Source organism: Glutamicibacter sp. NPDC127525 (assembly GCF_042672105.1).
Taxonomy (GTDB): Bacteria; Actinomycetota; Actinomycetes; order Actinomycetales; family Micrococcaceae; genus Glutamicibacter.
In genome coordinates this window covers 1-56,372 of record NZ_JBHXVN010000008.1, presented here as the reverse complement: position 1 = coordinate 56,372, position 56,372 = coordinate 1, and the positions used below count along the sequence as shown (strand labels likewise).

Below are 56,372 nucleotides of genomic sequence, written 5' to 3'. Positions count from 1 at the left end.
GCCGATGGTGATCGTCTTCCTACCAGTACTGGACCTTGTACTCTCGGTCTTCCGCCGGCTGGCCAACAAACGCTCACCCTTTTCCCCGGATGCCAAGCACATCCACCACCGGATGCTGGCCCAAGGCCACTCGGTGCGCCAATCGGTAGTTCTGCTCTACCTGTGGGCCGCCGTGATTGCAGTCTCAGTGGTTTCCATCGCCTTCATCCCGGTCATTCTGGTGGTCCCGATGGCCTTGCTGTTGTTCCTAGTGGCAGCGGTTGCAACGTGGCGTCCCCTGGTGATCAAGCGGGTCGAGGCCTTACGCAAGCGCATGGGCAAAGCCTAGCCCGATCAAATAGCAGGGTAACGCACAAGCAATCTGTTTCTATCTCGTGTAGAATTCAATCTGGATCTTCTTTCATCTTCTCTTTAGGGAATAGGTGGAAGTTTCAAGTTTCATCAGCATCGATGGGTGCACGATGGTTCCTCGGTGTTGACGAAGAAAGGTTGCGGACGTGAATTCTGGTTCTGCCCGCGTCAGTGCTTCGTCAGCCCCGAAATCCATCTGGTTGCCGATTCTTGGCTTGTCACTGGTGTATTCGCTGATCGCTACCGCCATATTTTTCCTGATTTCATGGTTGGTTGCCGATCTTCGCTACGCGCTTTCTGGCGCGCTGGCTGCCGGGATTGTGATTGGCTTTTTCGCGATTGGCATTCTCATTGCCGAAGCTGCAGGGCGAATTCGCCACTCGTGGGCCATGCCCGCGTTCTTGGGTGTCTTTGTCATCAAGGTTTTTGGCATCGCCTTCGTGTTGTTGAACCTGGGGTTGCCCGATTGGGTTAATCGCCAGGGATTCGTTCTTGCAGCAGCTATCTCCCTTGTTGCCTGGCAGGTTGGCGAGGTGCGTGCTTTCATGAAGGCGCGCCTGGCTATCTACAACGAGGAATAGAGTATTCCGCGCGACTTTGTGTCGGTGGGGTGCTGTGAGTTTGATAAGCTTACTTCGGGTCATTTTTGGCCGTCCGCTCAACTGCGGGCGGAATACGCAATATGCATCCGCGGGGTAACCCGCAGATGGACCTTCATCAGGGTTGATGCTTCTGGCATGGGCCATGATGGGATCCCCGTTTGATCTTTTCTTCACACGGTGAGAGGCAGTTACCGCCAGTCACCGCCTTTTGCCCGTGACCGTTACTGCAGAGAGGACAGCGCGTTGTTCGCGTTTGCGCTCCCAATGGCCTCAGAAGAAGGCGGCTTCGTACCGCCATCCGTTTCCGATACCCACCTCCCGGATCTTTTCCCGTGGATGGCTGAGTATGGCACGGGTTTCGGCAAGCAGATGCTCATGATCGTTTTGTCGATCGTGCTTATCTCTTGGTTCTTCACCGTGGCCATCAAGAACCCGAAGCTGGTTCCAGGCAAGATGCAGTACATCGCTGAGTCCGGTTACGCGTTTGTACGTAACGGAATTGGCCGCGACATCATCGGCGAGAAGAACTTCCGTCCTTGGATTCCTCTGCTGTTCGCGACCTTCTTCTTCGTACTGCTGAACAACCTCTTCGGCGCGATTCCGTTCCTGCAGCTTCCATCGTTCTCACACGCTGGTTCTGCATACGCGATGGCTATCATCATCTACGGCACCTGGATTGCTGTAGGCCTGAAGAACCACGGTATCCGCTACTTCAAGTTGGCCGTCGTCCCGTCCGGTGTTCCGGGCTGGATCATGCCACTGATGATTCCGTTGGAAATCATTTCTAACTTCATCGTTCGCCCGCTGACGCACTCGCTGCGTTTGATGGCAACGATGCTGGCCGGTCACATGATCGTGATGCTGGCAGCTGCCGGCGCTCGTCACCTGATCGTTGTCCAGGACTCCCTGGCCATGAACGGCCTTGGCATCCTGGTCATCGTTGGCTCGGTCGCCATGTACTTCCTGGAACTGCTGATCATGGTCCTGCAGGCGTTTGTTTTCGCCCTGCTGACCGCGATCTACCTCCAGGGTGCAATCGAAGCCGACGCCCACTAGGCCAACACTTCTTTTCTTCCAACCCATAAAGATCTTCCTTGAGTCGCTCAAGGAATACCTCACAACCTACCGGCAAAAGCTCGGTATCTTGAAAGGAACATAATCACATGTTGCACGGCTCCCTGAATATGATCGGCTACGGCCTGGCTGCTATCGGTTCGGCTATCGGCGTTGGCTTGATCTTCGCTGCCTACATCAACGGTGTTGCACGTCAGCCTGAGGCTCAGCGCATCCTGCAGCCAATCGCCATGCTTGGCTTCGCACTTGCTGAAGCACTGGCCATCCTGGGCCTGGTCTTCGCTTTCGTCATCGGCGCCTAGTCTTTTCGCAACTGTAGTGGCCTCGCCACTATCGCGAGGCGTACACACAAGCGGAAACTAGTAGATAAGGAATAGTGAGAATGAACAGCACTGATTTCATCCTCGCTGCGAGCGAATCGGTCAACCCGCTGTTGCCGAACCCGTGGGAAATTCTCGTCACGGGTGTTGGTTTCGCGGTCCTTCTGTTCATCGTCATCAAGGTAATTGCTCCAAAGTTCGAGCAGTCCTATGAAGATCGCGTCACCGCGATCGAAGGTGGCCTTGAGAAGGCTGAAGCAGCGCAGAAGGAAGCAGAGGAGACCTTGGCACAGTACAAGGCCCAGCTTCTGGAAGCACGCACCGAAGCAAACCGCATCCGTGAGGAAGCTCGTAGCGAAGGTGCTCAGATCCTTGCGGATCTGAAGACCAAGGCAACCGATGAGGCAGCTCGTATCACCGAGCAGTCGCACCGCCAGATCGAAGCTGAGCGCGTATCCGCTCTGGCTTCGCTCCGCACCGACGTGGGCGCATTGGCTACCGAGCTTGCAAGCAAGGTTGTTGACGAAGCTCTGCAGGACGATGCCCGTGCCCAGCGCGTGGTTGACAAGTTCCTGACCGATTTGGAAGCTCAGCAGAACGCAGGTGCATCGAACTAATGGCAAGTGTATCGAGCGAGTCACTGGCAAAGGCTTTGGCGTTCCTGGAACCCAAGCTGGCACTGGCATCTATTGAGCTGCCTAAGGAACTGTTCGCGGTCCTGGAAGTACTGGATGCAAATGCCGGTCTCCGCCGCGCAATGACTGACCCAGCCCGTGGAAATGCCGACAAGGCAGGCCTTTTGGCTCAGCTGCTGCACGGAAAGGTCTCGGCTGACGCCGAGGACGTCGTCGCACAGCTGGCTTCTACCCGCTGGAGCTCGGAACGCGACATTAGCGATGCGCTCGAATCGCTGGCTGTCACTGCGGTCACCGCAGTGGCAGAGCAGCAGGACGGCGCTTCGGGGCTGAACAAGCTGGAGCAGGATCTGTTCTCCTTCATCGAGGTAGTGCGTGGCAATCACGAACTGCAGCGTGCGTTGGATGATGCACAGGCCCCAGTCGAGGCTAAGCGCACTCTCGCGCTGAAGCTCGTGCCTAACGCGTCGCAGACCTCGCAGGTTTTGATCTCCCAGGCAGTTTCGAACCCCCGCGGTTTGAAGCCAGCAGCCTTGGTTGGACGTTTCGTAGAGCTCGTGGCCAAGCGCCAGCAGCGCTGGATTGCCTCGGTAACCAGCTCTGTAGAACTTTCCGAAGCCCAGCTTTCGCGCCTGGAGACCAGCCTGAACAAGCTATACGGTCGTCAGCTCAAGCTCAACGCCACTACCGACCCATCGCTGGTCGGTGGACTGGTAGTCAAGGTTGGCGACGAAGTTGTCGACGCTTCCGTGGCATCACGCGTGGCCGAGTTGCGCCGCGCCTTGGCCAGCTAGGACTCATTGGGCTAGGGAGTGATCCTTCGCCTGGTGTTCCTGGCTGCCAGGACCACAACAGACTTCATTCACATTCGATTCGGTCCAATGGACCGGATCACAATTTAGGAGAGCAGGGACTGCAGATGGCCGATTTGACCATCAATGCCAACGACGTCCGCGATGCCCTAAACGAGTTCGCATCTTCCTACGAACCGGGTAAGGCAGAGCGCACCGAGGTGGGACGCGTCGTCGCCGCGAGCGACGGCATCGCCAGAGTGGAAGGCCTTCCTTCCGTCATGGCCAACGAGTTGCTGAAGTTCGAAGATGGCACCCTGGGCCTGGCCCAGAACCTCGATACCCGCGAAATCGGTGTCGTTGTGCTTGGTGACTTCACCGGCATCGAAGCTGGCCAGAAGGTAGAGCGCACCGGCGAGATCCTTTCGGTTCCAGTCGGCGACGGCTACCTGGGCCGCGTGGTCGACCCGTTGGGCGAGCCACTGGACAACCTGGGGCCAATCGCTGCCGAGGGCCGTCGCGCCCTGGAGCTGCAGGCACCAGGCGTGACCCAGCGCAAGAGCGTGCACGAGCCAATGCAGACCGGTCTGAAGGCTATCGACGCCATGATCCCGATCGGCCGTGGCCAGCGTCAGCTGATCATTGGCGACCGCCAGACCGGCAAGACCGCTATCGCGGTTGACACCATCCTGAACCAGCGTGCTAACTGGGAATCCGGCGATCAGACCAAGCAGGTCCGCTGCGTCTACGTGGCAATTGGCCAGAAGGCATCGACCATCGCTGCCGTTCGCCAAACCCTCGAAGAGCAGGGCGCACTGGAGTACACCACCATCGTGGCGTCTCCGGCATCCGACCCGGCCGGCTTCAAGTACTTGGCTCCATACGCAGGCTCGGCCATCGGCCAGCACTGGATGTACGGCGGCAAGCACGTTCTGATCGTCTTCGATGATCTGTCGAAGCAGGCTGAAGCCTACCGTGCCGTGTCCCTGCTGCTGCGCCGTCCGCCAGGACGCGAAGCCTACCCAGGCGACGTCTTCTACCTGCACTCCCGCCTGCTTGAGCGTTGCGCCAAGCTGTCGGACGAGCTGGGTGCAGGTTCGATGACTGGCTTGCCAATCATCGAAACCAAGGCCAACGACGTGGGCGCGTTCATCCCGACCAACGTCATCTCGATCACCGACGGCCAGATCTTCTTGCAGTCGGATCTCTTCAACGCCAACCAGCGTCCAGCTGTCGACGTGGGTATTTCGGTATCCCGCGTTGGCGGTTCGGCACAGGTCAAGGCCATGAAGAAGGTCTCCGGTACCTTGAAGCTGGAATTGGCCCAGTACCGCGACATGCAGGCATTCGCAATGTTCGCCTCGGACCTGGATGCTGCTTCCAAGCAGCAGCTGACCCGTGGTGCGCGCCTGATGGAACTGCTCAAGCAGGGCCAGTACACCCCGTACCCGGTTGAGGACCAGGTCGTTTCGATCTGGGCCGGCACCAACGGCTACCTGGACGATGTCCCGGTTGAGGATGTACGCCGCTTCGAGGGCGAGTTCATCGACTACCTGCGCCACCGCACCGATGTACTGACCGTGATTGGCCAGACCGGCAAGCTGGAGAACGAGACTCTGGAAGCCATGAAGACCGCTGTTGCGGACTTCAAGGCCGGCTTCTTCGGCGAAGGCGACGACAAGCTTGTCGCCGCCGGGCACGAAGAGCACGACGCTCTCGATTCCGAGTCCGTTGACCAGGAAAAGATCGTCAAGCAGAAGCGCTGACAATTTCCTTGCCAAGGGGGAGCGGCGCCGGTAACGGCGCCGCCCTCCCGAGGTAGGGGATAAGGAAAGGACACACATGGGAGCCCAGATTCGGGTCTACCGCCAGAAGATCGGATCGACCAAGTCGATGCGCAAGATCTTCAAGGCGATGGAACTGATCGCTGCATCCCGCATTGGTAAGGCACGTACGCGTGTCTCGGCCTCGCTGCCGTATGCCAATGCGATTACCCGTGCAGTAACCGCCGTCGCGTCCCAGGCCGATGTCGAGCATCCACTGACCACCGAGCCGGCGCAGGTACGCCGCGCCGCGGTCTTGGTGATGACTTCGGACCGAGGACTTGCCGGGTCCTACTCCGCCAGCGTTCTGAAGCAGGCAGAGCACCTCGTGGAACTCCTGCGTGAAGAAGGCAAGGAAGTCAAGACCTACTTGGTCGGCCGCAAGGCCCAGGCTTACTTTGATTTCCGTTCACGCGAGTACGCACGAGTGTGGACCGGGGAAACTGATTCCCCGCGTTTCGAAACCGCACGCGAGCTGCGCGATGTCCTCCTGGAGGACTTCGACACCGATTTCGAGCAGGGTGGCGTGGACGAGATCCACGTCGTCTACACCCAGTTCAAGTCGATGGTCACGCAGGAACCGACGGTCATCCGTCTGTTGCCGTTGGAGGTTGTCGAGGATGAATCCGAGACTCCAACCGACGAGCTGTTGCCACTGTACGAGTTTGAGCCATCGCCGGAAGAAGTGCTTGACGCACTGCTTCCGCGCTACATCGATTCTCGACTGTTCAACTGCCAGTTGCAGTCCGCTGCTTCCGAGCTCGCTGCCCGCCAGCGCGCCATGAAGGCCGCAGGCGACAACGCTGGTGAACTGATCAAGAAGTACACCCGATTGCTCAACAATGCCCGTCAGGCTGAAATCACCCAGGAGCTTTCGGAAATTATCGCCGGCGCCGACGCGCTGAACAGCTAATTACCGATACTCCGACCAGACAAGAAGTGAGAAAGATGACTGCCCAACTCAACGAGCAGGTTACCGCAGGGGCCATCGGTCGCATCGCGCGCGTGACTGGCCCGGTCGTGGACGTCGAGTTCCCAGCCGACGCACTGCCTGCTATCTACAACGCACTGACCGCTGAGCTGACCCTCAACGGCGAAACCAAGAAGATCACCTTCGAGACCAGCCAGCACCTCGGTGAGGGCCTGGTCCGTGCAGTATCGCTGCAGGCCACCGACGGCCTGGTCCGCGGTGCTTCGGTGACCGATACCGGCGCTGCCATCTCCGTCCCAGTAGGCGACGGCGTCAAGGGCCACATCTTCAACGTTCTGGGCGACGCCCTGGACGTTGACAACTCGGAGATCCAGGTCACCGAGCGTTGGCCAATCCACCGCCAGCCTCCGAAGTTCTCGGAGCTCGAGGGCTCGACCGAAATGCTGGAAACCGGCATCAAGTCGATCGACCTCCTGACCCCGTACATCAAGGGCGGCAAGATCGGCCTGTTCGGCGGCGCCGGCGTTGGCAAGACCGTGCTGATCCAGGAAATGATCACCCGTGTTGCACGTAACTTCGGTGGTACCTCGGTATTCGCCGGTGTTGGCGAGCGCACCCGTGAAGGCAACGACCTCTGGGTCGAAATGGACGAGGCAAACGTCCTGAAGGACACCGCACTGGTGTTCGGCCAGATGGATGAGCCACCTGGAACCCGTTTGCGCGTGGCTCTGTCGGCTCTGACCATGGCGGAATACTTCCGCGATGTCCAGAACCAGGATGTGCTGCTGTTCATCGACAACATCTTCCGCTTCACCCAGGCCGGTTCCGAGGTGTCGACCCTGCTGGGCCGCATGCCTTCCGCCGTGGGCTACCAGCCGAACTTGGCCGATGAAATGGGTCTGCTGCAGGAACGCATCACCTCGACGAAGGGCCGCTCGATCACCTCGATGCAGGCTGTCTACGTCCCGGCCGATGACTACACCGACCCGGCTCCAGCAGCAACCTTCGCCCACTTGGATGCAACCACCGAGCTGTCGCGTGAAATCGCGTCGCGCGGCCTGTACCCGGCGATCGACCCGCTGACCTCGACCTCGCGAATCCTGGATCCGCAGTACATTGGCCAGGATCACTACGATGTAGCCATCCGCGTGAAGGCCATTCTGCAGAAGAACAAGGAACTGCAGGACATCATCGCGATCCTCGGTATCGACGAGCTGGGCGAAGAGGACAAGATCGTCGTTGCCCGTGCACGCCGTATCCAGCAGTTCCTCTCGCAGAACACCTACACCGCAAAGCAGTTCACCGGTGTCGAGGGCTCGACCGTATCGATCAAGGACACCATCGAAGGCTTCAAGGCCATTTGCGATGGCGAATTGGACCACATTGCAGAGCAGGCGTTCTTCAACATCGGCGGTCTTGACGACGTCGAGCGCCAGTGGGCCGAAATCCAGAAGGCCAGCTAATTATGGCTGAGCTTCAGGTCGAAATCGTCGCGGCTGACCACTTCGTGTGGTCGGGCGCTGCGAAGCTGGTCAAGGCTCGTTCGGTGGACGGCGAGATCGGTGTTCTGCCCGGTCACGTTCCGATGCTGTCCGTGCTTGCCGCTGGGGACCTGGAAATCGAACCGGTTTCCGAGTCCCGCTTCTCGGTCCAGATCGACGGAGGCTTCTTCTCTGTTGATTCGGATCGCGTAGTGATCGTTGCTGACAACGCTGTGCTTGGTACCGCAGCGTAGGCGATGAATTGTTTGAGATAACCGCACCAGTTCTGATCGCGTTGCTGATCCTGATCGGCATCGCCATGTTCTTCGGGGCCATGGCCGTGCGCCGCATCCAATTGCGGCGCACGCTGGGCACCTTCGATGCATCCATCCTGGCGCCTTCGGGCAAATGGATGATGGTCATCGGCCGCTACGGCGGAGCGCATGTGGACCTGTTGCGGTTTTTCTCTGTCTCCCCGGTCCCGAGCTTCGTGATCGAGCGCCGTGGCCTGGATATCACCGGGACACGCCAGCCCACCGATGAGGAAACCTCGCGGATCCCGCCAGGATTCATCATCGTAATGCTGGTGCGCAGCGGTGATGAGCTGCTGCTGGCCATGGACTACCGCGACTACACCGGCTTCTCGGCCTGGCTCGAAGCCGGGCCGATCGCCGGGAGCTGGCAGATCTAGAACTTGGTAAAGCAAAACCGCCGTTGCAGATGCAACGGCGGTTTTCGCGTTCCCTGGCCGGGCAATGCTGGCAGGCTGCGTTGGCAGGCTGGGGGGGCCGCTGCGGATCGCCTGCGTGCTCGGCGCACTGCTCAGCTGCGCGTGGCGGCTTGGGGGAGCACCTCCGGATCCCGGGCACCGCAGCCACCGATCCGGAAACGGCCGGCAGGAACTGCGCCGAGTGCGAAATGCCTGGGCGCGTGGCGCAGGACGTAGTTGACTGTTCCCATGAAACGAACCTTGATCCTTGGCGGCACCGCGTGGCTCGGCCGCGAGCTGGCGCGGCAGCTGATCCGCAGTGGCCACGAAGTCACCTGCTTGGCGCGCGGCAATTCCGGCGAGGTTGCCCAGGGCGCGCAGCTGGTGCGTGCCGACCGGAGCCAGCCCGGGGCCTATGAAGCCGTGCAGGGCATCGAATTCGACTCGGTCATCGAGCTGTCCTATGAGCCGCAATGGGTGCACGAAGCGCTGGCGGCCCTGGCCGCGACTGCGCGGCACTGGACCCTGGTTTCCTCCATCTCGGTGTATGCCAGCTCGCAGCTGCCCGGTGCCGGCGAAGACGCGCAACTGCATGATCCGTCCGATCCCGGCGACTACGGGCATGCAAAGGTCCTTGCCGAACGGGCCAGCACAGCGATGGTTGCCGACCGGTTGCTCATTGCCCGTCCGGGGCTGCTTGCCGGACCTGGCGATCCCAGCGACCGCTTTTCCTACTGGGTTTCGCGCCTGGCCTTGGCCGGTGCCGGCCAGGTCCTCATCCCGCCAACCGCGGGCCGCCATGTGCAGGTCATCGACGTGCGCGATGCCGCCGCGTGGATTATCGGCGCCGCCGCGCGTTCGCTGACCGGAACCTTCAACGTGGCCGGAACATCCCATGGCTTCGCCCAGTTCCTCAGCACGGCCGCACGGATTACGGGATTCAGCGGGGAACTGGTCACCGCCCAGGACGCATGGCTGCACGAACACCAGGTCAATTACTGGGCCGGGGCGCGTTCACTGCCGCTGTGGCTTGCGCTGGAGGACCACGGCTTCGCCCAGCGCAGCAACCAGCGGTACGCCATGGCCGGTGGCCCGGAACGGGACCTGGAGGACTTGCTCGGCGACGTGCTGGCCGATGAACGGGCGCGCGGACTGGAACGGTCCCGGCGTGCTGGCCTCGGCCGGGCCGAGGAGCTTGAACTGCTCGGCCAGCTCGGGCGGATCCGGCAGGGCTAGCGCAGTCCGGGATTTTCGGTGGGCTAGAGGTATTCCCCGTTGCGGATCGTCTGGACCAGCTGCAGGTTGGCATCCAGGATCAGTGCATCGGCGGCGAAGCCGTAGTGCAGGGAACCGACTTCGTCGGCCAGGCCGATCAGCGAGGCGGGGATGGACGTAGCCGAGTTGACCGCCTGGACCAGTGAGACCCCGGCCTGCACAGCGCGCTGCACGATTTCCAGCAGCGTGCAGGTGCCGCCGGCCAGGGAATTGTCGCTGGCCAGCCGTGCCTGGCCCAGGGCCACATTCACATCCTGCGGGCCGAGGGTGTACTGCCCATCGGCCAAGCCGGTGGCCGCCATGGAATCGCTGACCAGCAAGATGTTCTCCGCACCGACCAAGCGGAAGACCAGGCGCACGGTATCGGGGGACAGGTGCACCCCGTCGGCGATCAGCTCCACGAACGCATTGCGGTTCACCGCCTCTTCTAGGCAGGCGGCCACCGGACCGGGTTCGCGGTGGTGCAGCGAAGGCATGCCGTTGAACAGGTGGGTGACCGTAGGGCGTTCGGTGAAGCCGTCCACCCCGGCGCTGCGCAGCTGTTCGCGGGCAAAGCGCAGGGAATCCGCGGTGATCTGGGCGCTGGCATCGGTGTGCCCCAGCGACGGGACCACGCCGTGGGAGACCAGCTGCTCAACGAGTTCCTCGCTGCCGGCCAATTCCGGAGCGTAGGTCATGGTGCGCAGCTGGCCGCGGCTGGCAGCCACCAGCTCGCTGACGAATTCCGGATCCGGATCCTGCAGGAAGCGCGGGTCCTGGGCGCCGCAGCGGGCTACGGAGAGGAACGGGCCTTCGGCATGGATGCCGGCAATCTGGCCGGCCTCCGCCAGCTCGGCGAGCAGCTCGGCGGCCTCGATCATGGACGAGGGCTCTGCGGTGACCAGCGACGCGAGCAGGGTAGTGGTGCCCGAGCGGTGCAGGTACTCCACCGCTTCGGTGACGCTCGAATGATCCGGTGCCGAGAAGTCCGCGCCGAGGGCGCCATGGCAATGCAGGTCGATCAGGCCCGGGATGATGATGGATCCGGGGGCTACCTCGCGTACCGGGTAGTCGGCAGCATCGGCCAGGGCGTTGAAGTCATCGCGGTTGCCGGCAAAGCGGATGCGGTCGCCTTCCACGGCGAGCACGCCATCGGTGACCTTGAGGCCATCGGAAATCAGGGTGGCATGAAGGGCGTAGCGCGTCGTAGTCATGTTCCCAGCTTAGAAGAGAGAACGCGTCCAGTCACCGACTCGACGGATTATTTTCTCAGCGGACTTGGCATTTAGCGATCCGGGAACGCAGCGGACCCAGTGCGCCGGGCTCCTGGCCAAGGCGAGGCGCTATCTGCCCTTGCCTGCAGGATCTTCGGAAGCCGGCGCGTTGCCGGTGGCCAGGGCTTGCAGGGCCTGCAGCGTGCTGGTCTTCGTGCCGGAGGCCAGCTGCGCTTCGCGCGCGGAGTGCGCGGCGGCCCGGTTCTGCCTGATGCTGCCGGCCCGGTTCTTCATTGACCGGTAGGCCCTGCGGAACATGCGGTAGAGGAAGAAGCCGATGGCAATGGCAACGAGTCCGAGCACGGCAGCCAGTACGGGAACCAGCACAGCTGCGAAGACGAGAACCAGCGCGCCAAGATCTTCTGCCAGGCTGCGCACCCATTGGGTGATGGGTTCGGGCACGGCATTGGTCGCCGCGGTCATCGACGATTTGCCCAGGCTCACCGACAGCGCGGAGCCCGCACCGAGCAGTCCGGTGAGGACGGCAACCTCGACTCCCGAATTGGCGCCAAGGCCGATGCCAACCAGGGCGCCGAAAACAGGCCGCAGCCACACCGAGATGGTTTCCATGGACAGATTGAGGAAAGGGATCTTATCCAGGCCGGCCTCGCCGATGGCAAGTACGGCACAGATCGCCAGGACCCACGGATTGGTGATGCTTTGAGGAATCTGCCGTGCCGCAGAAGCGATCATGTCAGGTGCGGTATCGGGGATCACGAGTCCCGCGATGCCCAGGGCCAATACCGTGAAATACGGCCGCAGGCCCGCAGCGGAACCGCTGCCAATGGCCATGAGCGAAGCTGTCAGCGGATCCAATGGACCTCCCGAGCCTGGCGGCCCGGGCCGTGCGGCACCGAGCGCTTTTGGTAGAGGAGATCAGACTAGCAGTCGGGATGCAGTTTTCTGCAGGGCCAAACTAAGGCTGCCAGGCAGCTCGGGGAGGACCCGCAACCCTAGAAGAGGCGTCCTGCCGAGTCGTCGACTCCGCGCATTGCGTCGTAATCCAAGGTGAGGCAGCGGATGCCGCGGTCTTCGGCCAAGGTGCGGGCCTGCGGCTTGATCTGCTGGGCGGCGAAAATGCCGGTAACCGGCTTGAGCAGCGGGTCGCGGTTCAGAAGCTCCAGGTAGCGGGTCAGCTGTTCCACTCCGTCGATATCGCCACGGCGCTTGAGCTCTACGGCAACCGTGGCGCCCTTGGCATCACGGGCCAGGATATCCACCGGACCGATGGCGGTCATGTATTCACGGCGGACCAACTGGTGGCCAGCGCCGAGCAACTCGATCTGCTCGGCCAGCAGGCGCTGCAGGTCGGCTTCGACGCCATCCTTGATCAGCCCCGGATCGGTGCCCAGGATGTGGGCCGAGTCGTGCTCGAAGCTATGGAAGTGGATGGTCAGCTTGTCATCGGTCTTCGCACTGGACACGGTCCAGGTAGCGGTGGCACCCAATGCAGCGGCGTCCTCATCGGGATCTGCCTCACGCAGGATCAACGGCGGATTCATCCAATTCAGCGGCTTGTAGCTGCCGCCGTCCGAGTGGATGAGTACCGAGCCGTCGGCCTTGACCATGATCAAGCGGGTCGCCAACGGAAGGTGGGCTCGAAGACGGCCCTCGTAATCAACTGAACACTTCGCTACCACTAAACGCACCCCACACACTTTACTAGCTGGTTGCGACTTGTGCCGGGAGATACGGCATGATTAAAGACATGCCACGTTCCAACCGCCCGCGCCGCTCCAAGAATTCCCGACCCGCCCAAGGCCGGAACTCCGGCTCCGGCTACGGGTCCGGGGATGAAGAGCAGGGCTACGGTTCGGGCCAGGAAGAGTGGATGCAGCGTGCCCGCTTCGGCGTGGTGCTGCGCCAGGATGCCCCCGACGGCCAATGGCATGTGCGCAAGATTGCGCCGATGAACGCCAACAAGCCCTATTCCTGCCCGGGGTGCCCCCGTTCCATCGGAGTTGGAGTTGCCCATGTTGTCGCCTGGCGCGCGGACCACTGGTCGGGCGATGACGCCGCGGCCAACGCGCGCCGCCACTGGCATCCGCACTGCTGGGAAACCCGTTCCTACCGCTACTAGGACAGCTGCCTGGAGGGGCAGGTGCTAGCGGCGGTCCTGCCGGGCGATGAAGACTTCGCGCAGCAGGATCATGGCGCTGGCTGCCACCGGGATGGCCATGAGCGCACCGGTGACCCCGGCCAGGGTGCCGCCGGCAATCACCGAGATCACCGCGACCGCGCCGGGCACTGCCACCGCACGGCGCATGATGCGCGGCGAAACGAAATACGCCTCGACCTGCAGGTAGCCGAAGTAGCACACCGCGTAGATCAGGGCGGTCTGCCAGCCCAGTGACAATGTCACCAAGGTAACCAGCACGCCGGCGATCACCCCGCCGACCAATGGGATGAAGGCCAGCATCGCCACCAGCAAGGTGAGCAGCGCGGTGAACGGAACGCCCAGGATGCTCATCAGCACCAGCGCCACCAGGCAGTTCAGTATGGCCACAGTGGCTTGGCCCATCACGTAATTGCCCACGGAGCGGGTAATGCGCACGGTCAATTCGGCCACGCGGTCGCGTTTGGAGCGCGGGGCCAGGCGCAGCGAGAAGCCCATCATCCCTGGCAGCGAAGCCAGGAAGTAGATGGCCAGCACCAGCACGATCAGCACGCCGAACATGGACTGGGCGACGGTCTGCGATACGCCCAGGACGCCGCCGAACACATTGGTCACCGCGCCCGAATCGCCAAAGAAACGGTCGACCTCGGTAGTGATGCGCTGGGAAATCGCGTATTGCCGGTCGATTTCCCGGACCCAATCGCTATTGAGGAAATCATCCACGATTTCAGGCGCCCGCGTGATGAAGGCGGTGATCTGGTTGACCAGGGTAGGGATGATCAAGGCCATGAAGCCGCCGAAGATCGCCAGCAAGCTGACCATGGTCGCGGCCACGGCCAGCGGACGGGTCATTCCCTTGCGCATCATGAAGCGCACAATCGGATCAAGGCCCAAGGCGATGAACAGCGCAATGGCAATCCAGGTCATCAGCGAACCGACGTTGGTCAGCAGGTAGTAGCCGCCCAGGGCGATGCCCACGCCAATGGTGCCCAAGAAGCCCATGGAAATAGGGTGCAGCGCCGGAATCGGTTCCGGCGAGCCATCCAGCGGATGCTCCGGTTCCTCGCCCAGGGCCGCACTGCGCTGCGGGGTGTTGAGCATCTTGCCCACGCGTTCGGCGATCTTCTTGGACCAGCCCTCGCGGGACGGATTAGCGCCCGTCGGCGCAGCGCCCGGATAACGGGCCTGCGCGCTGGCGGCCGCAGGTGATTCCGGTTGGGAATTGCCCTCATGAGGCTGGGAATGCGCTGTGGATTCCGGGCCGGAGGTTGCCGGCCCGGAAGAGCGATCCGACGCGTCGGAACGCTGCTCGGGTACGTGCTTATCGCGATGCGGGTGCGGCTGATCAGGCTCCATGGGTCAGAGCATATCGCGCATCGGCCACTGTTAAGTGGTTCAAGACACCGTGCTGTTGCGTTGTTGAGCCAGTTCACAGGCGCGGATCGGAACCATGATCGGCCGCAACTCGTTAGACTTGTCAAAGAACAGCTGTGAGACGTAGGCGAATAGGTGAACTTGTGCGAAAAGTAATCTCCGTGATCGCGATGCTGCTGGGGGCCGCGGCCCTGGTAGTCGGCATCGGACAGAAGACCTTTTGGGCCCCGCCCGAAACGGTGACCGCGAGCATGCCGCAACTAGCTGATGAGGCACCGCTGACCTTGATTGAATCCTCGGTCAACGACCCCAAGCTGGACCCGGTGGAACTGGTGATCAAGTCGAAGGGTGAATTCACTGCTTCCTTGGGCCGCGACTATGACGTCGAGGCGTGGATCGGCGATGCATCGCATGTATCGGTCACCGGCATCGACACCGAAAACCACAAGATGATCGCCGAGCACGCCAAGGGCAAGGCCGATGCGCCTAATCCCGCCGGTGATGACATCTTCTTCGACTCGCAGACCGCGGATCAGACCATGACCTACCGCTGGACCGCTCCGGATTCCGGCGACTGGTCCTTGCTGCTGGCCGCAGGCGGAAAGGATGCCGCTCCGGTGGATATCTCGGTAACCTACGCGAACGACGACGCCATGCCATTTGCCCTGCCGCTGATCATTGCCGGCTCGCTGCTGCTGGTCTTCGGACTGGCCCTGCTGGTCATGCGCCCGGGCAAGCCGAAGAGCGGGGCGAACACCCAGCACTCGGTCGCCGCCGTGGCCGTGGTGGCCCTGGCGATCTCCGGTGTTTCTCTGCCCATGGCGCCAAGCGACGAGTCCAGCGCCAAGCCTTCGGAATCCGAGCAGAAGTCGCAGGACGCCAAGGCGTCCGATGATGCCAAGGGCTCCGAGTCCGCCTCTTCCTCGGTTGAAGAAGTATCCAGCTTCCCGGTCATCACCGAAGAGCAGCTCAAGCGCGTTCTGGCTGATGCCCAGAAGCAGGTAGCCAAGGCCGATGAGAAGAGCGACGCCAAGGCCCTGGAACCACGCACCGCCGGTGCGTTCAAGTACCTGCGCGATAAGCGCTACGACATGCTCAAGGAGAAGTTCGAGGTAGACAAGCCGCTGGCGCTCAATACCCAGGTCATCCGCTCGGCCGCTGTGCCGAATGCGAATGAAGCCAAGTTCCCCCGCGTAATCTCCGTGGTGACCGCGAAGAACAATGATGCCGACACCCTGCCGCAGGCGCTGACCCTGGTGCAGGCCAACGCCCGCGATAACTTCAAGGTGGTCTTCGCCGGCCAGATGTTGCCGAACTCCACCTTCCCGGGCATCGCCGTTGGCGACCCGTCGACCAAGCAGCTTGCTGCCAACGCCGAGGGCCTGCAGATGACCCCGGAGAAGGCCCTGGAAGCACTGGGCAAAGTGCTGACCGATGGCAATGCCAAGGACAAGGACAAGTTTGCCGAATCGGACTTCATCAAGGCGGTGCACGCAGCCCAGAAGGATGAGTCCAAGGAAGCCAACGAGGCGGACGTCAAGTACAACCGCACGGTCACCAAGGGCGACACCAAGGTGGTTTCCACCCCGGATGGCGGAGCGATTGTTACCGGCAAGCTGAACAACAAGGCGCTCTTCGTGCGCACCGAAGACGCTGACCCGCTCAAGAGCACCGACAAGCTGACCGAACAGCTGCTGGGATCCAGCTCCTCGAACGGCGACGTGGAAAGCACCTACGCCGAACCGGTGATGTTCTACCTGCCAGCCGACGGTTCCAAGGACAAGATCCAGCTGATCTCTGCAAGCCAGATCCTGCTCGATGTGAAGGAAGTTGACTAACCCCCATGACTGATCAGAACATTCCCTCAACCCGCGGTGCGGTAGATCTCTCCGCCCTGGCCAGCCAAGGCCCGGAAGCTACCGGCAGCATGCCGGCTGGTCCGGCAAGCTGGACCACCAATCTGGATGAGGCTGCGTTCCAGCAGTTCGTCGGCATGTCCCAGCAGGTACCTGCCATCGTTTCCCTCGGCTCGCCTCGCGTGCAGGTCTCGGCAGACCTGGATGCGACGCTGCGCAAGCTGGTGGATGCCAAGGGCGGCAAATTCATCCTCGGCCTGGTGGATGCGGAAACCTACCCGCAGATCGCCCAGGCCTTCCAGGCCCAGCAGATCCCGATGGTGGTGGCGCTGATCAAGGGCCAGCCGGTGCCGCTGTTCCAGGGTCCTGCCGAGGAACAGCAGATTGTCCAGGTTTTCGCACAGCTTGAACAGCTCGCAGTCCAGCAGGGCATGAGCGGTACCGCCCCGGCATTCTCCGGGCAGGCCGGCGAACCTGAACCAGAGCTGCCGCCGCTGCACCAGAAGGCCGTGGACGCCATCGATGCCGGGGACTACGCCGCCGCCGAGGCCGCCTACCTGGAAGCGTTGAACGAGAAGCCGAACGACAAGGACGCGCAGATCGGCGTGTACCAGGTTCGACTGCTCTCGCGTACGCACAACCTGGATCTGAACAAGTCCCGCGAGCAAGCCGCGCAGAACCCTGAAGACATCGCAGCCCAGCTGGATGTAGCAGATCTGGACGTGGTGGGCGGGCATGTCGAAGATGCCTTCGCCCGACTGGTTTCGCTGATCTCCCGCCTGGCTGATGAAGACCGCGAGCGGGTCCGCCGTCGCCTGATTGAGCTCTATGCGGTGATCGGCAACAGCGATCCACGCGTAGCTGCCTCGCGGCAGAAGCTGGCACGCGTACTCTTCTAGGCTGACGTCCAGGGACTGGACCAAGCAGTTCAACCGCCGCGACCCAGAGTTTTTCCCTGGGTCGCGGCGGTTGTCTTATACCTGGGTTTAACTCCAAAGGATGATGCGTTCTGACTAGGGGCATTGCTAGCCTTAAGCTATGAATCAGATCGCACTGGACATTCGGGGTCTTGCCAAGCAATTCGGCGCCAAGATTGCCGTGAACAACGTCAGCCTGCAAGTTCCTGCGGGTTCCTTCTACGGTCTTGTCGGACCCAATGGTGCCGGCAAGACCACCATGCTTTCCATGGCCACTGGATTGCTGCGCCCGGATTCAGGCCAAGCGCTGGTCAACGGCGTGGATATCTGGGCTGATCCGCAAGCGGCCAAGGCCACCTTGGGAGTCCTGGCTGATGGCGTGCGCCAGTTTGACCGGCTGACCGGCCGCCAGCTGGTGACCTACTCGGGATTGCTGCGCGGCATGGAACGCGCAGAAGTTGCCCAGCGTACCGAAGACCTGCTGCGCGTGATGGATTTGCTCGATGACGGCGACAAGCTGGTGGTGGACTACTCGGCCGGCATGACCAAGAAGATTTCCTTGGCTACCGCGATGATCCACTCGCCAAAGCTCTTGGTTCTGGACGAGCCGTTCGAGGCGGTGGACCCGGTATCTGCGGCGAATATCCGCGACATCCTGAATAACTACGTTGAATTCGGCGGCACCGTCATCGTTTCCTCGCATGTGATGGACCTCGTCCAGCGCATGTGCACGCATGTCGCGGTCATTTCCGATGGCATGCTCAAGGCGCAGGGCACCGTGGATGAAGTCCGCGGCGGCATGAGCCTGGAAGATCGCTTCGTCGATCTGGTGGGCGGCCGCGCCAATAATGAGGGGCTGTCATGGTTGCGCACGTCCTAAGCCTGAAACTGCGCTTGCTCGCCAACGGCTTCAAGCGCTCCGTCGGCCAGCTCATCGGCGTCATTATCGGTGGCCTGTACGCACTGGGCATGATCACCATGCTGACCTTGGCCATGTGGTTTACCGCCGGCGATATTCCTTTCCAGAGCGAAATCTTCACCCTGATCGGCTCGGCCGTGGTGCTGGGCTGGGCCATCATCCCGCCGCTGCTGACCGGTGTTGACCTCACCCTGGAACCTTCACGCTTTGTCCACTTCGGGATTCCGGAAAAGACCTTGGGGCCAGCGCTGGTGCTGGCTGGCTTCATCTCGATTCCCGCGGTGCTGACCATTGCGGGCCTGCTCGGCGCCTCGCTGATGTGGCGCTTCGATGCGGGCGCGCTCATGCTGGCCCTGCTGGCAGCGGTGGCGACCGCGGTGATGGCGATTCTTCTTTGCCAGTATCTGGTGATCATGGCGACCGCACTGCGGGCCAAGCGCCGATTCCGTGAATTGACCTTCGTGCTGCTGTTCGTGGTGCTCATCGCCTTGGGGCCGATCGTGACCTCGGCATTGGCTGCCGCGCAGAGCATGAGCGACTGGATCCAGCCGATTGCCTCGGTCTTGGGCTACACCCCGTTGGGTGCCTTTGCCGCGATTCCCGGGGCTTTTGCCTCGGCGCACTACGGCCAGATGGCGATCCATCTGGCGCTGGGCTTGCTCTATCTTGGCGGACTCTACCTGCTGCTGGCTCGAGCTACCGCCAAAGCCACGGTGACCCCGCCGCCAGAGCAGCGCGCTGCCACGGCCAAGGGGCTGGGCTTCTTCAAGTTGATGCCGGCCACGCCAACGGGCGCAGTGGCTGCCCGCGCACTGACCTACTGGTTCAAGGATCCGCGCTATGCCATTGGCGTGCTCATTGTGCCGATGCTGCCGTTGCTCTTCTGGTTCACCGGCAACCAGACCGGCAGCTACGTGATGATGTTCCTGCTGGGCCCGTTGATCGGCATCTTGATGGGCTTCTCCATCTCGGCCGACATTTCCTATGACAACACCGCCTTTGCGCTGCACGCGCTGACCGGTATTTCCGGACGTGCTGATCGGGCAGGGCGAGTGCTGTCCTGTTTCCTGATTGCCATCGTTCCGGTCCTGGCGGCGGCCATTTTGCCGGGCCTCATCTCCGGTGCGCTGTGGCGCATCCCGGGAGACCTGGGCCTGTCACTGGCGGGGCTGCTCATCGCGTTGGGCGTCGCGTCGGTGTCCTCGGCCCGCTACACCTATTCGGTGCCGCTGCCGGGTGATAACCCGATGAAGACCCCTCCGGGCAATGGCATGCGCATTGCGCTGACCCAGCTGGGAATCATGCTTGCCATGGGCCTCCTGCTGATCCCGGTTCTCATTCCCTACATCATCGGCTGGGTGAAGCAGTCGCAGTCCTTCGGCTTCATCACCTTGGGCGCGGGCCTGGCCGTGGGTATCGGGCTGATGCTCGGCGGCATTGCCCTCGGTGGCAAATGGTACGAAAAGCGCACTCCTGAGCTGATGCAGTCGGTCATCCTCAATAAGTAGGCGCAGCAGCCGAATTGCTGCCTCCGGCCGTCTAGCGGGACGCTGTTTTCCGCTAGGCGGCCGTTTGCCTGCCTTGGGTGCAAGGAGGTTCACAGGATATTGATCGGGTCGCGCCCAATTGGCGCAATATCGACTTCCAACGGCACCGCAACGCATCGCAAGAACATTGAAAAATGGTTGTTGACTTGCAGCGAGGAAGAAATCGATGGGGCGGCCTAGTGCAGCGCGGCAAAGTCAATGTGGACAAGCTCCCATGCTTGCCACGCGGACAGCAGTGGCAATCCGTATTAGACTTGGAGGCATGGTGGAACAGTCTGAAGAAACCCGCGGTGGCACTGCCACGATTGAACGTACCGAGACAACCCAGAGTGTCGAGGCCGGAGATCATGAGCGTTTTGCTCACTACGTGCAGAAGGAAAAGATCATGGAGTCGGCAATGACCGGCGACCCAGTGATCGCTCTGTGCGGCAAGGTCTGGACGCCAGGCCGAGATCCGCAGAAGTTCCCGGTATGCCCCGAGTGCAAGGAAGTCTACGACTCCATGATGGGGTAGTGCTGCGAATGAACTAGCACTACTTCACACAATGCACGCGGCCGGGAAAAGGTAAATGACCGAGACACTCTTTGATTTTGGCGACAAGCTTCCACTAGAAGACAAGCTGCCGGTAGCGTATCCGGAACGTGCGGCTTGGGGAACTGGGCCGAAGCTGCGTGCCTGGCAGGCCGAGGCCTTGGCTCTGTACTTCGATACGGAGCCCAAGGACTTCATGGCGGTGGCGACCCCTGGCGCAGGTAAGACCACCTTCGCGCTGCGCTTGGCCAAAGTGCTGATCGACTCGGGCAAGATCAACCGCATGATCGTTGTCGCGCCCACCGACCACCTGAAAAAGCAGTGGGCGGATGCGGCGGCGCGTGTGGGCATCTCACTGGACCCGAACTACAAGAACTCCGACGGCCGGCACGGCTCGCACTACATGGGCGTGGTGGTGACCTATGCCCAGGTCTCGCTGAAGCCCGCGGTGCACCGCGCGAAAACTGAAGATGCCCGCACCCTGGTGATCATGGATGAGGTCCACCACGCCGGCGATGCCCTGTCCTGGGGCGATGGCATTCGTGAAGCATTCGAACCGGCTACCCGGCGGCTTGCCCTGACCGGTACCCCATTCCGTTCCGATGCGGCCCCGATTCCTTTCGTGCAGTATGTGGACGAGGGCGATGGCATTCGCCGTTCCAAGGCGGACTACACCTACGGCTACGGCAGCGCCCTGGCCGACCACGTGGTCCGTCCGGTGCTGTTCATGGCCTATTCGGGCAATATGCGCTGGCGTACCTCCGGCGGCGAGGAGATGGAAGCAAACCTCGGCGAAGGCTTCACCAAGGATGTCACCGCCCATGCCTGGCGTACCGCGCTGGATCCGCACGGCGACTGGATCCCGTCGGTGCTGCAGGCCGCTGACCGGCGGCTCTCGGAGGTCCGCCGCACCGTGAAGGACGCCGGCGGCCTGATCATCGCCACGGACCACGAGGACGCGCGCGGCTACGCGGCCCAGCTCGAAGCGATCTGTGGCGAGAAGGTCACCACCATTCTTTCCGATGACCCCAAGGCATCGCAGAAGATCGACGATTTCTCCGAATCCGACGCGCGCTGGATGGTTGCGGTGCGCATGGTGTCCGAAGGCGTGGACGTTCCGCGTCTCTGCGTGGGCGTTTATGCGACGTCCACCTCCACTCCGTTGTTCTTCGCCCAGGCGGTCGGCCGCTTCGTGCGTAGCCGCAAGCGCGGCGAGGTGGCTTCGGTCTTCCTGCCCTCGGTGCCGATCCTGATGGCCTTGGCCAACGAGATGGAAGTCGAACGCGACCACGCCTTGGACCGTGAAGGTTCCAAGGACGAAGACGGGCTGGACGATTCGCTGCTGGAAGCGGAGAACAAGGAAGACAAGGCCAGCGACGAGCTGACGCGCAACAAGTTCGAGGCGCTGAACTCGCAGGCCTCCTTTGACCGCGTGCTCTTCGACGGCGGCGAATTCGGTACCGGCGCCGACATCGGCAGTGAAGAAGAACTCGGCTTCCTGGGGATCCCGGGCCTGCTGGATACCGAACAGGTTTCCGAGCTGCTGCGCAAGCAGCAGAACAAGCAGATTTCCAAGGGCGGCACCAAGCCCGAGCCGGTCTCGGACCACCGCCGCATGATGGAGCTGCGCACCAAGCTGTCGAAGAACGTCTCGGCATGGGCCGCCCGCACCGGCACCCCGCACGGGCAGATCCACAACAAGCTGCGCAGCGTCTGCGGCGGGCCTGCCGTGCCGCAGGCTACTGCTGACCAGCTGCAGGCGCGCATTGACAAGCTGCAGGACTGGTTCGTCGGGCGAAAATAGGTTCCACGAGAGAACGGCTTTGCCCCTGACCGGAAAATTCGGTCAGGAGCAAAGCCGTTTCTGCTTTCCGGGGGATCATCAACCCAGCGAAATCACCGTTACCCCGGCTGCCCTCAGTTCCTCGCGTATCGCCGGCAGATTCTCCGGCGAGACTGCTGCGGTCAGCGGAGAAATGATGGTCGTGGTGAATCCTGCTTCAGCTGCATCGAAGGCGGTCGCCTTTACGCAATGATCCGCGGCGAGCCCTACGACATCTACAGAGTCAATGCCTCTGGCCTTGAGCCATGGACCTAGCAGTTCTCCGCTTTCATCAGCCTGGTCAGCCGATGGATCCAGCACTCTGGCTTCGAAACCCGAATAGGCTGCGGTGAAGCGCCCCTTGGCGAAGTGCGCATCCAGGGGCACCTCGGCGAGCTGCGGATGCAGGGCGGCGCCAGATGTTCCGGCGACACAGTGCACCGGCCAGGAATCAATGAAGTCGGGGGTTTCCGAGAAATGATTCCCGGGCTCGATATGCCAATCCTGGGTGGTGACGATTGCCGAGTAGGCATCGCGGCGTTCGGCAATATCCGCGGCAATGGCCGTTGCGACGGCGTTGCCGCCGGTCACGGCCAGGGCTCCGCCTTCGCAGAAGTCGGGTTGGACATCAATGATCAACAGGGCTCTGCTCATCGCTGCCTCCTGGCTGGGGGAAGTGTAGAGATTGGAAAACTGCGGACCGCAGGATCCTTGAATCTGGATCCTACGTCCCGCAGCTGGGATTTTCGTGTGTTCGACTAGTCCTGGATCATGACGGTCGGGATGACCGGTTCGCCACGCTGCATCTTGCGTGCCACGCCTGGCAGTTCCTGGACCGATGCGAAGTGGCGCTCGGTGGCGAGCTTGACGCCAGCTGCACCCACGTACGCCTGATCGATCTCGCCATGGCGCACCAACGGGACCACCAGATCCCGCTCGGGGCCGCCGGTGGTGTACTCGGAAGTGGAGACGATTTCAGCGACAGCGCGGTTGCGTTCATTGAGCTGGCGCACCGCGTACTTGCGCCCGCCCACGCTGGCCTTGTTCGCCGCGGCCTTGGCGACCGGAATCCATTGCCCCGAATCGTCTTGGCGGGCAACCAGCTTGTAAACCATCGACGCGGTCGGATGGCCGGAGCCGGTGACCAATGCCGTGCCGACGCCATAGGCGTCAACCGGGGCGCTGGCCAGGGCGGCGATCGCGTACTCGTCGAGGTCCGAGGTCACGGTGATCTTGGTGTTCCAGTTGCCCAGGTCATCAAGCAGCTCGCGAACCCAGCCTGCCTGCTGCACCAGGTCGCCCGAGTCCAGCCGGACTCCGCCTAGTTCCGGACCCGCAACTTCAACCGCGGTGCGTACGCCCTTCTCCACGTCGTAGGTATCCACCAGCAAGATGGTGTCCTTGCCCAGCGAGGCAACCTGCGCTTCGAAAGCGGCGCGCTCGGTGTCGTGAAGCAGGGTGAACGAGTGGGCCGAAGTGCCAACGGTCTTCAAGCCATAGCGGGCACCGGCTTCCAAATTGGACGTTGAAGTGAATCCGGCAATCATGGCGGCCCGCGCGGCAGCCACTGCTGATTCCTCATGGGTGCGGCGCGAGCCCATCTCGATACATGGGCGTTCGCCGGCCGAGGCGATCATTCGCGATGCCGCCGAAGCGATGGCCGAATCATGGTTCATGACCGAGAGCAGGAAAGTCTCGATAACGCAGGCTTCAGCGAAAGTCGACTCCACGGTCAGCAGCGGCGAATTCGGGAAGTACAACTCGCCCTCGGCGTAGCCGGAGATGCTGCCGGTGAAGCGGAAGTTCTCCAGGTACTTGATGGTTTCCGCGTTGACTACCTTGTTGTCGCTGAGGAAACGCAGCTGTTCGTCATCGAAGCGGAAGTTTGCCAACCCTTCGAGCACGCGACCAGTACCTGCGACCACGCCATAGCGCCGGCCCTCGGGCAAGCGGCGAGCGAATGCCTCGAAGACAGACGGGCGGTGAGCTGCACCGGATCCCAGCGCTGCTTGGAGCATGGTCAGCTCATAGTGGTCGGTGAAGAGACTGGTGCGCATGTGACGCTCCTGATGATCGGAAAAGGCCTTATACGGTGCTGCTTGGGAAAGCAGACCGGTTTTACTGTATAACGGCTCACGCTCAAGGTGATATTTGCCGTGTCCGGTGTTGCGTTCAGCTTCCAAGCGTAAAATGGAAGCCATGACCGCAATGCCCGATGTACTTTCCGAATTTGAAACCCTGGTATCCCAAGACAAGCCCTGGCGCTTGGTCGTGTGGAATGATCCAGTGAACTTGATGAGCTACGTATCCTACGTGTTCCGTTCCTACTTTGGTTTCAGCGCGGAAAAAGCCGAGAAGCTCATGCTGCAGGTGCACCATGACGGCTTCTGCACGGTGCGCAGCGGCAGCCGCGAAGCTATCGAATCCGATGTGCAGGCAATGCACGGATTCGGCCTGAACGCAACGATGACCCAGGGAGCCTGAACGTGGCGAAGGCCTTCAAGAACGGTTCCAAGGGCATTACCGGAACACTGCACTCCGCAGAACGAAAACTGATCCGCGAACTCTTCGGCGATGTCATTGGAATGCTCGAGGAGCGTGCGCAGCTGCACCAGCTGCCCGAAGATGTTGATCCGCTTTACGCCCTGACCGGCATGCGGCCCGAGTCCATGGACCTGCCGCCGGTTTCCGATCCAGCGCTGGCCAGGCTGCTGCCGGATGCCAGCGATGACGCAGTGGCCGCCGCGGAGCATCGCCGGCTGACCGAAGCCGACCTGATCGCGCAAAAGGTTGGTCGCCTGCGCGAGGCCCAGATGCTGCTGGACACCGAAAAGCTGGTCTTGGACAAGGACACCGCGACGCGTTTTGCCCAAGCGCTGAACGACGTGCGCCTGGTGCTCGCAGAGCGCCTGGAAATCCGCAGTGAAGAGGATTCGGCCCGGGTCGCAGAGGTGCTCGATGCATCCGAGGTGAACACCCCGGACGAATACATGTCCTTGGTGTACAACCTGATTTCATGGGTCCTCGATACCCTGATGGCTGCACTGATGGATGCGGAGTTCTAATCCATGAATTCCTACTTTGCTACCGGGCAGGTCTCGGCCCCGGAGGCCAATACCCCCATCGGCATTTTCGACTCGGGCGTTGGCGGGCTGACCGTGGCCCGCGCGATCATTGACCAGCTGCCGGGCGAATCGCTGATCTATGTGGGGGATACCGCCAACTCTCCCTATGGCCCGCTGCCCATTGCCCAGGTTCGGGCCAATGCGCTGGGGGTGATGGATGAGCTGGTAGATGGTGGCGTGAAGCTGCTGGTGATTGCCTGCAATTCGGCCTCTGCCGCAGTGCTGCGCGATGCTCGCGAGCGCTATACCGCGCGCTATGGCATCCCGGTCGTCGAGGTCATCCAGCCGGCGGTGCGCCGTGCGGTAGCCGGCACGAAGAATGGCAAGATCGGCATCATCGGCACCCAGGCGACTGTTGGTTCACGCGCCTACGAGGACGCCTTTGCGGCCGCGCCGAACTTGCAGGTCTCCACCGTGGCCTGCCCGCGCTTCGTGGAGTTCGTGGAGTCCGGCATTACCGCCGGTGCCGAGCTGCTGGAGATCGCGCAGGAATACCTGGCGCCGCTGCAGGCCGCCGATGTAGACACCCTGGTTCTGGGATGCACGCACTATCCGTTGCTGACCGGCGTGATCTCCTATGTCATGGGGGATTCGGTCAGCTTGGTTTCGAGTGCCGAGGAAACGGCAAAGGACGTTTTCCGGGCGTTGACCCGCCATGCCCTGGTGCGCAACGACGGCGCCGCGGCGCGTCATGAGTTCCTAGCCACAGGCAACGCTGATAGCTTTGGTGTACTGGCTCGCCGATTCCTCGGACCCGAGGTGCTGCAGGTGCGCCACGTGGACCATGTAGCCGCCCACTATCCGACCGGAGCTATTTCGCGGATTACCCCGCAGATGATTGCCGCGTCGAAAGCGAGTAACGAATGAAGCTGACCATCATTGGATGCACCGGGTCATTCCCAGGGCCGGGATCGCCCGCTTCCTGCTACCTGGTGTCGGCCTTTGATGGCACGCGCGACTGGAAGATCCTGCTGGATCTGGGCTCCGGCGCGTTGGGCGTGCTTCAGCGTTACACCGATTTAAAAGACATTGACGGGATCATGATTTCCCATCTGCATCCCGATCACTGCATGGACCTTTGCGGTTTGCATGTGGCGATTCGCTGGGACCCGACGGGCTGGGGCCGGGACCGGATGCTGGTGCACGGTCCGGAAGATACCGCCGAACGCATTGAAACGGCCTACTCCCTGCCCGATGGCGACACCATGGCCAAGGACTACGACTTCCAGGTCTGGAAATCCTTGCAGCCGGTGAACATCGGTCCCTTCACCATCACTCCCTACCCGGTGCGCCACCCGATCAAGGAAGCCTATGCGCTGCGCGTGGAAGCGCATGAGCCGGGCCCCGATGGCGAGTTGCTGACCAGCGTGCTGACCTATTCCGGGGACACCGACAGCTGCGATGGCCTGGTTGAGGCAGCCCGCGGCGCTGACATGTTCCTGTGCGAAGCGGCCTTCGAAGAGGGCCGCGATGACCATATCGACGGCGTGCACCTGACGGGCAAGCGTGCTGGCGAAATGGCGACCGCGGCCGGTGCCGAGCGCATGCTGCTGACGCACATTCCGGTATGGACCGACATCAACAAGGTAGTCGAAGAAGCCAAGGAAACCTACGACGGCGGGATCGCTGTTGCCGTTTCCGGGGTGACTTACGGCGTGTACTCCGGCAGCCTGAAGGAAGACAAGGACCCGGCCCTGTTCAAGGGGGAGCGCGGTACCGACTACCTGAAGACCCGTACAGGCACCATGCCGACCATCAAGTACGAGAAGACCCGCAAGTTCCCCTTGCTCAAACGCAAGAAGTAGGCACGCGGAACCGGAGAAAAGCACTGGCGGACAGGAAGAAATATCCTCTGCGCCGGTGCTTTTCGCGTTCCCGGAAGCAGCCTAGCCGGCGCCGTGCTTGGCACCCCAGGGCTTGTCGTATTTGCTGGCCAGTCGGGTCAGGGCCAATGCGGCGACCAGCAGTCCCACGTCGCGCAGGGCGACATCGAGGAAGACGCCCATCGAGACCAGATTGACGATGATGCCCAGCAGCCACAGTGACAGCACATAGCTCGCGTAGCGCGGCTTGATGATCATCGATGCGGCGGCAACCAGTTCCACCACGCCAACGAAATGCATGGCGGTTTGCGCGGAGAACGGCATGATGTCAATGATCCACGGGGCCAGGTATTCCGGCCAGTAGGTCATGACGTTCGCGAACTTGTCCAGTCCCATCAGCAGGGGCAGGACGACAAATCCAATGCGCAGGATCCAGAATGCGCTCAACGACGGGTCGGTGTTGACTCGTGCAGCTGTTGTTGCCCGTATGTGCGAGACCGGATGCTTCTCGCTCCATGAGGCGCTCATGGCGATCACCCTCCAAAGGTTTGAACGTATACCCAGAATTCGCCTCTCGGGCCTATTTGTCAGTATCCATTGTTGATAGAATTCTGGCATGTCGACAAAACTGAGCTTGCAACAAGATACGGTCCTCAAATCGCTCAACGATCCGGTTCGGCGGCGACTGTTCGAATTCATTTCGCAAAGTCCGCAACCGGCAGGACGCGACGCGGCATCCAAGGCCGCAGGAATCAGCCGGACCCTGGCCGCCTACCATCTGGACCGGCTGGCAAGCGCAGGATTGCTGGCGGTGACTTTCGCACGGCCGGAAGGCAAAAACGGGCCGGGGGCCGGGCGCACCGCGAAACTTTACGCGCTCGCTCAAGAGGAAGTATCCGTGAGCTTGCCAGCGCGCAATTACCGCCTCTTGGGCAGCTTGCTGGCGAACGCGGCCAGTGCCGATGCCTCGGGGGCTGTGCTCCAGGCGCTGCGTCAGGCGGCACGTGGCGAGGGGCAGAACCTGGGGCAGGCCGGTGACGGGCTCGTGCCGTCGCTGGACGAGCTGGGCTATGCGCCTGAAACAGACGAGCGAGGAGAGATCTCCATGGGGAACTGCCCCTTCCATCTGGTCGCGCAGCAGCAGACCGAACTGGTCTGCTCCATGAACTATGAACTGGTTTCAGGCGTCTTGGAGGGGTGCCAGTTGGATTGCAGCCGGGCCGAGCTGAGCCCGCGTCCGGGGCGATGCTGCGTTGTGGTGCATCCTCAATAGTTGCCAAGGATACGCCACGAGGTGCATTTCACCGTAACTCGCGGGTTCACCCGTACAGATCGAGCGGTGCGCGTGGTTAGGATGGAAGCATGACTTTACGCGCTGACGGCCGAGGAGCCGCGCAACTTCGAGACATTACCATCACCCGTGGCTGGTCCGCTCAGGCCGAAGGCTCGGCGCTGATCGAATTCGGCGACACCCGCGTGCTGTGCACCGCGTCCTTCACCGAGGGCGTGCCACGCTGGCTCAAGGGCGAAGGCACCGGCTGGGTCACCGCTGAATACGCGATGCTCCCACGTGCTACCAACACCCGCAACTCCCGCGAATCGGTCCGGGGCAAGCTCTCGGGCCGCACCCATGAGATTTCCCGCCTGATCGGCCGCTCGCTGCGTGCCGTCGTGGACACCAAGGCCCTGGGCGAAAACACCATCGTGCTGGACTGCGACGTCCTGCAGGCCGACGGCGGCACCCGCACTGCCGCCATCACCGGTGCCTACGTGGCACTGGCAGAAGCAATTTCCTGGGCCCGTTCGCAGGGCATCGTGAAGGCCAACGCCAAGGTGCTCACCGACTCGGTCGCCGCGATCTCGGTGGGCATCATCGATGGCACCCCGATGCTGGACCTGCCCTACGAGGAAGATGTTCGCGCCGAGACCGACATGAACGTCGTGGTCACCGGATCCGGCGACTTCGTCGAGGTCCAGGGCACCGCCGAAGGGGTTCCATTCAAGCGCGAGGAGCTGGATGCCCTGCTGGACCTGGCCCTTGGCGGAACCAACGAGCTGGCCGAGATCCAGCGTGAAACCCTGAGCAGCACCAAATGAGCAAGCCGGTACTGGTGCTTGCCTCGCGCAACCAGGGCAAGCTGCGCGAATTGCGCGAATTGCTGCGCGGGCAGGTGCCGGGCTTGGATGTTGACAGCCAGGTCATCGACGCCGCCACCGCTGGGGCTGCCGATCCGGTTGAAGACCAGGTCACCTTCCAGGGCAATGCGCTGAAAAAGGCTCGCGAGATCTCGGCATCCACCGGCCTGGTGGCGCTGGCCGATGATTCCGGCTTGAGCGTGGATGTGCTCGGGGGAGCGCCGGGAATCTTCTCGGCGCGCTGGTCCGGGGTGCACGGCAATGACGAAGCGAATATCGATCTGCTGCTCGGCCAGCTCGGCGATATTGCAGCCGAGCACCGCGCAGCGCAGTTCGTCTGCGCCGCGGCACTGGCTACCCCAGAGGGTGCCGAGCACGTGGAACTGGGCAAGGTCGAGGGCGTGCTGCGCACCGAGCGTGCCGGCGAGCATGGGTTCGGCTATGATCCGATCTTCGAACCGGCCGGTGCCGGCAAGTCCATGGCCCAGCACACTCCGGAGGAGAAGAACGCGATCTCGCACCGGGCTCGCGCCTTCGCCGCGTTGCTGCCCAGCATCATCGATGAGGTCACCAAGGCCTTGGCCAAGTAGCCTCCAAATCCCGGATAGAACAAGAACGCCAGCAAATCCTGAAACGGATTTGCTGGCGTTCTTGCGCTAGTGCGGGAAGTTCTCGCCGGACCGTGCCAGGGCCAGGTAGGGCCGCTCGTCGAACTCGGTCACCAGGTATTGGGTTTCGCATGCGCGGCACTGCCACTGTGCGGGAGGCCCCACAGGCATCATGCAGCCAGCGGTGACGTACTCGTCGTCATTGGGCATGAAGCTTGGCATTCCCCAGATGATCTTCAGCGGATTGCGTTCCCCGCATTCCGGGCAGGCAGGCTTCGCGAACTTCCGGAGCTGTTCCAGGGTTGGCTGGTGGGCCATGTCGTGGCAGCCACGGCAAAGCAGCACCACCTCATCGGCATGGTCCTGGATCTCCCAACGCAGGCCGTTGTGATGGCTCTGCGGCAGATGGACCTCGGGCCTGGCAGAAATATCCCGATCGCAGATTTCGCAAGCAAGCGGTTCATACGGTGAAGCCTTCTGGAGGATGGCCACAACGCCCAGCACCTCATTGGCCTTCGCAGGCTGCGAGGGAGTGCAAGGTCCGGCGGTGACGAATATCGGGCGGGGGCGTTCGAGAAGATCCCCGATGCTGCCCAGAAGCTTCTGGGCAAGGGAATCTGCCAAATACTGCGAGCGTCCTGGAAGTTCTGCGCCGATCATGGACTCGAGCTCAGCCACGGAGATCGGGTCGGTGAAGGTCGCCAAATTGGTGAAGGTGAGCCGCTCCGCCTCATCGGCTTCGGTGATTTCAAGGCTGGCAATCAACGCTGGAGTGCCCTCCAATGCCGTCAGGACGAGATCGCCTGCCCGCAGGGGTTCCTCCAAATTCCAGCGGAATGACTCGTTCTCCTGCCCCAGGGCCGCCGCGGAAGCCAGTGCATTTGCCTGGCGGCACCAATATACCGGCTGGCCCTTCGTGCCGGTGAGCAGTGCGCGATTCAATGCCGCTTGGTTCGGGCGGCGCAAGGGGTAGTCCAGGACATTGCGGCCGGGACGCTGCATGGTGCCAGCGCGCGAGTCCTGGATTCTGGCGATCAGCTCGCGCCGGGTAGCGCGGGCCATTTCTTCACCGGTGGATTCGGGGAAAAGCACCTTGTACAGCCCGAGCAGGATCTGGCGATCCAATGCTCCGAGAAGCGGATCCGGAGCCTCAAGGCGATTGAAAAGTTCTTGCATGGTCCCTCCCATAAAGGCCTGCAATCCGTGGATTGCGGTCATTGCCCAGCGTGCGATCACTATTTTCCTGGGCCAGATACTGCAAATTATTCGTAGCCATCGCCAGCCCTTCCCGGTTTCGGGTTGCGCCATGCGTTGTCTCGGTCTGCAGCTCCATTTCCGTGCTCACCACGGTGAACGCACCATCGCCGGTGCCCGTTCCAGGCAGCCCCGTCGACAGTTCCCAGCATAGATAGCGAGGCGGACAGTTTGGGGTACCGGATTTTCCGTGGATATTTTGCCGCCCCGCTATTGCACAGAACCGAACTAGGTTCTATGGTTAGTTACATGAGTAACTAACCCACTAACTCACCTAGTGGAAATGAGCACGGAGAGGAGCCAGCATGATTGATGATTCAAAACCGATCTTCTTGCAGATTGCTGAGCTGATTGAGAACGACATCATCTCTGGTGTTCTTGCAGAAGAAGCGCAAGTTCCATCAACCAATGAATTCGCAGCGTTCTACCGGATCAATCCGGCCACAGCAGCCAAGGGAATCAACCGGCTCGTGGAAGACGGACTGCTCTACAAGAAGCGGGGGATCGGCATGTTCGTCACCGAAGGTGCACCGCGGCGGCTGCGAGAACAGCGCCGCGAGAAATTCCAACAGCAATTCATCACCCCATTGACCGCAGAAGCCTCCAAGCTGGGCATTGGCCTGGATGAGCTGGTCGCCATGATCAAGACCGGTTCGGATTCTTGAAACATCTCTACTAGGCAGGGAGGAACGACATGCCACGAACGACAGCAATCGCCACACGCGAGCTGAGTAAGACCTACAAGGGCGTGCGAGCGCTCGACAACGTCAGCCTGGAACTGGAACCCGACCGTATCTACGGGCTGCTTGGACGAAACGGGGCCGGCAAGACCACGCTCATGTCCATCCTGACCGGGCAGAACTATGCGGACCAAGGCACCGCCGAAATCTTCGGCCACGCCCCCTTCGAGCATGATCCGACGCTCTCGCGCATCTGCTTCATCCGCGAATCCCAGAAGTACCCCGATGACTTCAAGGTCCACCAGGCCTTCAAATCCGCAGCCCTGTTCTTCGAGAACTGGGATGAGGAACTGGCCCAGGATCTCGTCGAGGCGTTCGCACTGCCGACCAGGCGCAGGATCAAGAAGCTCTCCCGCGGGCAGCTGTCCGCGGTGGGCGTGATCATCGGCATGGCCTCGCGGGCTGACATCACGTTCTTCGATGAACCCTACCTCGGCCTGGACGCGGTAGCGCGGCAGATCTTCTATGACCGCCTCGTCGAAGACTTCGCGGAATATCCACGCACCATCGTGCTCTCCAGCCACCTGATCGATGAAGTCGCCAACCTGCTCGAACACGTCATCGTGATCGACAAGGGGCGAATCGTCATCGACTCGGATGCCGAAGAGCTGCGCGGCACAGCGGTAACGGTAACTGGCGAGGACGCCAAGGTCCAGGAATTCATCGGCTCCGCGCAGATAATCCATCGTGATGCACTCGGCGCCCTGGCCAGCGTCACCATCAAGGCCAAGCTGGATTCGGAGCAGCGCGAACAAGCGAAGCTCATGGGCCTGGACCTGAGTCCGGTGTCGCTGCAGCAACTGGTAGTCCGCAGCGCCTTGAGCAGCACCACCGAAACAGGGATCGACGAACGGACGGAGGCAAGAAAATGAACCGCATCATCAAAGTCGCCCGCATGCAACTGATCAACAAAGCCACTTTCATTGGAATCCCGCTGATAATCCTGGGTGGATCGTTCCTCTTCACACTGGCCATCTGGTGGCTGGTCCGGCGCAACGGCAGCGACGAAGGGCTGTACAGCGGTGGCGCCCAAGCGCCGATGTGGTACTTCTTGGCCCTGGGCATCCAGGCGCTGACGCTGACTTTCCCGTTCTCCATGGCCATGAGCATTTCGCGGCGTACCTTCTATCTGGGAACCGTGGCACTGTTCTCCGTCTGCGCACTGGTTCTGTCGGTGTTCTACTACCTGATTGGATTGTTGGAAGTCGCCACCGGTGGTTGGGGCATGGGCGGCCAGTTCTTCGCCCTGCAATGGATTGCGGATAACAACTGGCTGGTCCAGATCCTGTTCTACTTCGTGCTGATGGTGCTGCTGTTCATGGTCGGCTTCCTGATAGCGACCATCTACATGAGGTGGCGCACCACGGGCATGGTGGTTTTCTTCACCCTGCTGGGTGTGGTGGTGCTGGGAATCATCGCCCTGTTCACCTTCGGCAATTACTGGGACCAGTTCTGGAGCTGGGCCTTGACCTGGACCGCCGCGGGGATCACGCTGTGGGGCGGCCTGGTGGCCCTGCTGATGGCAGGAGGATCCTATCTCACCTTGCGCAAGGCAACCGCCTAGCCCGGGTCCGAAATGCAGGGCATATGGGCACCGGTTCCCTTTCCCTTGGGGGAAGGGAACCGGTGCCTGCTTTTGCAAGAAGGCGCCCAGCGGCCCGGGACCGCGATTTGCTATTCTTCAATGACTGCCGGTGAAGGCGCTGGAGCCGCCCGTGCCGCGGCGGCAGGGGAGCAACCCAGGAGAGAAATCATGAGCGCCTCGCCGACCGGAATTCGAACCGCAGACGGAGCGCTGGAATTGCGCCGCGAGTTCACCCAATCCCCGAGCAGGATCTGGCGCTATCTGGCTGACTCCCAGTGCTTGGCGCTCTGGTATGGCCCATGGCACGGGGACCCGGAGCGCGGCGCGGTGGACGTAGTGATGCTGCTCGAGGACGGTTCACCCACCGAACGAGTCGAAATCCTGCGTTGCGATCCGCGCATGCACCACCTGCAGGTGCAACTTGGAACAGGCCCCTCGGCCTGGCGGCTGGAGCTCGCGGTGCAGTCCTGCGGCGAGGGCAGTTCCCTGGTCTTCCGGATGCCGGGCCTTGACCCGCAGCTCGCCGGCTCCGTCGGGCCGGGCTGGGACTACTACCTGGACCGCCTGGCAGCCGTGGTGAACGGAGCCGATGCCGACAGCGTGGACTTCGAGGCCGATTACTATCCGGCGCTCAGCGAGCATTACGAGGAGCTGTTCGGGCACTGAGTTCCCTGCGTGCAGGGTTCGACTCGCTCATTGCGGCCGGCTGATGATTGTGAGATGCCCTGCCTTGCGCTCAAGCCAGCCAGGCCGCCGATAACTTGATCGATACAGGTCAAAATCGGGTTGCAGCGAATTATTGGCGCGTTATCGCCCGGCGGTCACCGCGCGGTGCACGGTGCGCGAATGTCACGCATGCCGGTGCCAGCGATTAAGCGAGTAAGCTATTGGGCGTGGCATTGGACTTCACAGCAGTAGATTTTGAGACAGCAAACGGTTTTATCGGCTCCGCCTGTTCGGTGGGCCTGGTCAAGGTACGCTCCGGGCAAATCGTCGAAACCGAACAGTGGCTCATGCAGCCGCCGGCAGGCTTCGACCACTTCGACCCGCGCAACGTCTCGATCCACCACATCACCCCCGACATGGTGAGCGCCGCGCCACGGGTGACCGACAGGATTCCGGAACTGCTGGAATTCATCGGATCCGACGTGCTGGTGGCCCACAATTCTTCGTTCGATTCCGGAGTGATCCGCGCGGCGTGCGAAGCCGGCGAACTGCCGGTACCGGAAATTGCGCACCTGTGCACCGTCAAGCTCTCCCGCAAGGCCTACGATCTGCCCAGCTACTCGCTGCCGTTCGTTGCCGAAGAAGCGGGACACCCTATCGAAAACCACCACGAGGCCCTGGCTGACGCTGTGGCCTGTGCCTGGGCAATGATCGATATCGCCGGGCGCAGCGGACAGCAGTCCGTGTTGGAGACGGCAGACCACTATGGCGTCCGGCTGAGCCTGACCCAGCCGTGGCAGCCAGGCCACGAACTGTCCCGCGCCACCCGCGACGCCCAAGGCTGGCTGGCTGCAGGCAACCCGTTGCCGCCGCAGGATTCCTTCAACAACTGGCCGCAGGAAGGGCCGAACCCGAAGCCGAGCGACAACGCGGATCCCAGCCATCCGCTGTTCGGCCAGATCATGGTGTTCACCGGCAACCTGTCCATGCCGCGCCCCAAGGCCAAGGAACTGGCCGCCGAACACGGCGCGCAGACCGCCTCGCGGGTCACCCGCGCCACCACGGCGCTGGTCGTCGGAGACGGCTTCGTCCCGGAGGATCTGGCCAACGGGCGGCTGACCAACAAGGCCAAGCACGTACTCCGGCTGCGCGAAAAGGGCCAGCGGGTCAGCATCATCTCCGAAGGCGAGTTCATGCAGATGGTTGGCGGGTTCGGGCTGACCGCCTAGCAGACCGCAGAAGCCCGGCCGGCACAGATCGAATCTGTGCCGGCCGGGCTTCTGCCATTTTTTTCTGGGCGCGGTTCCTAGACCAGCAGTGCCATCCAGCGGTCATGCAGCTCGGAGATGATGTCATCCAGTGCGCTCGCGGGGCGCTCGCCGACGGCTTCGGTGCCGTAGATGGCAGCCAGCAGCGCTCCAGCGTAGGCGTCGACCTCGGGATCTCGGCTGGCTTCTTCTTCGGCGGTTGCCGCCGGGGCGGCCTCGATGTCCGATTCCGCGTCTTGCTCGGCGGCATGCTCGCCGAAGTACGCCGCGTAGGCCTCTTCGGGGGACAGCGAGATGTTCTCGGCGATCCTGGTGGCCACCTCGCGCAGCGCATCGGCCGACGGGCCCTGCAGGCCAACGAGCAGCTCGGCCCATTCGCCGGCGGCGGCCTCGGAGCGTTCCATCGCCGAACGGATGATCTTCGCCGCGGCAATGGCGGTCTTGGCCGCCTGGTCGTCGTGGGTCAGGAAGGCGGCCGAACGGGCCAGGGTCTCGGTGGTGCCCACAGGGACCCGGGCCAGCAGCGCGGCAATCGCGGCACGCGGCAGCACTCCGGTGGAGTCGGCGCCAGCGCCGGTGGGACGCCCTGGCTGTCCCATGTCGGGGCTGTCCAGGCCGGCGAGGTTCTGCGGATCGCCGTCCAGGATCTTCTCGAAGATCTCGACGTTGGCGAATTCCTTGTCGATCCAGCGGCCCAGCGGTTGCGGGGCGCGTTCCGGGAAGGAGCCGGCGATCTTGCTGTAGCCGCGCAGGGCCGCAAGCCACATGCAGGCCGCTTCGTCGCTGGCGACACCGTCCTTGGCCCATTCCAGCGCTTCCAGCAGGCCGTCGGCCAGGTAGAGCGGGAGGATTTCGGTGGCCCCGGGGTCAATTTCGTCACGGGCGTGGGTTGCGCCATCGGCTAGGCCGAGGAGGATCGCAAACACCTTGTCTGAGTAGTTCTCTGGCAGGAGTGCAGTTTCACCGGTTTCATTCACATCACCATTCTAATGTCCAAGTTGTCCGCGGCATTGCATAAGGTTGGACACATGCGATTGCTTCACACCTCGGACTGGCATTTGGGACGGACCTTCCACGGGGCCTCCCTGATCGAAGCGCAGCGCGCAGTGCTGCAGGAAATCATCGACATCACGATTAACCAGCAGGTTGATGCGGTGCTGATTTCCGGTGATATCTATGACCGCGCGCTGCCGCACGTGGATGCCGTCCAGTTATGCAACTGGGTGCTGCGCGAGCTACGCGCCACCGGGGCCGCCGTCGTGGTCACCAGCGGCAACCACGACTCGGCCTCCCGTCTGGGCTTCGGCGCAGAGCTCTTGGACAGCGCCGGGGTGCACATCATCGCCGACCTCCAGCGCATGCTGCTGCCGGTTATCCACGATGCCGGCGATCACCGGGTGGCCATCTACGGCATCCCGTACCTGGAACCGCGCATGGTGATGGAACGCCTGGGCGTGGAAAAGGCCAGCCACGAAGCGGTGGTCCGTGCGGCCATCGCGCAGATCGAAGAAGATCTTGCGCAACTGCGGGCAGGGGAAAAACCGGTAGTTTCCATCGCGATGGCCCACCTGTTCGCCGCCGGCGGCTACGGCAGCGACTCCGAACGCGAGCTGAGCACCGGCAACCTCGACGTGGTTCCGGCAGAGCTTTTCGAGCGCTTCGACTACTCGGCGCTGGGGCACCTGCATGGACGGCAGAAGGTCAAGGAGCACGTGCGCTATTCGGGCTCTCCGCTGGCATACTCCTTCTCCGAGGCAACGCAGCGCAAGGGCGTATGGCTGATCGACACCAACGCCCGGGGCATAGAGTCCGTGCAGGAAGTCCTGCTTCCGGTGCCGAAGAAATTGGCCATCCTCAAGGGCAAGCTCGCTGAGCTCCTGGCGGACCCGGAACTGGAATCCGCCGTCGATGCATGGTGCCAGGTCACGTTGACCGATAGCGAGCGTCCCGCCGACGCGATGGCAACGATTCGAACCCGTTTCCCCGACACCGTGGTGCTGAATTTCGCCCCCGATCACGCCGGCGGGGATGCCAAGCCGGCGAGCTATGCCGAGCGCATGGCCAAGGCCGCCAGCACCGAACAAGTGGTGGGGGACTTCATGGAACATGTCCGCGAACGCGCGGCCGATGAACTGGAACGGGAAGTCATCGGCGCCGTCATCCAAGCCACCCGAGAGGCACAGGCCAGCCAGTGAGAATCCACAAACTCCAGATCCAGGCGTTCGGGCCCTTCGCAGGCACCGAAGAGATCGACTTCGATGAATTGGCCGAAGGCGGGCTGTTCCTGCTTGATGGCCCCACCGGTGCCGGCAAGTCCAGCATCCTGGATGCGATCTGCTACGCCCTGTACGGTGCGTTGCCCGGAAGCCGCGCCGGCAGCCGGCAGATCCGTTCGGACCATGCCCCGGCCGGTTTGGCTCCGGAAGTGGTCTGCGAGCTGACCATCGGCGACCGGCGCTTCGAGGTCACCCGTTCGCCGGCCTGGATGCGCCCGTCCAAGCGCGGCAAGAACAAGACCACCGAGCAGAAGGCCGCCAGCTTCCTGCGCGAGTTCATCGGTTCGGGCTGGAAGGAACTGTCCACCCGCAACGACGAGGTGGGCCACGTCCTGGGCAGCCTGCTGGGTCTGGACCGCGAGCAGTTCACCAAGGTAGTCATGCTGCCTCAGGGCGGCTTTGCGGACTTCCTGCGGGCCAAGGCCAAGGACCGCGAGGATCTCCTGGCGAATCTCTTCGATACCAGCGGCTATGCGCGGATCGAGGATGAATTCGCCGCTCGGCTGGCCGAAGAGCGCAAGAAAACCGAGAGCCTGGAAGCACGCCTGAGCGCCAGCGAAGAGGCCATCCATTCCGCTGCCCGGGCGTTCCTCGCCGGCCGCGAAGCCAGCGATGAGCCCGCCGAGGCCGACGGCGAAGCGAACGCCGACGCCGATGGCGCTGGACAGGCCGCGGCGGTGGACCTGAGCAGTGCCGAGCAGTTCGCCGGCTATCACCGCCGGATCGCGGCGGTTCACCGGGACTCGGCCCTAGAAGCGGCCAAACTGCGCACCGAGATGACCCGCACCCGCGAGCAGGCGCAGGCCCTGGAGGAACGCCGCCGGATCTTCGCGCGCCTGGCCGAGCTGCGCGGCATGCAGGCCGGCTATGCCCAGAACCATGAAGCGGCCGCAGCGGCTGCCGCGCGCTTGGACAGCGATGCCAAGGCAGGCGCGGTGCGTGCCTACCAGGCCCAGCTCCAGGAGGCATCCGTCGCCCAGGAGCAGGCCAAGGCAACCTGGCTGGACAGCAAGCTGTGGCTTGAAACCGAACAGGGGCTGGACCCCAGCGCCGACGCTGCCGGTCTGGAGCAGCTGCGCCTGCCGGCGCAGCAAGCGGCCGAAGAACTAGCGGTGGCCAAGGCGGGCCTGGACGATGAAAAGCGCCGCGGCGTCCTGGCCGGCCAGGCACGCAAGGCCGCCGAACTGGCCGCTGCGCAGGAAGAGACCCGTGCCCAGGCCGAAGCCGAAGTTGCCTTGCTCAAGGCCGAACGTGCTGCGCTGGAAGCCGCGGACCTCGACCAGGTAGCCGCCGGCGGCAAGGTCCAGCAGGCCAAGGAACACGTGAAGGGGCTGGAGACCAGGATCCAGCATGCCACCGAGCGCGACACCCTGGAGAAGCAGGCGCTGTCCGCACGGGAGCAGTCCAGCGCACAAGAGCTGGAGATTGTAGGCGTAGCCAATACCTTGCTTGACCTGCGTACCGAGCAGCTGGCCCAGAGCGCTTTGCGATTGGCTGCCGCGCTGGAAGACGGGCAACCGTGCCTGGTCTGCGGTGCGCAAGAGCATCCCGCCCCGGCCCGGGCGGATGCCGATGCGCCGCTGATCGACGATGAGCAGATCCAAGCGCTGGAAGCCGCGGTGGCTGCGGCAAGAGCTGCCGGGCAACGGGCCGCGCAGGCGCGCGACACCCTGGTGGCCAAGTTCCAGGCCGCGCAGGAAGCCGCTGGCGATGCCCCGGTCGCGGACCTGCGGGCGGAGCTTGCCACGGCGCAGGCCGGACTGGAACGGGAGCAGAAGCAGCAAGGAGAAATCGCTGCCCGCGTGGCAAAGCTGGATGCGGTGCGCCAGCGTACCGAGCAGCAGAACGCGCGCGCATCCCGGGCGGTACTCGAGCACGCCACCGCGAAGCAGCGGGCGCAGTCCCTGCAAACCCAGCTGGCAGAACTCGACGCCAAGCTGGAGCAGCTGCGCCAAGGCCGGGAGAACCTGGCCGAACTTGTGGCGCAGCTGTCCGCTACGTCCCAGGGCTTGGCCAGTGCGGTGCAGAACCTGCGCCGTTTCCTCGAGGCGGGCGAGGCGCTGGAGAAGGCCGAGGCCACCTGGAATAGCCAGCGCACGGCCGCCGGTTTCGAGAATCCGGCTGCCTTCGAGGCCGCCTTGCTGGACAGCGCCGAACGCGAGCGCCTGCGCCAGCTGCAGCGTGCCGATGCCGACCTGGCCAGTGCCATTGCCACGCTTGAAGCGTCGCAGGACTGCCGCAAGGCCCAGGAATTATCCGCGCAGGGTGTGGAAGGGCCAAGCGAAGAAGGGATTGCCGAAGCGAAGCTGCTCTCTTCCCTCGCCGAAGAACGCTTCGAAGCGGCGCGGGAACAAGAAGTGCTGGCGCAGACCCAGCTCGTTCGCCACGAGCAAGCAGCCACTGATCTTGAACGCCAGCGGACCGAGGCAGGCCCGGTCATCGAAGCCTACCGCCGGCTGCGCGGATTGGCTGAAGTGATTCGTGGCGGGGGAGAGAACCTCTACAAGATGACGCTGAGCACCTATGTGCTCGCTGCCCGGCTGGAGGAAGTGGCCATCGCCGCAACGCAGCGCCTGGGCATGATGTCCGGCGGCCGCTACTCGCTGCACCATGATGATTCCAAGCAGGGCAATTCGAAGTCCGGGTTGGGGCTGCAGGTGCTCGATTCGTGGACCGGGAAGCGCCGGGAGACCCAGACGCTCTCCGGAGGCGAGACCTTCATGGCCTCGCTGGCCCTGGCACTGGGCCTGGCGGATGTCATTTCGCACCATTCCGGGGCAGTGGACATGCAGACGCTCTTCGTCGATGAAGGCTTCGGTTCGCTGGATGCCGAGACGCTGGAAGAAGTCATGCAGGCGCTGGAAAACTTGCGTGCCGGGGGCCGCACCATCGGCTTGGTCTCCCACGTGGCAGAAATGAAGCAGCGCATCACCAATCGGATTTCGGTCAGCAAGACCCAGCACGGTTCCACCATTGAACGCGATGGCACTGTGATCTTGGCTGGATAGATTGGACTTGCCCCAGGGCAGTAGCTATCTTGAAAGTAGTGCCATCAGGCATGCCTGGGAAATTTTGTGCGTCGGGGGGTGTGGGACGACGCACGCTTCGTCATGGAGTTTTGTTGACTCAGCCTACTTTGTCGAAGGAAAACAGTGAGGAATCCGAGAAGATGTCCGGATACTCCGCGTTAGTTCCTTTGGTAGGAGCACCCTTCCTGCCGCTTACTTTCCTTGCACGCCTCCCGCTGGCGATGCTCACCATCGGGTCCATGACCCTGGTAACTGCTACCACCGGCTCATATGCCATGGGCGGCTTGGCCGCGGCCATGGTTGGCCTGGGGTCCGCCATTGGCGGTCCGAGCATCGGCTATCTGGCTGACCGGGTGGGCCAGCGCCCGGTATTGACCACTGTTGCGGTCATCCACACCATCCTGCTGGTTGCCCTGACGCTGTTTGCCGATTCGGGACCGGACATGTCCGCGGCCTTGCTCTCGATCATGTGCCTGGCCGCCGGTGCTACCGGCCCGCAGGTCGGCCCGATGTCCCGCGTCCGCTGGATTGCAATCACCCGCCAGCAGAAGAAGAACCACAAGGTCCTTTCGGCGGCACTGAGCCTGGAGTCCATGTTCGATGAACTGGGCTTCGTCTTCGGCCCGGTTGCCGTGGGCCTGCTGGCCTCCCTGGTGGATCCGGTGCTGCCGCTCTACCTTGCCGCCCTGCTGACCCTGGTGCTGGTGCCGGTGTTCGCCTCGCACCGTACCGGCAATGCGGTGAAGCCGGCGAGAACCGCCGAGCACACTCCCAAGGTCTCGATCAGCGGCGCGCAGGTTGCCGCGATCGGTGCCCTGGTCCTGGGCATGATGGCGCTGGGCACGGTCTTCGGTTCCTCGGCGGCCGGTACCCTGGCCTTTGCCGGGGCGCAGGGCGATTCCAACTCCGGCGGCCTGCTCTATGGCGCCATGGGCTTCTCCAGCGCGATTGCCGCGATCTCCGTGGCCGCTTGGCCGCAGGCCTTCAAGCAGATCAACCGCTGGATCCTGTGCGGCGCAGCACTGACCGTGCTCAGCTTCGGCCTGCACGTGGCCGGCAATGTCCCGCTGATGCTGGTTGCCCTGTTCATCGCAGGATTTGCGGTAGGGCCGGTGATCGTCACGGTCATGACCCTGGGCGGCGAAGTCGCTCCGCCGCAGCGCCTGTCCACCGTGATGACCATGCTCTCTGCCGGCATTGTTGTGGGAACCGCGATCGGAAACGGCTTGGCCGGCGTCTTCGCCGAGACCCTGGGCCACCTCGGCGCCTTCTGGGTCTCCACCGGTGGCGCACTGGTGATCTTCCTGGCCGCTGTGGCGATGAAGATCGTTGTCGCGAAGTCCCCGTCGCTGGCCCGCGTCCGCTAGGGCAAGAACTCTGCGCATCTTGCGGCCGGCCAGCAAAGCTGGATAAGAAGCATCCCGTTGCACCTCGCCCAGCAGGCGAAAGGCAGCGGGATGCTTCTTTCCCCGCCGGGAATTGCTAGTGCGCGAGCTTTTCGCTGATGCGCGCTGCTGCGTGCTTGAGTTCCTCGATCATGCGTTCGTACCCGCCGACCGTGCTGGCGGCGAAGACGACGGCCAAGGCCGCCGGGGTTTGCCCGGAATGCTGGATCGGAACGGCAATGGAGGTCACGCCCTGGATGACTTCGTTCTCGCTGGTGGCATAGCCGTCAACCCGGGCCGCGACGGCAGCTTCGCGGTACTCGATGCCCGTGTCCAGGGCATCCCACTCGGCCTTGGCATAGCGCGACTGGATCGCGATGCCGGCTGCTCCCACATCCATGCCGTGCACCGAGCCCGGGCGGTGGACGATCGCGCGCTGGGAGTTCAACGGGGAGACCGACTGCAAGGTGGTGCACAGGTCGTGTTCCCAGACGGCCACGAAAGCAGTCATCGACAGCTCGTTGGCCAGCGCGGTGAGTTCCGGGGTGGCGGCCGCCTGCAGGTCGCGCTGGACCGAGCGGGCGAGCACGGCCAAGCCGGAAGCGGAACGGATATGCCCGGCCTCATCGCGGTTGAGCAGGTGATGCTGCTCCAGGGTGCGGATGATGCGGTAGGCAATGGAGCGGTGGACTTCCAGTTTCGCGGCGATTTCCGCGATGGAAAGATTGACCGGGGAATTGGCGACGATTTCAAGGACGCGGATTCCACGCGAAAGCGTCTGGGAGGTAGGCATTGTTCTTCAATCTGGCGTGCGGCGCTGCTGGAACGTCGTCGAGGGCCTTCGTAGTGAACCGGGGGGATCTGGCGGTCGGTGATCTATATCCGATTTTAGTCGTTCTCTATTAGAACACCGAATTCCCGGCCCAGTGCGGGAGAGGGTGCCTGGCTGGAGCTGGTCACGATTTGGATAGATCTTGTGATCTGCTTCACTGTGGGCATATGATGGTGTGCGACATAAACCGTCCGAACGGTCGGTAAACAACTCGCAAAAAGGCCAACTCATGTCATCGACTGTCACTCGCACCCAGGAGGAGCGCCGGGTTCTTGCCGGCACCCTGGTGGGCACCACCATTGAGTGGTACGACTTCTTCATTTTCGCCCAACTCACCGCGACCCTGCTGACCCCGTTGTTCCTCGAGCCCCTGGGTCAGTCGAATCCGGGTGTCGCGCAGATCCTTTCCTTCGCAATGATTGGCATCTCCTTCTTCTTCCGTCCCCTGGGCGCAGTGGTTGCCGGCCACCTGGGCGACCGCTACGGACGCAAGCGCATCCTGGTGCTCACCCTGATCCTCATGGGCGTTGCCACCGCGGCCATTGGCCTGCTGCCAACCTACGCGTCCATCGGCGTGGCCGCGCCAATCCTGCTGGTGCTCCTGCGCGTGGTCCAGGGCTTCTCGGCCGGTGGCGAATGGGGCGGTGCAGCCTTGATGGCGGTAGAGCACGCACCGAAGGATCGCCGCGGCTACTTCGGCGCCTACCCGCAGATCGGCGTGCCCATCGGCATGATCCTGGCTACAGGCCTGCTCTACATCCTGCGCGTTGCCATGAGCCCGGAAGAGTTCGCCGCATGGGGCTGGCGCATTCCGTTCCTGCTCTCCATTGCGCTGATCTTCGTGGGCTACATGATCCGCCGTGCGGTTGAGGAATCCCCGGTCTTCAAGCAGCTCGCCCAGCGCAAGGCTTCCGAGCACACCCCGCTGCGCGAGCTGATGACCAGCCATTCCAAGCAGGTCCTGCAGGCCGCGCTGATCTTCATCTCGAACAACGCCGCCGGCTACCTGGTGATCGCGTTCTTCATTTCCTACACCACCAAGGTCCTCGAGATGCCGGTGGCGCCGATCCTCCTGGCCACCACCATCGGTTCGGTGGGCTGGCTGATCTTCACCCTGGTCGGCGGCTGGCTCTCGGACAAGATCGGGCGCCGCAATACCTTCGTGATCGGCTACGCGCTGGTGTTCATCTGGATGATCCCGATGTTCCTGATGGTCGACACCGGAAACATCGTGCTGTACACCATTGCGATCTTCGTGCTGACCGTTGGCCTGGGCTTGTCCTACGGCCCGCAGTCGGCGATGTACGCGGAGATGTTCCCGGCGCAGATCCGCTACTCGGGCATCTCCATTGGCTACGCCATTGGCGCCATTCTGGGCGGCGCCTTCGCGGCCACCGTGGCGCAGATCCTGCTGGAGACCACGGGCTCTTCGATCTCGATTGCCATCTACATCATGGTGCTGACCATCATTTCCGTGGCAGCGGTGTTCTGGGTGGGCGAGACCCGTGGACGCAACCTGCACGTGGAAGAAATCGAGGGCGAACAGGCCGACTCGCGCGTGGCGCACTAGTTTCGCGGCAGCACCATGCCCGCGCAGGCAACGGATCAAGCGATCCTGGCCCGCGCGGGCATTTGCGCGTCTGGCGACCGGTGGTTTGGCGATCAGCAGGCGGATGCAGCGGGCAGTTTGCTGCACGGCCGACGTCCGGCCACCGCCATCCATTGCGCCTAGGCCGCCGGCATGCGGGACCCGACAGCCTGGCCAGGTTACTGGGCGGGGCGGGTGGTGGAGGAACGCACGATCAGCCGATGGCCCAACTCGTGGGCCTGCGCCGGTTCCTGGCCACGGATAGCACGCAGCAGCATGGCGACCGCCAGCTGCCCCTGCTCATGCGGACGCTGCTCGACGGTGGTCAAGCCGAAGAGCTCGGCCAGGTCGTGATTGTCCACGCCGATGACCGACAGGTCATGGGGCAGCTGCAAACCGAGATCGCGGGCGGCCAGGATCGCGCCAATGGCCATTTCATCACTGGCTGCGAACACTGCCGTCGGTCGGGATGCCGGGTTGCCCAGCAGCTGCTTGGCCACCGCGTAGCTCTGGGCCATGGAGAAGTCCGCGCTGGCGAACAGCGACTCATCCAGTTCAAGTCCAGCCTCGGCCAGCGCCCGCTCGTAGCCGGTGCGGCGGTGGGTGGGCACCATGAAATCCACATCGGTTTCCGCGTTGCCGCCGATGAAGCCAATGCGTTCATGGCCCAGGGAGATGAGGTGCCCGGTCGCGAGGGCAGAAATCGCTTCGTCATTCACGTGCAGGGTCGGCACACCGGGAAGCGGTCCTCCCACGCCAACCAGGGGCTTGTCCATGGCCAGCAGCGCCTGGACCTCGTCCCCAGCCAACTCGACGTTGACCGCGATCACCGCATCCACGCGCTGGCGCAGCAGGAAATCGGAGAAGATCTTCTCGCGCTGGGTGCGGTCCTTGGTCAGCTGATAGAGGGTGGTGTCATAGCCCTCGTCCATCAAGCGGCTGGAAATGCCTTCCAGCACGCAGGCATAGAACCAGTGGTTGATCACCGGAACGAGCACGCCGATGTTGCGGGTGCGTCCCGAGGCCAGCCCGGACGCGGAAGATGAGACCACATAGCCCAGCTCGGTGGCGGCGCGCTGCACAGCCTCCTGCGCGGACGCGGAGACAGAACCCCGGCCAGATAATGCGCGCGAGACGGTGGCAATGGATACGCCAGCGGCTTGTGCGACGTCTTTGATCCCGGCCACTTCTCTTCCTTCCTTCATAGGCACAGCCGTGGCTAGGGGAAATTCCTTCCCCTGGCCACGGCTCCTGCCCAACATTACCCGGTGCGGCTGCAGCCGGTCAGCAGATTGCCGGCTACGGCAACTGGAACCAGAGCGTGGTTTCGCCCGGAATCATTCCCGATTCCGCCGAAATCTCGCTTTGGCTGCGCACCAGTTCGGTGGCGCCCTGCGCACCGGCAGGCAAGGGCTGTGCAGTTGCAGCGTAGTTGGCCACGACCAGCACAGTGCCGTTGGCGAAAGCCAGAACATCATCTCCGGTGCCTTCGACCCAATCCAGGGTGCCGGTGCCCAGTGCATGATCCTGGCGCAGCTGCAACAGGCGGCGGTACAGGTTCAGCGTGGAAGACTGGTCATCGACCTGCGCATCGCGGGCGTAGGAGTCCCAGCCTGCCGGCTGCGGCAGCCAGCTTTCACCGGTCGCGCTGAAGCCGAAAGCGGGCTTGCCGCTTTCCCAGGGCAAGGGCACCCGGCAGCCGTCACGCCCGTAGCGCTCGCCATTGGTGCGCAACCAGGTAGGATCCTGGCGCGCCTCATCTGGCAGTTCAACGGCTTCTGGCAGGCCCAGCTCTTCGCCCTGGTAGATGTAGGCGCCACCTGGCAGGGCCAGCATCAACGCGCTGGAAGCACGAGCGCGACGCAATCCCACGGCAGCCTCCGGCAGGTTTGGGGTGTTCAGGCCGATGCCCTCGCCCTGCGGGTTCTCATCGGTCAGCGCCAAGCGGGTCGCATGGCGCACCACGTCATGGTTGGAGAGCACCCAGGTGCTCGGGGCGCCGACCTTGCCGAACTCCTCCAGAGACTGGTCGATGGTTTCGCGGATCTGCTGGGCATCGAAGTCGCAAGAGAGATAAGGGAAGTTGAAAGCCTGGTGCATCTCGTCCTCGCGCACCCACTTGGCCATCAGCGACAGGGGATTGACCCAAGCCTCGGCGCACAGCACGCGCTCGCCGTCGTACTCGTCCATGACCTTGCGCCAGTCGCGGTAGATCTCATGCACGCCATCCTGGCCCCACCACGGAGCCAGTTCGTCGGTGCCGCCCATGGAAGCTCCGGATGGGTCCGGGGTGAAGTCCGGCAAGCCCTCGGCCTTGATCAGCCCGTGGGCCACGTCAACGCGGAAGCCGTCGGTGCCCCGGTCCAGCCAGAAGCGCAGGACGTCGCGGAACATCGCGCGCACTTCCTCGTTGTGCCAATTGAAGTCCGGCTGCGAGGAATCGAAGATATGCAGGTAGGACTGGCCGGCGCTGCCATCAGGATTCCTGGTTTCGGTCCACATCGGGCCACCGAAGACCGAATCCCAATTATTCGGGCGCCCGGTTGCCGGGGTGTCCTTGAAGATGAAGCGGTCGCGTTCGGGGGAGCCGGGCGCCGCCTTGAGCGCTTCCTGGAACCACGGGTGCTGGTCCGAGCAGTGGTTCGGAACCAGGTCGATGATGACGCGCAGGCCCAATGCGTGGGCCTTGGCGACCATCGCGTCGTAGTCCTCCAGGGTTCCAAACAGCGGATCCACATCGCAGTAGTCCGACACGTCGTATCCGGCGTCCTTCTGCGGGGAAGTGAAGAATGGCGACAGCCAAATCGCGTCGACCGAAAGCTGAGCGATGCTTTCCAGGCGTTGGGTAATGCCGCGCAGATCGCCCATCCCATCGCCATTGGAATCGGCGAAGGAGCGCGGGTAGATCTGGTAGATCACCGAGGAGCGCCACCACTGCGAGTCTTCGGATTGCACAAGGGAATCAGCTGCTGAACGAATTGAAGTCATGACGGTAACGATAAATGATTCACCAGAGTTTGTAAACGCTTGCAATTATGCTTCAAAGCCTTCGTTCCATGGTGAGGTCAGAATTCGCGCCTCGGCCGATAAAACTGATTTTATCGGCATTGTTGTCAATTTTCATGATCTGTGCCACGCTGTAAACGCTTACAATCAATGTGTTACTCGCACCACTAAAGACCCGACCGGCAGGCCCAGCGGAAATCGCGGCCGACCCGGTCCCTGATGACACAGTTGTCACGAAAGGACATCCCATGAAGGTGAATAAGCACCCTTGGCTTCTCGGCGGAGCACTGACGGCCATTGCCGCACTCTCGCTCACCGCCTGCGGCGGGTCTGGCTCCAACACGCCAGCAGTTTCCTCCAGCCCCGCAGCGGCGCAATCCTCGCCGGCAGCCGCCTCCGGCGGCGAACTGACCGTCTGGGTCGACGCCAACCGCGAGCCAGTGCTCAAGGATGCAGCAGCTGACTTCGAGAAGCAGTCCGGGGTCAAGGTGGACCTCGTGATCAAGGACTTCTCCAAGATCCAGGAAGACTTCCTGCGCCAGGTTCCAACCGGCAAGGGCCCGGATATCACCATCGGCGCCCACGACTGGCTGGGCAACCTGGTCAACAACGGCGTAGTCCAGCCAGTTGAGCTGGGCGACAAGGCCGGCGAGTTCCAGGACGTCGCGGTCAACGCCATGAGCTACGAGGGCAACACCTACGGCGTTCCCTACGCCACCGAGAACCTGGCCCTGCTGCGCAATGCGGATCTGGTCAAGGAAGCTCCAAAGAGCTTCGATGACATGATTGCCGCCGGCGAGAAGGCCGGCACCGAATTCCCGTTCCTGGTCCAGGTCTCTGACGTCGGCGATCCATTCCACGCCTACCCGTTCCAGACCTCCTTCGGCGCACCGGTGTTCGGCACCGATGATACGGGCGCCTATGACCCGGCAGATCTGCAGATCGGCAACGAGGGCGGCATCGAATTCGCCAAGTGGCTGGCTGAAGAGGGCGAAGAAGGCAACCTGAAGACCAGCCTCGACGGGGACATTGCCAAGGAGAAGTTCGTCTCCGGCGACTCGCCATTCTTCCTGACCGGTCCATGGAACGTGGAAGCAGTAGAAGAAGCTGAAATCAACCTGGAAATCGACCCGATTCCATCGGCCGGTGGAGAACAGGCCCAGCCATTCGTCGCCGTGCAGGGTTTCTTCGTTTCCGCGAAGACCGAGAACCTGCTGGCCGCTACCGAATTCCTGACCAACTACATCGGCACCGAAGAAGTCCAGACCGAACTGTACGAGGTAGGCAACCGCCCGCCGGCAAACAACGCGGCATTCGAAGCGGCCAAGGCCGATGAAACCATCGCTGCCTTCGGCGAGGTCGGCGCCAACGGCGTGCCGATGCCGAACATCCCGGAAATGGCTGCCGTATGGGAGTTCTGGGGCGTAGCCGAGGCCGAGATCATCACCGGCAAGGCTGATCCAGCCAAGCGCTGGAAGCAGATGACCTCGGACATCGAAAAGGCCATCTCGAAGTAGGAACACCTGCCACCAGGCACAACGATGGGCGCTGGGGCCGGGAGGAACTCCTCCGGGCCCCAGCGCCTGCAATTCACCAGCGCTAACTGCACTTGATCGACAGGGACATCTGGAAGATGACAAAGACCGCCCGCCAAGGGCCGCAACCCGGCACCGAGGAGACGAAGCCCAAGCTGTCACCGGCAGCCAGGCGCTTCGCGAATGCCACCAGCACCTCCATTGGGGCCATGCTCGCCAAGATCATCCTGGTGGCGATCGTCGATGCGACCGCGCTCTTCGCGGTCTTCACCGCACTGGGGCGCGAAGCCTGGGCGATCGCCACGGTGATCGCGGCCATTACCGTGCTGATCAACGTGGTCTACTTCAAGCGCGGATGGCTGCCGGCAAAGTACCTGCTGCCGGGCACCATCTTCCTGCTGATCTTCCAGGTCTTCGTGATCGGCTACACCGGGTATATCGCCTTCACCAACTACGGTTCGGGGCACAACTCGGATAAGGATGACGCGATCAGCGCGCTGCTGCAATCCAACCAGAACCGCGTCGAGGGATCAGCCGGCTACCCGGTGTCCATCCTCGAGGGGCAAGACGGGCTGGCGATGCTCATTGAGCGCGATGGCCAGCAGCTGCTCGGCGATGCGGATGATCCTTTCGCCCCGGTAGACCCCGCTGGCCTGGGGGACTACTCCGAACTGGCTTTCGCCGATTTGCTGGGCCGCCAGCAGGAGGTCACCTCGCTGGCCGTTCCATTAACCGAGAACCCGGCAGATGGCACCGTGCGCACCAGCGATGGCCGCACCGCCTACCAGTACACTTCCTCCATCAAGCATGATGAAGCCGCGGACACCATGACCGATCAGCAGACCGGCGTGGTGTACCGGGACACCGGCGTGGGCGCGTATACCGCGCAAGACGGCTCGCAGCTGATGCCCGGCTGGTCCATCAACGTGGGCTTCGAGAACTTCACCCGTGCGGTCACCGATTCCTCGATCCGCAACGCCCTGTTCTCTGTCACCGTGTGGACCTTCGCCTTCGCCTTCCTGTCGGTGGCGACCACCTTCTTCCTCGGGCTGTTCCTGGCGATTGTCTTCAACGACATGCGCATGAAGGGGCGGAAGGTCTACCGCGTCATCTCGATCCTGCCTTACGCATTCCCTGCGTTCCTGGGCGGGCTGGTCTGGGCCGGCATGCTCAACCGCGACTTCGGGTTCGTCAACCAGGTGCTCCTGGGCGGAGCGCAGATCCCTTGGCTGACCGACCCGTGGCTGGCGAAGTTCTCCGTGCTCTGGGTGAATCTGTGGCTCGGATTCCCGTACATGTTCCTGGTCTGCACCGGGGCGCTGCAGTCCATTCCGAATGAACTCTCCGAAGCGGCCACCATCGACGGGGCGAAGCCGTTCCAGATCTTCCGGTTGATCAAGCTGCCGCTGCTGCTGGTCTCGGTGGCTCCGCTGCTGATCAGCTCCTTCGCCTTCAACTTCAACAACTTCAACGTGATCTACATGCTCACCGAAGGCGGGCCGCGCATGCAGGATGCAGGACTGAACGTGGGATCCACCGACATCCTGATCTCCATGGTCTACAAGGTGGCCTTCGTTGGCTCCCAGCGCGACTATGGGCTGGCCAGCGCCTTCTCCATCATCATTTTCGTGATCGTCGCGATCATCTCGATTATCAGTTTCAAGCAGACCAAGGCACTGGAGGAGCTGAACTAATGAGCACCGAAATCACCGGCAGGCCGGTAGCCGGCGCACCCAAGGGACGCGCGGGGCGCCAGGGCCTGGGCAAATGGTTCGCCTCCACCGGCTGGCGCCACCTGATCGGCGTGGCCCTGTGCATCTATGCGGCCTTCCCGCTGCTCTACGTGCTCTCGGCCTCGCTGAACCCCAATGGAACCCTGCTGTCTTCCAACGGATTGTTCACCACCATCGGCTTCAACAGCTATGTGGAGCTGTTCCAGAATCAGCAGCGTCCCTTCGGCGCCTGGTTCATCAACACCTTGGTGATTGGCCTGACCACGGCGGCCGCTTCGGTGTTCCTCGGCGCCTTGGCTGCCTACAGCTTCTCGCGGATGCGCTTCACCGGCCGCCGCGTGGGCCTGGTCAGCTTGCTGATTGTGCAGATCTTCCCGCAGCTGCTGGCCGTAGTGGCGATCTTCATCCTGCTCACCTCGCTGGGAGATGTCTTCCCGGTCTTGGGCATCGATAACCAGATCGCATTGATCATGGTGTACCTGGGCGGGGCACTGGGTGTGAACACCTATCTGATGTACGGCTTCTTCAACACCATTCCGGTGGAAATCGATGAAGCGGCGAAGATCGATGGTGCTGGCCATGCCCGCATCTTCTTCACCATGATCCTGCGCCTGGTGGCACCGATCCTGGCCGTCGTGGGCCTGCTGTCCTTCATTTCCAGCACCTCGGACTTCGTGATCGCCTCGGTCATCCTGGTCTCCCCGGAGAACCAGACGCTGGCTGTGGGACTGTACTCCTACGTCTCGGAGGAATTCACCTCCAACTGGTCGGTCTTCGCTGCCGGTGCGGTACTGGCAGCGATCCCGGTGATGGCATTGTTCCTGTTCTTGCAGAAGTACATTGTCGGCGGCCTGACCGCCGGCGCAGGCAAGTAGCCCGCAGCAACTGACCGCTTCGGGCAGATGGGGCAACGCCACTGGCGTTGCCCCATTTTGCCTGCGTCAGCCCATGGGCCGGAGCACGTAGAGTAAAAGGCATGAAGCCCTACTTGCCGCGCGCCGCCCGCAACTACCTGGAGCAACTTCGCCGTGCGCTGGATTTCTTGTCTTTGCAAGAACGCAACGAAGTCATTGAAACCACCAAGCAGGAGATTCTCCGCCTGCCTGGCGGCGGACGCCGCAAGAGCGATTTGATCCGCTTGCTCGGCGAGCCTGCCTCGCGCGCGCTCAAATTCGAACGCCATGAGCCCGAAGCCCTGGAAGTGGGCAGCGGCAAGTACTTCTTGACGCGTATTCTGGCGTGGCCAATTTTCGCTCTCGCACTGCTGACCCTGATGGTGGTGCTTTTCGCCCCGCCGCAAGCCGCCTTGGCCAACGAACAGAGCTTCGGCTTTGTTGCCGGGGGAGTTGGCGGGCTGCTGGGGCAACTCGAATTGCTGATCGGATCCCAGCTGATTTGGCTGGCGTTCATTCCGGTCATCATCAGCCTGGTTCCCTTGTGGCTGCCCAATAGTGCCGGCACCACCATCCACATCCTCGGGGCTGTGATCATGACCGTTATCTGCGCGGCCGGTGGCGGACAGCTCTCGCTCTTCTTCATTCCGGTGACCGTGCTGCTCTGGGCACAGGTTTTCACCCCGCTGCTGATGATGCGCGGTTCCATGGCAAGCCCCGGGCCCGGCTGGCTGGTGTGCGCGGCGGTGCTGCTGATCCTGGTCCTGGGGTATGCCAGCTACCAAGGCCTGGCCAGCTTCAGCGCTGCGCCATGGCTGATCCTGGCTCCGGCCGCGCTGCTGGCCGTGCTGGCGATGCTGTTGCCCTTCCGCTGGAAACTGGCTCATATTGCGCTGGTCGCAGCCGGCCTGCTGGTGATGGCCGCTGGATTCGTCGCTGCGCTGCCAGGAACCTACGGGGCGGTCCTGGCCTGGCCGTGGCTGGCTGGCGGCATGAGCTTCGCCGTAGGACATCTCGCGCTAGCTGCCGGCATGTGGCACGAACGAGCCAGGAAATTGCTGGCCCTGTTTTAGGAGTTTCAATACTTGTAGGCGCTTAATGGGAATTTACAGAGAAAATGCGTATATCCTCGTGACATGGCCGAGAATAAGGAAAATTCCTCTCCTGAACCGACAAAACGTGGTCGCGGACGCCCGCGCAAGGACTCTGAATTCCAGTCCCTGAGCAAAGAGCAGCTGGCCCAGAAGGCTCTGGAAATCGCCGGTGCCGAGGGCTACGACGCGCTGACCATGCACCGTCTTGCGGCCGAATTCAATGTCACCCCGCGGGCGTTGTACAACTACGTGGCGGATCGCCAAGAAGTCATCAACCTGGCGGTGGGGCGCTTCATCTCGATCAATCCGCTGATCGAGTTCGACTGCAACGACTGGAAGCTCGGGGTGACCGAAGCGTACAACGCGACGCGCCGGGCCTACCGGGCCTACCCCCGGGCCTCGCAATTGACGCTCGACGAAAAGCTCAAGGTGGAGCCCGGCCCGTTCCGCAATGAATTGATGGAACGGATCCTCGCCTTCTTCGTGGATATCGGCCTGACGCTCAAGCAGGCAGTGGCCATGGTCCGCGCCCTGGAACGGGATGTCCTGGGTTTCGTGATGCATGTGGATTACTACTATGACCGCCGCTCGAAGGACAGCCCGGACTACGTGAGCTCGCTGGTGCCGGTCCAATTGCTTGACGCCTACCCGGAAGTTCCGACACCGCTGGCACGCCAAGCGCTCGAGCTGCCGCAGCAAGACAGCGATGACCTTTTCGGGGAAGTCGTCGAGTTGCGGTTGCTGGCCATTGCGCAGATGCTCGAGCTCAACCGGGCCGCCGAAGACCACAAAGAGTGAAATAAGCACCTCGACAGGGAATATTAGCCAGCTGGCCAACGCTGTAGGTTGAAGGACCGCAGGATTGTGCGGCCTGGAATTCGTTTGAAAGTTGGCCCATGTCCCAGAGCAAGCCGCATCCGGTACCAATTGCTGAAGAACTCTCGGCCGGAGCGCGATGGCGATTGCTGGGCGTGCTGCTGGCAGCGATGTTCATGTCGCTGGTTTCGGTCAGCATCGTCAACGTGGTTCTTCCTGCCATCGGTTCCACCCTGCACGCCACCGAATCGGACCTGCAGTGGGTATTGGCCGGATATGCGCTGACCTTCGGCGTGGTTCTGGTTGCTGCCGGACGCGCCGGCGACCTGCTGGGCCGTGGCGTGATGTTCGTGGCAGGCCTGGCGATCTTCACAGCCGCCAGCATCCTCGCAGGGCTGGCCGCGGATCCACTGGTATTGAACATTGCCCGCTTCATCATGGGCGTTGGCTCGGGCCTGCTCAACCCCCAAGTGATGGGCATGATCCAGCAGCACTTCCGTGGCGCGGCCCGTGGCCGGGCCTACGGGCTGCTGGGCACCGCCGTCGGCTTCTCGGTAGCTATTGGGCCGGTGCTGGGCGGATTGCTGATCAACTGGTTTGGCGAAGACGCCGGCTGGCGCGCCACCTTCTTGATCAACGTCCCGGTCGGCGTGCTGGCCATTGTCCTGGCGCTGCTGTGGCTGCCCAAGCCGCTGTTCAACAAGCCAGCGGGCAAGGTGGATCTGGACCCGGTTGGCGGCCTCCTGCTGGCGGTTGGCATTTTCGCCCTGCTCCTGCCATTCGTCCAGGGCCGCGAAACCCCATGGCTCTGGTCGCTGCTGGCCTTGGCAGTGCTGGTCATGGTGCTCTGGGTCTGGTGGGAGAAGAAGTACAAGAAGCTCGGGCGCGAACCAATGGTGGAATTGGCCCTGTTCAAGATCCGCAGCTTCACCAACGGCACGCTCATTGCGGGCCTGTACTTCATGGGTGTTTCCAGCGTCTGGGTGCTGGTGGCCATTTACGTCCAGCAATCCCAGGGTTTCAGTGCCCTGCAGGCAGGGCTGATCTGCCTTCCCGCGGCCCTGCTCTCCGCCTTCAGCTCCGACATCGCCGGACGCTATGTCATGACCGTGGGGCGAAAAATGGTCATCGGCGGCATTCTCAGCGCCCTGTTCGGCCTGCTGGCCACCATTGCCGTGGTGGTCCTGGAGGATCGCGGGCTGCTGAACATCTGGTGGATGCTGCTTTCGCTGGCCTTCATCGGCGTAGCCCAGGGCTTCATTATTTCGCCTAACCAGGCGCTGACCCTCATGGAAGTTCCCGTGGCCAACTCCGGCAGTGCCGGCGGCTTGATGCAGACTTCCCAGCGCGTGGGCACTGCGGTGGGCATTGCGGTGATTACCGCTGTCTTCTACGGCATGAACCACGTAGCCGGGTACTCGATCGCCATGGCGCTCTCATTCGCTGCCATTTCCCTCTTGGTCCTGGCCACCTTGCTGGTCGGCATTCTTGATCTGCGCCATAGCCATGCTGCCCGCAGCAAGCCAGTTGCCGAAGAAGTCGTTCCCGTCAGCACCGGCGTGCAGCGTACGGTGACCGGGGCAATCGAGGTTGTCGGGCCGAAGGAGCCTACCCAGCCAGTAGACTCCCAGCCGTAATCCGGTACTGGCCAGCGGGTGGGCCGAAGACCTAGGCTGGGGGATATGAAGCGATTCTTCCTGCGCACCGCGGCACTGTCTTTGGCTTTTGGTGTTGCCGCCTGCGGGGCGACCCCGGGCGAGCCGGGCGCCAGCCAGCCAACTGAAAGCGAGACCAGCGTGATACTCCAGGATCCGGTCGGCTTGTGGGGCAGCAAGGAGCAAGGCCAGCCGTGGCTGGAGCTTGCCGAAGACGGCAAGATCACCGGCAGCGATGGCTGCAACCGCCTCGCCGGTACCTGGAGCGCATCCGAAGACCTGGAATTCGCCGCGCTGGCTTCGACCAAGATGTTCTGCGAAGGCGTGGATGACTGGCTCTCGCGCGCTGCCTCCGCCAAGCTGGAGGACGGCGAAAAGATGCTTGTCCTTGACGCAGACGGGAAAGAGCTAGGAACCCTTGCCTTTGGTGGCAAGGGATCCTAGCTCTTTGCTGCTTCAGCCTGAACTATGCGCTGACGCGGTATCCGGAGATCATCGGGCACTCGAAAGGATCCCGGGCCGATAGCCCGACCTTGTTCAGGTAGGTGATCACCTGTGCGTAGGATTCGCGGACACTGGCCACGGTGTACGGCACCTGGTGCTCGTCGCAGTACTGGCGCACGATGCGCGAGACACCGGCCAGATTGGCGCGCGGCATGGACGGGAACAGGTGGTGCTCCACCTGGTAGTTCAATCCGCCGTAGACGTGGGAGAGTATGCGGTTTCCCCAGCTGGACTTGGCCATGACATTGCGTCCGGTCAGTACCTGGCGGGAGAAGAAGTCGATGCGGGCGTCCTGGGGAACCATCGGCATGCCCTTGTGGTTCGGGGCGAAGGAGGCACCCATGTAGACGCCGAAGACTGCCAGCTGCACGCCGAGGAAGGCGAAAGCCATGCCCACCGGCAGGAAGTAGAACACGATCGCCAGGTAGATGGCGATGCGCAGTGCAATGCCGGTCATCTCGCGCTTGCGGTTCTTGACCCGGCCGGCCTTGAA

General features: G+C 62.6%; 55 protein-coding genes and 1 pseudogene (1 of these 56 running past the window's edge). 42 read left to right on the top strand and 14 right to left on the bottom strand.

The genetic code is table 11. The annotated features are described in order from the left end of the window. From ACFVHU_RS16240 to ACFVHU_RS16190, 11 genes are all read left to right on the top strand, one after another. Positions 1–328, top strand: the 3' portion of a protein-coding gene (locus tag ACFVHU_RS16240; RefSeq protein WP_332488148.1) for an MraY family glycosyltransferase. Its footprint begins 794 nt before the window's first position; the window shows 328 of its 1,122 coding nt (coding positions 795–1,122); its start codon lies off the left edge, out of view; its stop codon occupies positions 326–328. A 223-nt stretch (positions 329–551) separates the two neighbouring features. Then, positions 552–932 (top strand): hypothetical protein, encoded by a 381-nt coding sequence (locus ACFVHU_RS16235; RefSeq protein ID WP_133834463.1) that lies wholly within the window; start codon positions 552–554, stop codon positions 930–932. A 285-nt stretch (positions 933–1,217) separates the two neighbouring features. Then, positions 1,218–2,009 carry a F0F1 ATP synthase subunit A gene (atpB, locus tag ACFVHU_RS16230; RefSeq protein WP_105658410.1) on the top strand — a complete coding sequence of 264 codons (792 nt, stop codon included), beginning with the start codon at positions 1,218–1,220 and terminating at the stop codon, positions 2,007–2,009. Between the two features lie 107 nt (positions 2,010–2,116). Continuing rightward, the gene (locus ACFVHU_RS16225) at positions 2,117–2,329 is read left to right on the top strand and encodes an ATP synthase subunit C (protein WP_013348621.1); all 213 of its coding nucleotides are present in this window, start codon (positions 2,117–2,119) and stop codon (positions 2,327–2,329) included. 80 nt (positions 2,330–2,409) lie between these two features. Continuing rightward, positions 2,410–2,964 carry a F0F1 ATP synthase subunit B gene (locus ACFVHU_RS16220; RefSeq protein WP_013348622.1) on the top strand — a complete coding sequence of 185 codons (555 nt, stop codon included), beginning with the start codon at positions 2,410–2,412 and terminating at the stop codon, positions 2,962–2,964. Then, positions 2,964–3,776 (top strand): F0F1 ATP synthase subunit delta, encoded by an 813-nt coding sequence (locus ACFVHU_RS16215; protein ID WP_332488160.1) that lies wholly within the window; start codon positions 2,964–2,966, stop codon positions 3,774–3,776. The genes ACFVHU_RS16220 and ACFVHU_RS16215 overlap by 1 nt, the downstream gene beginning before the upstream one ends. A 125-nt stretch (positions 3,777–3,901) precedes the next feature. Next, positions 3,902–5,539: a F0F1 ATP synthase subunit alpha gene (atpA, locus tag ACFVHU_RS16210; protein ID WP_133834461.1), complete on the top strand. Its 1,638-nt coding sequence runs from the start codon at positions 3,902–3,904 to the stop codon at positions 5,537–5,539. Between the two features lie 76 nt (positions 5,540–5,615). After that, entirely contained in the window at positions 5,616–6,509 is an 894-nt protein-coding gene (locus ACFVHU_RS16205) for a F0F1 ATP synthase subunit gamma (RefSeq protein ID WP_133834460.1), read from the top strand. Positions 6,510–6,544: 35 nt separating this feature from the next. Continuing rightward, positions 6,545–7,990, top strand: a complete 1,446-nt coding sequence (gene atpD / locus ACFVHU_RS16200; protein WP_133834459.1) for a F0F1 ATP synthase subunit beta — start codon at positions 6,545–6,547, stop codon at positions 7,988–7,990. Between the two features lie 2 nt (positions 7,991–7,992). Further along, a complete protein-coding gene (locus ACFVHU_RS16195; protein WP_038990466.1) occupies positions 7,993–8,262 on the top strand; it encodes a F0F1 ATP synthase subunit epsilon in 270 nt (89 codons plus the stop codon). A gap of 8 nt (positions 8,263–8,270) precedes the next feature. Then, entirely contained in the window at positions 8,271–8,699 is a 429-nt protein-coding gene (locus ACFVHU_RS16190; RefSeq protein ID WP_105658413.1) for a DUF2550 domain-containing protein, read from the top strand. Positions 8,700–8,830: 131 nt separating this feature from the next. Here the strand turns inward: ACFVHU_RS16190 and ACFVHU_RS16185 are convergent, their stop codons facing one another. Beyond that, on the bottom strand, positions 8,831–8,968 hold the full coding sequence (locus ACFVHU_RS16185; RefSeq protein WP_388025346.1) for a hypothetical protein: 138 nt from the start codon (positions 8,966–8,968) through the stop codon (positions 8,831–8,833). Here ACFVHU_RS16185 and ACFVHU_RS16180 point away from each other — a divergent pair. Beyond that, on the top strand, positions 8,967–9,953 hold the full coding sequence (locus ACFVHU_RS16180) for an NAD-dependent epimerase/dehydratase family protein (protein WP_105658414.1): 987 nt from the start codon (positions 8,967–8,969) through the stop codon (positions 9,951–9,953). The genes ACFVHU_RS16185 and ACFVHU_RS16180 overlap by 2 nt on opposite strands. A gap of 23 nt (positions 9,954–9,976) precedes the next feature. Here the strand turns inward: ACFVHU_RS16180 and nagA are convergent, their stop codons facing one another. The 3 genes from nagA to nucS all read right to left on the bottom strand — a co-directional run bounded on the left by nagA (position 9,977) and on the right by nucS (position 12,894). Beyond that, positions 9,977–11,185 carry an N-acetylglucosamine-6-phosphate deacetylase gene (gene nagA, locus ACFVHU_RS16175; protein ID WP_105658415.1) on the bottom strand — a complete coding sequence of 403 codons (1,209 nt, stop codon included), beginning with the start codon at positions 11,183–11,185 and terminating at the stop codon, positions 9,977–9,979. Positions 11,186–11,314: 129 nt separating this feature from the next. Beyond that, the gene (locus tag ACFVHU_RS16170; protein WP_388025343.1) at positions 11,315–12,061 is read right to left on the bottom strand and encodes a DUF4126 domain-containing protein; all 747 of its coding nucleotides are present in this window, start codon (positions 12,059–12,061) and stop codon (positions 11,315–11,317) included. Between the two features lie 137 nt (positions 12,062–12,198). Further along, a complete protein-coding gene (nucS, locus tag ACFVHU_RS16165) occupies positions 12,199–12,894 on the bottom strand; it encodes an endonuclease NucS (RefSeq protein WP_105662590.1) in 696 nt (231 codons plus the stop codon). 59 nt (positions 12,895–12,953) lie between these two features. On the opposite strand from nucS, the gene ACFVHU_RS16160 reads away from it, so the two are divergent. Beyond that, on the top strand, positions 12,954–13,325 hold the full coding sequence (locus ACFVHU_RS16160; protein WP_388025341.1) for a hypothetical protein: 372 nt from the start codon (positions 12,954–12,956) through the stop codon (positions 13,323–13,325). Positions 13,326–13,349: 24 nt separating this feature from the next. Here ACFVHU_RS16160 and ACFVHU_RS16155 read toward each other — a convergent pair whose 3' ends face one another. Beyond that, positions 13,350–14,717: an AI-2E family transporter gene (locus ACFVHU_RS16155; RefSeq protein WP_105662591.1), complete on the bottom strand. Its 1,368-nt coding sequence runs from the start codon at positions 14,715–14,717 to the stop codon at positions 13,350–13,352. A gap of 161 nt (positions 14,718–14,878) precedes the next feature. On the opposite strand from ACFVHU_RS16155, the gene ACFVHU_RS16150 reads away from it, so the two are divergent. From ACFVHU_RS16150 to ACFVHU_RS16125, 6 genes are all read left to right on the top strand, one after another. Further along, complete coding sequence (locus ACFVHU_RS16150; RefSeq protein ID WP_332595122.1) at positions 14,879–16,573, top strand: hypothetical protein; 1,695 nt, start codon at positions 14,879–14,881, stop codon at positions 16,571–16,573. Between the two features lie 5 nt (positions 16,574–16,578). After that, a complete protein-coding gene (locus tag ACFVHU_RS16145) occupies positions 16,579–17,490 on the top strand; it encodes a co-chaperone YbbN (RefSeq protein WP_105662593.1) in 912 nt (303 codons plus the stop codon). A 139-nt stretch (positions 17,491–17,629) separates the two neighbouring features. Next, positions 17,630–18,388 carry an ABC transporter ATP-binding protein gene (locus ACFVHU_RS16140; protein WP_105658422.1) on the top strand — a complete coding sequence of 253 codons (759 nt, stop codon included), beginning with the start codon at positions 17,630–17,632 and terminating at the stop codon, positions 18,386–18,388. Continuing rightward, positions 18,370–19,935 carry a transporter gene (locus tag ACFVHU_RS16135; protein WP_105658423.1) on the top strand — a complete coding sequence of 522 codons (1,566 nt, stop codon included), beginning with the start codon at positions 18,370–18,372 and terminating at the stop codon, positions 19,933–19,935. The genes ACFVHU_RS16140 and ACFVHU_RS16135 overlap by 19 nt, the downstream gene beginning before the upstream one ends. Before the next feature lie 301 nt (positions 19,936–20,236). Beyond that, a complete protein-coding gene (locus ACFVHU_RS16130; RefSeq protein ID WP_105658424.1) occupies positions 20,237–20,488 on the top strand; it encodes a DUF3039 domain-containing protein in 252 nt (83 codons plus the stop codon). A 55-nt stretch (positions 20,489–20,543) separates the two neighbouring features. Further along, positions 20,544–22,310: a DEAD/DEAH box helicase gene (locus ACFVHU_RS16125; protein WP_388025339.1), complete on the top strand. Its 1,767-nt coding sequence runs from the start codon at positions 20,544–20,546 to the stop codon at positions 22,308–22,310. A gap of 78 nt (positions 22,311–22,388) precedes the next feature. Here ACFVHU_RS16125 and ACFVHU_RS16120 read toward each other — a convergent pair whose 3' ends face one another. Together ACFVHU_RS16120 and ACFVHU_RS16115 are read right to left on the bottom strand one after the other, a co-directional pair. After that, positions 22,389–22,982: an isochorismatase family protein gene (locus ACFVHU_RS16120; RefSeq protein ID WP_105658426.1), complete on the bottom strand. Its 594-nt coding sequence runs from the start codon at positions 22,980–22,982 to the stop codon at positions 22,389–22,391. Between the two features lie 104 nt (positions 22,983–23,086). Then, the gene (locus tag ACFVHU_RS16115) at positions 23,087–24,385 is read right to left on the bottom strand and encodes a nicotinate phosphoribosyltransferase (protein WP_105662594.1); all 1,299 of its coding nucleotides are present in this window, start codon (positions 24,383–24,385) and stop codon (positions 23,087–23,089) included. Positions 24,386–24,527: 142 nt separating this feature from the next. Between ACFVHU_RS16115 and clpS the strand changes: the two genes are divergently transcribed. The 4 genes and pseudogenes from clpS to ACFVHU_RS16095 all read left to right on the top strand — a co-directional run. Next, a complete protein-coding gene (gene clpS, locus ACFVHU_RS16110) occupies positions 24,528–24,812 on the top strand; it encodes an ATP-dependent Clp protease adapter ClpS (protein ID WP_105658428.1) in 285 nt (94 codons plus the stop codon). A gap of 2 nt (positions 24,813–24,814) precedes the next feature. Next, positions 24,815–25,393 (top strand): DUF2017 domain-containing protein, encoded by a 579-nt coding sequence (locus tag ACFVHU_RS16105; protein ID WP_105662595.1) that lies wholly within the window; start codon positions 24,815–24,817, stop codon positions 25,391–25,393. A gap of 3 nt (positions 25,394–25,396) precedes the next feature. Further along, positions 25,397–26,320, top strand: a complete 924-nt coding sequence (gene murI / locus ACFVHU_RS16100; protein ID WP_105662596.1) for a glutamate racemase — start codon at positions 25,397–25,399, stop codon at positions 26,318–26,320. Continuing rightward, positions 26,317–27,111: pseudogene (locus ACFVHU_RS16095) on the top strand (MBL fold metallo-hydrolase); the annotation flags it as partial. The gene murI and the pseudogene ACFVHU_RS16095, both read left to right, overlap by 4 nt. A 228-nt stretch (positions 27,112–27,339) precedes the next feature. Here ACFVHU_RS16095 and ACFVHU_RS16090 read toward each other — a convergent pair. Next, a complete protein-coding gene (locus ACFVHU_RS16090; RefSeq protein ID WP_286134697.1) occupies positions 27,340–27,804 on the bottom strand; it encodes a hypothetical protein in 465 nt (154 codons plus the stop codon). A gap of 88 nt (positions 27,805–27,892) precedes the next feature. On the opposite strand from ACFVHU_RS16090, the gene ACFVHU_RS16085 reads away from it, so the two are divergent. The 3 genes from ACFVHU_RS16085 (at position 27,893) to rdgB (ending at position 30,002) form a co-directional block, all read left to right on the top strand. After that, positions 27,893–28,549 carry a helix-turn-helix transcriptional regulator gene (locus tag ACFVHU_RS16085; RefSeq protein WP_388025336.1) on the top strand — a complete coding sequence of 219 codons (657 nt, stop codon included), beginning with the start codon at positions 27,893–27,895 and terminating at the stop codon, positions 28,547–28,549. An 89-nt stretch (positions 28,550–28,638) separates the two neighbouring features. Further along, entirely contained in the window at positions 28,639–29,373 is a 735-nt protein-coding gene (gene rph, locus ACFVHU_RS16080) for a ribonuclease PH (RefSeq protein ID WP_388025335.1), read from the top strand. Next, positions 29,370–30,002, top strand: coding sequence for an RdgB/HAM1 family non-canonical purine NTP pyrophosphatase (gene rdgB / locus ACFVHU_RS16075; RefSeq protein ID WP_105658434.1), 633 nt, complete (start codon positions 29,370–29,372; stop codon positions 30,000–30,002). Before rph ends, rdgB begins: the two co-directional genes overlap by 4 nt. Before the next feature lie 66 nt (positions 30,003–30,068). On the opposite strand, the gene ACFVHU_RS16070 is transcribed toward rdgB, so the two are convergent. Continuing rightward, the gene (locus tag ACFVHU_RS16070) at positions 30,069–31,196 is read right to left on the bottom strand and encodes an HNH endonuclease (RefSeq protein WP_388025333.1); all 1,128 of its coding nucleotides are present in this window, start codon (positions 31,194–31,196) and stop codon (positions 30,069–30,071) included. 383 nt (positions 31,197–31,579) lie between these two features. On the opposite strand from ACFVHU_RS16070, the gene ACFVHU_RS16065 reads away from it, so the two are divergent. The 5 genes from ACFVHU_RS16065 to ACFVHU_RS16045 all read left to right on the top strand — a co-directional run bounded on the left by ACFVHU_RS16065 (position 31,580) and on the right by ACFVHU_RS16045 (position 35,494). Further along, positions 31,580–31,939: a GntR family transcriptional regulator gene (locus tag ACFVHU_RS16065; RefSeq protein WP_181148913.1), complete on the top strand. Its 360-nt coding sequence runs from the start codon at positions 31,580–31,582 to the stop codon at positions 31,937–31,939. Between the two features lie 29 nt (positions 31,940–31,968). Next, entirely contained in the window at positions 31,969–32,886 is a 918-nt protein-coding gene (locus tag ACFVHU_RS16060) for an ABC transporter ATP-binding protein (protein WP_388025331.1), read from the top strand. Further along, the gene (locus ACFVHU_RS16055; RefSeq protein WP_105658437.1) at positions 32,883–33,578 is read left to right on the top strand and encodes a hypothetical protein; all 696 of its coding nucleotides are present in this window, start codon (positions 32,883–32,885) and stop codon (positions 33,576–33,578) included. The genes ACFVHU_RS16060 and ACFVHU_RS16055 overlap by 4 nt, the downstream gene beginning before the upstream one ends. Before the next feature lie 189 nt (positions 33,579–33,767). After that, complete coding sequence (locus ACFVHU_RS16050) at positions 33,768–34,265, top strand: polyketide cyclase (protein ID WP_332502815.1); 498 nt, start codon at positions 33,768–33,770, stop codon at positions 34,263–34,265. Positions 34,266–34,492: 227 nt separating this feature from the next. Continuing rightward, complete coding sequence (locus ACFVHU_RS16045) at positions 34,493–35,494, top strand: exonuclease domain-containing protein (RefSeq protein ID WP_105658459.1); 1,002 nt, start codon at positions 34,493–34,495, stop codon at positions 35,492–35,494. Between the two features lie 77 nt (positions 35,495–35,571). Here ACFVHU_RS16045 and ACFVHU_RS16040 read toward each other — a convergent pair whose 3' ends face one another. Next, positions 35,572–36,510, bottom strand: a complete 939-nt coding sequence (locus ACFVHU_RS16040; protein WP_388025328.1) for a hypothetical protein — start codon at positions 36,508–36,510, stop codon at positions 35,572–35,574. 51 nt (positions 36,511–36,561) lie between these two features. Between ACFVHU_RS16040 and ACFVHU_RS16035 the strand changes: the two genes are divergently transcribed. The 3 genes from ACFVHU_RS16035 (at position 36,562) to ACFVHU_RS16025 (ending at position 42,205) form a co-directional block, all read left to right on the top strand. Further along, entirely contained in the window at positions 36,562–37,728 is a 1,167-nt protein-coding gene (locus tag ACFVHU_RS16035; RefSeq protein ID WP_388025326.1) for an exonuclease SbcCD subunit D, read from the top strand. Next, complete coding sequence (locus ACFVHU_RS16030; protein WP_388025324.1) at positions 37,725–40,817, top strand: AAA family ATPase; 3,093 nt, start codon at positions 37,725–37,727, stop codon at positions 40,815–40,817. Before ACFVHU_RS16035 ends, ACFVHU_RS16030 begins: the two co-directional genes overlap by 4 nt. A gap of 113 nt (positions 40,818–40,930) precedes the next feature. Further along, positions 40,931–42,205 (top strand): MFS transporter, encoded by a 1,275-nt coding sequence (locus ACFVHU_RS16025; protein WP_388025322.1) that lies wholly within the window; start codon positions 40,931–40,933, stop codon positions 42,203–42,205. Between the two features lie 115 nt (positions 42,206–42,320). Here ACFVHU_RS16025 and ACFVHU_RS16020 read toward each other — a convergent pair whose 3' ends face one another. Continuing rightward, a complete protein-coding gene (locus tag ACFVHU_RS16020) occupies positions 42,321–43,016 on the bottom strand; it encodes an IclR family transcriptional regulator (RefSeq protein WP_133834432.1) in 696 nt (231 codons plus the stop codon). A gap of 268 nt (positions 43,017–43,284) precedes the next feature. Between ACFVHU_RS16020 and ACFVHU_RS16015 the strand changes: the two genes are divergently transcribed. Beyond that, on the top strand, positions 43,285–44,625 hold the full coding sequence (locus ACFVHU_RS16015; RefSeq protein ID WP_388025320.1) for an MFS transporter: 1,341 nt from the start codon (positions 43,285–43,287) through the stop codon (positions 44,623–44,625). 197 nt (positions 44,626–44,822) lie between these two features. Here the strand turns inward: ACFVHU_RS16015 and ACFVHU_RS16010 are convergent, their stop codons facing one another. Together ACFVHU_RS16010 and ACFVHU_RS16005 are read right to left on the bottom strand one after the other, a co-directional pair. Continuing rightward, the gene (locus tag ACFVHU_RS16010; protein ID WP_388025318.1) at positions 44,823–45,830 is read right to left on the bottom strand and encodes a LacI family DNA-binding transcriptional regulator; all 1,008 of its coding nucleotides are present in this window, start codon (positions 45,828–45,830) and stop codon (positions 44,823–44,825) included. A 112-nt stretch (positions 45,831–45,942) separates the two neighbouring features. Continuing rightward, positions 45,943–47,631 carry an alpha-amylase family glycosyl hydrolase gene (locus ACFVHU_RS16005; RefSeq protein ID WP_332504037.1) on the bottom strand — a complete coding sequence of 563 codons (1,689 nt, stop codon included), beginning with the start codon at positions 47,629–47,631 and terminating at the stop codon, positions 45,943–45,945. 266 nt (positions 47,632–47,897) lie between these two features. Between ACFVHU_RS16005 and ACFVHU_RS16000 the strand changes: the two genes are divergently transcribed. The 7 genes from ACFVHU_RS16000 to ACFVHU_RS15970 all read left to right on the top strand — a co-directional run bounded on the left by ACFVHU_RS16000 (position 47,898) and on the right by ACFVHU_RS15970 (position 55,819). Next, positions 47,898–49,166 (top strand): extracellular solute-binding protein, encoded by a 1,269-nt coding sequence (locus tag ACFVHU_RS16000; protein WP_388025316.1) that lies wholly within the window; start codon positions 47,898–47,900, stop codon positions 49,164–49,166. 116 nt (positions 49,167–49,282) lie between these two features. Further along, on the top strand, positions 49,283–50,878 hold the full coding sequence (locus ACFVHU_RS15995) for an ABC transporter permease subunit (RefSeq protein ID WP_388025314.1): 1,596 nt from the start codon (positions 49,283–49,285) through the stop codon (positions 50,876–50,878). Next, a complete protein-coding gene (locus ACFVHU_RS15990; protein ID WP_105658448.1) occupies positions 50,878–51,792 on the top strand; it encodes a sugar ABC transporter permease in 915 nt (304 codons plus the stop codon). Before ACFVHU_RS15995 ends, ACFVHU_RS15990 begins: the two co-directional genes overlap by 1 nt. A gap of 101 nt (positions 51,793–51,893) precedes the next feature. Then, positions 51,894–52,883, top strand: a complete 990-nt coding sequence (locus tag ACFVHU_RS15985) for a hypothetical protein (protein ID WP_388025312.1) — start codon at positions 51,894–51,896, stop codon at positions 52,881–52,883. Between the two features lie 63 nt (positions 52,884–52,946). Continuing rightward, a complete protein-coding gene (locus ACFVHU_RS15980; protein WP_105662609.1) occupies positions 52,947–53,702 on the top strand; it encodes a TetR/AcrR family transcriptional regulator in 756 nt (251 codons plus the stop codon). 98 nt (positions 53,703–53,800) lie between these two features. After that, entirely contained in the window at positions 53,801–55,357 is a 1,557-nt protein-coding gene (locus tag ACFVHU_RS15975) for an MFS transporter (protein ID WP_105658451.1), read from the top strand. 45 nt (positions 55,358–55,402) lie between these two features. Continuing rightward, positions 55,403–55,819, top strand: a complete 417-nt coding sequence (locus ACFVHU_RS15970) for an META domain-containing protein (RefSeq protein ID WP_105658452.1) — start codon at positions 55,403–55,405, stop codon at positions 55,817–55,819. 22 nt (positions 55,820–55,841) lie between these two features. On the opposite strand, the gene ACFVHU_RS15965 is transcribed toward ACFVHU_RS15970, so the two are convergent. Further along, positions 55,842–56,372, bottom strand: a 531-nt coding sequence (locus ACFVHU_RS15965; protein WP_388025309.1) for a fatty acid desaturase family protein, incomplete at its 5' end; no start/stop codon positions are given.

Coding starts and splice junctions, on each gene's coding strand:
- atpB (WP_105658410.1), top strand. CDS start 1,218: ATGGCCTCAGAAGAAGGCGGCTTCGTACCGCCATCCGTTTCCGATACC.
- ACFVHU_RS16225 (WP_013348621.1), top strand. CDS start 2,117: ATGTTGCACGGCTCCCTGAATATGATCGGCTACGGCCTGGCTGCTATC.
- ACFVHU_RS16220 (WP_013348622.1), top strand. CDS start 2,410: ATGAACAGCACTGATTTCATCCTCGCTGCGAGCGAATCGGTCAACCCG.
- ACFVHU_RS16215 (WP_332488160.1), top strand. CDS start 2,964: ATGGCAAGTGTATCGAGCGAGTCACTGGCAAAGGCTTTGGCGTTCCTG.
- atpA (WP_133834461.1), top strand. CDS start 3,902: ATGGCCGATTTGACCATCAATGCCAACGACGTCCGCGATGCCCTAAAC.
- ACFVHU_RS16205 (WP_133834460.1), top strand. CDS start 5,616: ATGGGAGCCCAGATTCGGGTCTACCGCCAGAAGATCGGATCGACCAAG.
- atpD (WP_133834459.1), top strand. CDS start 6,545: ATGACTGCCCAACTCAACGAGCAGGTTACCGCAGGGGCCATCGGTCGC.
- ACFVHU_RS16195 (WP_038990466.1), top strand. CDS start 7,993: ATGGCTGAGCTTCAGGTCGAAATCGTCGCGGCTGACCACTTCGTGTGG.
- ACFVHU_RS16180 (WP_105658414.1), top strand. CDS start 8,967: ATGAAACGAACCTTGATCCTTGGCGGCACCGCGTGGCTCGGCCGCGAG.
- ACFVHU_RS16185 (WP_388025346.1), bottom strand. CDS start 8,968: ATGGGAACAGTCAACTACGTCCTGCGCCACGCGCCCAGGCATTTCGCA.
- nagA (WP_105658415.1), bottom strand. CDS start 11,185: ATGACTACGACGCGCTACGCCCTTCATGCCACCCTGATTTCCGATGGC.
- ACFVHU_RS16160 (WP_388025341.1), top strand. CDS start 12,954: ATGCCACGTTCCAACCGCCCGCGCCGCTCCAAGAATTCCCGACCCGCC.
- ACFVHU_RS16155 (WP_105662591.1), bottom strand. CDS start 14,717: ATGGAGCCTGATCAGCCGCACCCGCATCGCGATAAGCACGTACCCGAG.
- ACFVHU_RS16145 (WP_105662593.1), top strand. CDS start 16,579: ATGACTGATCAGAACATTCCCTCAACCCGCGGTGCGGTAGATCTCTCC.
- ACFVHU_RS16140 (WP_105658422.1), top strand. CDS start 17,630: ATGAATCAGATCGCACTGGACATTCGGGGTCTTGCCAAGCAATTCGGC.
- ACFVHU_RS16135 (WP_105658423.1), top strand. CDS start 18,370: ATGGTTGCGCACGTCCTAAGCCTGAAACTGCGCTTGCTCGCCAACGGC.
- ACFVHU_RS16130 (WP_105658424.1), top strand. CDS start 20,237: ATGGTGGAACAGTCTGAAGAAACCCGCGGTGGCACTGCCACGATTGAA.
- ACFVHU_RS16125 (WP_388025339.1), top strand. CDS start 20,544: ATGACCGAGACACTCTTTGATTTTGGCGACAAGCTTCCACTAGAAGAC.
- ACFVHU_RS16120 (WP_105658426.1), bottom strand. CDS start 22,982: ATGAGCAGAGCCCTGTTGATCATTGATGTCCAACCCGACTTCTGCGAA.
- ACFVHU_RS16115 (WP_105662594.1), bottom strand. CDS start 24,385: ATGCGCACCAGTCTCTTCACCGACCACTATGAGCTGACCATGCTCCAA.
- clpS (WP_105658428.1), top strand. CDS start 24,528: ATGACCGCAATGCCCGATGTACTTTCCGAATTTGAAACCCTGGTATCC.
- murI (WP_105662596.1), top strand. CDS start 25,397: ATGAATTCCTACTTTGCTACCGGGCAGGTCTCGGCCCCGGAGGCCAAT.
- ACFVHU_RS16090 (WP_286134697.1), bottom strand. CDS start 27,804: ATGAGCGCCTCATGGAGCGAGAAGCATCCGGTCTCGCACATACGGGCA.
- ACFVHU_RS16085 (WP_388025336.1), top strand. CDS start 27,893: ATGTCGACAAAACTGAGCTTGCAACAAGATACGGTCCTCAAATCGCTC.
- rph (WP_388025335.1), top strand. CDS start 28,639: ATGACTTTACGCGCTGACGGCCGAGGAGCCGCGCAACTTCGAGACATT.
- rdgB (WP_105658434.1), top strand. CDS start 29,370: ATGAGCAAGCCGGTACTGGTGCTTGCCTCGCGCAACCAGGGCAAGCTG.
- ACFVHU_RS16070 (WP_388025333.1), bottom strand. CDS start 31,196: ATGCAAGAACTTTTCAATCGCCTTGAGGCTCCGGATCCGCTTCTCGGA.
- ACFVHU_RS16065 (WP_181148913.1), top strand. CDS start 31,580: ATGATTGATGATTCAAAACCGATCTTCTTGCAGATTGCTGAGCTGATT.
- ACFVHU_RS16060 (WP_388025331.1), top strand. CDS start 31,969: ATGCCACGAACGACAGCAATCGCCACACGCGAGCTGAGTAAGACCTAC.
- ACFVHU_RS16055 (WP_105658437.1), top strand. CDS start 32,883: ATGAACCGCATCATCAAAGTCGCCCGCATGCAACTGATCAACAAAGCC.
- ACFVHU_RS16050 (WP_332502815.1), top strand. CDS start 33,768: ATGAGCGCCTCGCCGACCGGAATTCGAACCGCAGACGGAGCGCTGGAA.
- ACFVHU_RS16035 (WP_388025326.1), top strand. CDS start 36,562: ATGCGATTGCTTCACACCTCGGACTGGCATTTGGGACGGACCTTCCAC.
- ACFVHU_RS16020 (WP_133834432.1), bottom strand. CDS start 43,016: ATGCCTACCTCCCAGACGCTTTCGCGTGGAATCCGCGTCCTTGAAATC.
- ACFVHU_RS16015 (WP_388025320.1), top strand. CDS start 43,285: ATGTCATCGACTGTCACTCGCACCCAGGAGGAGCGCCGGGTTCTTGCC.
- ACFVHU_RS16005 (WP_332504037.1), bottom strand. CDS start 47,631: ATGACTTCAATTCGTTCAGCAGCTGATTCCCTTGTGCAATCCGAAGAC.
- ACFVHU_RS16000 (WP_388025316.1), top strand. CDS start 47,898: ATGAAGGTGAATAAGCACCCTTGGCTTCTCGGCGGAGCACTGACGGCC.
- ACFVHU_RS15995 (WP_388025314.1), top strand. CDS start 49,283: ATGACAAAGACCGCCCGCCAAGGGCCGCAACCCGGCACCGAGGAGACG.
- ACFVHU_RS15990 (WP_105658448.1), top strand. CDS start 50,878: ATGAGCACCGAAATCACCGGCAGGCCGGTAGCCGGCGCACCCAAGGGA.
- ACFVHU_RS15985 (WP_388025312.1), top strand. CDS start 51,894: ATGAAGCCCTACTTGCCGCGCGCCGCCCGCAACTACCTGGAGCAACTT.
- ACFVHU_RS15980 (WP_105662609.1), top strand. CDS start 52,947: ATGGCCGAGAATAAGGAAAATTCCTCTCCTGAACCGACAAAACGTGGT.
- ACFVHU_RS15975 (WP_105658451.1), top strand. CDS start 53,801: ATGTCCCAGAGCAAGCCGCATCCGGTACCAATTGCTGAAGAACTCTCG.
- ACFVHU_RS15970 (WP_105658452.1), top strand. CDS start 55,403: ATGAAGCGATTCTTCCTGCGCACCGCGGCACTGTCTTTGGCTTTTGGT.